Genomic DNA, 57671 nt, shown 5'->3' with positions numbered 1-57671 from the left:
CCGACCTTGCTGGTCTAAAGCTTTCATGTCCGCATCTACCATTAAATGTACTAACTCCTGAAAAGTTACAGAAGGTTCCCAATTTAATTGCTGGCGCGCCTTAGTCGAATCGCCAATCAACAGTTCGACTTCTGCCGGACGCAAGTAGCGTTCGTCGAACTCCACATATTTTTGCCAATCTAAATTGACGTAAGTAAAAGCCAAATCGAGAAATTCCTTAATGGAATGGGTCTCGTTGGTAGCAATGACATAATCGTCAGGCTTGTCTTGTTGCAGCATCAGCCACATCGCCTGCACGTAGTCTTTAGCATAGCCCCAGTCGCGCTTGGAATCGAGATTGCCCAAGTAAATCTTTTTCTGCTTGCCTGCGACTATTCTGGCAACGGCGCGAGTAATTTTGCGAGTTACAAAAGTTTCGCCGCGGCGGGGAGATTCGTGATTGAACAAGATGCCGTTGCAGGCAAAAAGTCCGTAAGATTCGCGATAATTTATTGTTTGCCAGTGCCCGTAAACTTTGGCGCAGGCGTAAGGACTTCTGGGATAAAAAGGAGTTGTTTCCTTCTGCGGAACTTCCTGCACCAAGCCAAACATTTCCGAAGAACCTGCTTGATAGAACCGCACTTCTATGCCGGTGCGGTGCTGATAGTCCCGAATTGCTTCTAGCAGCCGCAATACTCCCATGCCTACTGCGTCAACCGTATATTCCGGCGAGTCAAAACTGACTCGAACGTGAGATTGAGCGCCTAAGTTATAAATTTCTACCGGCTGAACTTCTTCCAATATCCGGCGGAGAGTGGTGCCGTCCGTCAAGTCGCCGTAGTGTAGAAACAGGCGCGCACCCTCGCTGTGAGGATCGACATAGATGTGGTCAATTCGATCGGTATTGAAACTAGAACTGCGCCGGATAATGCCGTGAACTTCATATCCTTTCTCTAACAGTAATTCGCTCAAGTAGGAGCCGTCTTGACCTGTAATACCTGTTATTAGCGCTCGCTTACGTTGCGTCATCTGATTTTCCTTTGACAGGCTGTGTTAATTCACAATAAATTTTTTGGCAGAGGCTGTTGCTCCCTGCCGGCCGTATTCTCAAACTATACCTTCACTGCTTTATAAAACTTACTCAAACTTAACTTTAGTTACCTAAAGCCAGTTGAAGTTTACTTCCTACGCTGTTGGGTAGTGGGCTATCTCCAGATAAGTAGGCTATCCCCCTTAAGCCAAAGGTTATAGAATTAAGTTTAGCACCTAAACCTAAAGTAGTCTATCTAGAAGAACGGATCTTTCTAGATGAAGAAGAGGTAGGTTTATTTAACTATTTGCCCCTTTAGTTAAGCTCACAATTCTTCGATCGGCATCCAGGAACTGTTTAGTTTTGACAAAGAGTTTGTCGCTGATTGTCAGTAGTCAGCATCAGTGGTCAGTAACAAATAAAACTAACTACCGATTGCTGACTGCGGACAAAAATTAATATGCGCCGTTATTTTTGGGAAAAATCACAACTCCAATTGTTTTGAAAACAATCCACATATCCATCCAAAGGTTTTTGTCATTTGCGTAATAGAGGTCGATTTGGACTCGGCGGGGATAGGGAATGTCGTTGCGACCGGACACTTGCCACAAGCCTGTAATTCCAGGTCTTATGGTGAGAATTTTGTTGATGTGACGACCGTATCTCGGCAGTTCTTCTTCAACTAAAGGTCTCGGTCCGACGACGCTCATATCTCCTTTTAAAACATTCCAAAACTGGGGAAACTCGTCTAAACTGGTCATTCGTAAAAATCTTCCAATCCAGGTAATTCGAGGGTCTTGTTTCAGCTTGAAATTGTCCTCAAACTCTTGACGCAAATGCGGAGAATTTTCCATGATTTCCAGCAAAATATCGTCCGCATTTTCCACCATCGTTCTGAATTTAAGGCAATAAAACCTTTTACGGTTTTTGCCTACTCGTTCCTGTACGTAAAAAATAGGACCGGGCGAGCTTAAGGCGATTAAGAAAGCCAAAAGCAGGTAAACCGGAGCAAACAGGATCAGAACCGATAAGGAAAACAGGATGTCAAATAACCGCTTGAAAAGTTCTCCGTCGAGGTTCTGTAGAGAACGACTTATGCGTCTATCTCCTTGCAGGACAGACCCAAAACCGCGTCTTGCGATCGCTCGAATTACCTTGCCGGAGATTAGTTGGCTGTCGGCAGTCATCTTACTCCTTCACTTCACACCACACACAGTCCTGATCATAAAGCCTCAAGACGCTTTGTTCTCTGAATTATGTTTCCAATACTCAATTTTCTGCCTTCCGAAGGCTTCAAAAGGCAGAAGGAAGAAGGAAGAGGGCTTCTGGCGGCAGAAGGAAAAAGGCACAAGGCACTTATGCAGAGGTCTTCTGAAGGCACTTATACAAAGGCAGAAGGAAGATTGTCCCGCTATCGGGTTCTGGCACTCTCAAGCCCCAGACTCGGTAAAATCACGCGAGTGAAATTCCTGATAGCAGCGTTCCACAAAAGCTAGATAGCGCTGCCCAAAAACTTCGGGGGCAAACTGTTCAGCGCGCAACCTGCAGATTTCTGGCCGAAATTTGCCTTGCAACTGCTCAAATTCCTCGACAGCTTCGACTAATGCTGCGGCGGTTTGGGAGGAAAAAAATAAACCAGTCCCTGTCTCTGGGTGTTGGCGAATGTCGAGCACTGTCTCCAAAGCGCCCCCTGCTGCATAGGAAATTACCGGTGTTCCGCAAGCTTGAGCCTCTACCAAAGCTATGCCAAAATCTTCGCAAGCTGCATATACAAAGGCTTTCGCCTCTGCCATGTACTTTTCAACTATGGAGGCGGGCTGCCAGCCGAGCACTTGCACGTTGGGTTTGGCGATTTGCCGAATCATTTCTAATTCTGGCCCGGTGCCGATGACAATTAGAGTATGCCCGAGTTGATTGAATGCTTGGACGATCGCACTTACGTTTTTGTAACTTACTAACCGACAAACTGTGACGTAAAAGTCTTGTTTTTGTCGCATCAAGGAAAATCGCTCGATATTTACCGGCGGATAAATCACCTGGGCCCGCCGCCGATAGCACCGCCAAATTCGGCGCGCAGTGTGTTGAGAGTTAGCGATGAAATAATCAACACGATTGGCGGAAATTACGTCCCACTGTCGCAGTCGATGCAACAAATATCGCGTCAGCAGACCTTGGATGCCCCGTCCGGCTTTGCTGCTACGCAAATAGTCAAAAGTTAAGTCCCAAGCGTAGCGCATGGGAGTGTGGCAGTAGCAAACGTGCAGTTGCTGGGGACTGGTGAGGATGCCTTTGGCGACAGCATGGGATGATGAGAGGATGATGTCGTATTGTCGCAGATCTAGTTGTTCGATCGCGATCGGCAGAAATGGCAAATATTTTTGGACACCGCTGCGGGCTCCGGGAAAATGCTGCAAAAATGTTGTGCCAATCTGTCGCCCGAAAAGATAGCTTTCGGGATTGGCAGATTCAAAGTCGATGAGGGCATAGACATCTGCCTCGTCTACGTGTTTGAGGATTTCCTGTACTACGAGTTCTGAACCGCCAGTAGCTAAGGGCGTCAACCATTCGTGAACTAGGGCGTATTTGAGTTTTTTCACTTGTATTTGTAGCCAATCAAACGATTTGTTAGCGCCAGTGCTGTCAATATTAGTCTTACTGAGGGATAACTTACGCAATATCCGGCCATCAACCAGGTTTCTATGTAGGTATCTAGGTCAAACCAAGGATTTTGGGAATAAACGGAGTTTTTGTCAAATCAAGCACAGCAAAACTGCACTCTCCGGCAGTGATTTCCCCGATTGTTGACAAGAAATACTATTAGGCGGAATACTAAAGGTGATTTGCGAGCGCCTAAATCTTCGGAATCGGCGATCGACCGTAATGTGGTGTGAGGAAAAAATGTCCAAATTTTTGTGGAAGGGACTTTTAGTTAGTCCGGGTGTATTGGCAGCAAGTTTAGTCATATCTTCGACGGCGCTAGCAGAGCAACCTGTAGAAATTTCCACGGCAGCTCAACCTGATAAATTGCAATTAGCAGGTGCTGCAACCGAGGCAGCCAAGTCTGAGACAGCAAAGCCTGAGACGGTCGAACCAGCGTCACTAGCGAGCAAATCAACTGTTGAAACTATTGAGAAAGAAAGTGCGAACCTCTACGAGGGCTTCACTAACGATTTGATCGCCCCAGTTGCCGAACAAGCAAAAGCACCGGAAGTTGCAGCAGCAGATTTAAGCGAAACCAAACCCGCAGTAGCGCCCGCAAATTTAAGTCCCGAACAACCTGTCGCGGAGCAAATCCCCGCAGTAGCGCCCGCAAACTTAAGCGAAACGCCACCCCCCGCACCACTGGCTAATTTAAACGCAGAAAAAGCGGCCGCACAGCCCGATCAGATTTCGCAATCCACTGATTCAAGTGCCCAACCTCAAGCACAGTCTAATCTTTTAGAACAAATCAATGAATACAGCACAGAAGGCAGTAGCAGCGAAGATGCGGCCGGCCAAGTAACATCTGTATCGCAACTTTCCGACGTTCGGCCCACCGATTGGGCTTTTCAAGCTTTGCAGTCTCTAGTAGAGCGCTACGGGTGCATAGCTGGCTATCCTGACGGCACTTTTCGCGGCAACCGGGCGATGACTCGCTACGAGTTTGCAGCAGGTTTAAATGCGTGTTTGGATAAAGTTAGCGAGCTGATTCAAGGCGGTTCCAGAAATCTGGCGACGCGAGAAGATTTGGCTTCTGTGCAAAGGTTGCAAGAAGAATTTGCGGCAGAATTGGCAACTTTGCGCGGCCGCGTCGATGTTTTGGAAGCGCGCGCGTCTGAATTAGAAGCAAATCAGTTTTCAACTACGACTAAACTCAACGGCGAAGTGATATTTGGTTTGGCCGGTATCGCCAGGGGAGATGATGCCGAGGGCCGCGAAGCTGATAAAGCCACGGCTTTTGGCAGCCGGGTTCGGATCAATTTTGACACGAGTTTTTCTGGAGAAGATTTGCTCAGAACTCGACTGCAAGTTTTGAATCTGGGTGCGTTTTCTACTAATAATACGAAAACTGCTGAAGGGGAATTGCGGTTTAATGTCGGGCCTTTTGGCGAGGCTAACAATATAGTAGCTTTAGATGCGCTGCTTTACCAATTCCCTATCGGCAAAAGCACTACTGTAATTCTAGAAGCCAACGCCGGCGCTGCTGATGATTTTGTTAACACTGTCAACCCTTACTTTGACGGAGACGGCAGCTACGGCGCTCTTTCTAACTTCGGTACTCGCAACCCAATTTACTATTTGCTTGGTGGTTCTGGCATCGCTCTGCGGCATCAGTTTGGGGAAAAACTGGAGCTGAGTTTGGGATATTTGGCCGGCAATGCTGCGAACCCGACGCGGGGAAATGGTTTGTTTAATGGTTCTTACGGCGGTTTGGCTCAGTTGACTTTTACACCGAGCGACAGCATTGCTTTAGGTTTAACTTACGTTAATTCCTACAGCTTAATTACCAATACCGGCAGCAATGCTTCTAATTTTCCGCAGCGTCTCGGTTCCTTCGGGTTCGACAGCGATACCACTCTCCCGATTTCTAGCAATTCCTACGGGGCGCAAGCTTCGTGGCAGTTGAGCCGGAGATTTGCAATTGGCGGTTGGGCGGGTTACACCAACCAGCGCATTTTATCCAACTTGGCTACTCCTACGGGTTCTGTGCAGCGGGGCGATCAAAAAATCTGGAACTGGGCAGTTACTTTGGCTTTTCCAGATTTGTTGAAAGAAGGAAATGTGGCGGGGATTGTCGTAGGTATGGAGCCGCGGGTAACGAGTTCTACTAATCGGACTTTGCCGGAAGATAAGGATACTTCGCTGCACGTTGAAGGTTTCTACCAGTTTAAGTTGAGCGACAATATTTCTATCACTCCTGGTCTGATTTGGCTGACTGCTCCCGACCACAATAAGAATAATTCTGATTTGGTGATTGGGGTTGTCAGAACGACGTTTACTTTCTAGGAGCAGCCCTTGGGGATTTGAGATTTGAGATTTTAGATTTTAGATTGGCAGTTTTAATCTAAAATCTCAAATTCCCAATCTAAAATTCTCCGAGCATGGGTTTAAGGTTTCAACAAAAACGACCAGCTTTAGCAAAAGCTGGTCTGCACAAATAGTTAAATCCGTTGTGTTGTGTTCCCACAGTGTTTTTCTCACAGTGAGGAAACCCAAGTTGCACGTTTCTTTGCAAAGGGTTCTAAAAGAAATATCATCTCTCTTAAGCGGTATTATAACAACAAAATTTAATTTTCTGTAATAAAACTTTACGTTACAAAGAAATTTTAATTGTGAGGGGTCGCTCGAAGTATTACTCACTTTGTATAGTCCAACCGATTTGTAAACCCGGTTCCTGCGTAGGTTTATCGGTTGCAAACCCGTTATTTTGCGTATAAACCCGGTTTCGGTTGCCGATCGACCACCTTACTCACCTTATATAAATCAAGCAGGCGCTTGCTGCGGTCTGCCCCAGACAATCCGCTCCTGCTTGTATACAACCATACCAGGTTTAGCACCTTTCGGCTTGTATACATATTTCGGTTCTGTATAAACCACCGGAACTTGTTCGCTGTGGCGGGCGCGACTGTAGTAAGCAGTCATGTCGGCCGCAAATTGCAAATCGGTTTCTTCAGCCACAGTACCGGGTTTGAGACGCAGCAAAGCGTGACTTCCGGGAATCTCTAGGGTGTGGAACCACAAGTCGTAGTCGTTGGCGGTGCGAAAAGTGAGTTGGTCGTTTTGGCGATTGTTGCGCCCGATTAATAATTCAAAGCCGCTGGGGGTTTGGTAGCGGTGAAATTCGATCGCAGCATTTTTGTCGGTACTGCGGTAATCTGGTACGTCTAGATATTTTTGCTGGATCAGTTCTTCGCGGATTTCGGCGAGGGTTTGCAAATCTTGGGTGTGGCGGTAGGTTTCCAACACCGAAAGTGCGACTTCAACTTGTTCTAAATAGTCGATTTCTTCCTGTACGGCGGCTAACAAAGGTTCTACTGCAATGCGAGCTCTTTTAAGTTTTTGGTGTTTTTTGTAGAGGGCTTGAGCGTTTTGAACGGCGTTTTTTTCCGGGTTTAGGGCAATGATAACTGGTTTCTCGGTTTCAAAGTCAGGGAGAGAAATTGATTTCATTCCCGGTTCCCAATGCTGCAAATTGGCCATCAGCAAGTCGGCTTGGGATTTGTGCGTGTCTGCATCTGCAGATTGCTGCAAGCGTTCTTTAAATGTGTTGGCTTTGAGGCGCAGTTTTGCCAGGACGTTGTTGAGTTTTTGGGTAAGCTGATGCCGCAGTTGGGCGAATACTTCTTGATTGATTTCGCCTGTGTAATAGCTGTTAAGTATTTCTTGAACGGAAGAGGAGGAAGAAGGAACAGAGGAGTTAGATTCGTTTCCAGGTTCTGCCTCTTTTGCATCAGGTGCGGGCCAATCGATGACGGTGTAGCCTTCGGGGGTAAAACTCGGTTGAAATTTGGAGTTTTCTAGGCATTGCAGCCAGTATAGCCAGCGCTGGAACAGTTGCTGCCATTCGTCGGGATTGAGGCTGTCGGTGGATTGTTCGGGGTCTAAATTTGCCGATCGAATCATTGACAAAACTAAGGCTTTACTCATCCCTCGGTAATTCTTCAACAGATTGCCCTTTAATTGCCCAGGAACCAGGCTAATTCGTGATTGCCAGCGGTTTTGAGATTCGCTCAGGCTAGGCACTGCATCGGTCAAAGACGGGGGCATTTCGTAGGGTTGCCCGGTTTGGATGGGACGGACGGTGGACTGTTTGGCGCTGACTTGGTGGGCGCAGGTGACAACGAGGTTGTCTTGGGCGGTGAGGATGACGTTGCTGTACTTGCCCATGATTTCGGCGTAGAGGTGCCAGAGGGCGGGTTCTCCCGGGCGTTTGGCGAATTGCAAGTCGATGACTCTTTCCCAGGATGAAACAGGGGCGATGGAAACTAAGGCTAAACCGCTGAGTTGGTGCCGCAGTTGTTCGCTGAAGGTGAAGGTATCGGGAATGCGGGGCGGGGGGTCGCCTACGCAGATGCGGGCGGCCACAGGATGCCAGGAAAGGTCAATCCAGCCGCGCCCTTTCATGGTACGCAGCGCCAGGGACACGGTGAAGCGATCGCGCTGGTAGACTTGTTCTAAGCGCGCTGGCAGCCATTGGGCTCGCAGTTCGCTGCAAGCTGCGGTTAAAGTTGTAAAGTCTACGGGTTGCACGGTGGCCTCTTTGCGATCGAACTATCTATTTCTATGCTGACAGATATCGGTCACATTTTACTAACTATATCAAATTATTGTTTACTCTTGCTTGGCGTCGCTATGAAAGCGCTTCAATAATTCTGTTAACAAATAACAAATAACTAATAGACATCTCCTAAAAAGCAGATTTTGAACTGGCACGGTGCCTGTTCCAAAAGAATTATGGGAGATGTCTAATAACAACTAACTAATAACTTCCTTAATTAATTGCAAATGTTTGTACAAAGGTGCGATCGTATTGGCTGCGATCGCCCCGCTAGCAGCAACAGCCGGCAAACCAATTCCCGGAAACGTCGAATCTCCGCAGCAAAACAGCCCTGCTAAAGGCGTTTTCGGCCCGGGAAACAAGCCGCTACCCGCCCGAATTCCGGGCCCGTAGGAACCGCGATGGCGGCGCAAAAACCGTTCGTGGGTTAGGGGTGTCCCAACTAAGGTGACTTCGCAGCGCGATCGAATATCGGGGATAATTCTCTCTAAGGCTTCCCACATTACCTCGGCGCGCGCTTGTTTTTGCAGCTTGTACTCTTCGCTGGTGCGATCGAGCTTTTGCCACAAATCGTAAGGCTCGTTTCCCGGGGTATATGCGTGAATGACGTGCTTTCCCGGAGGCGCGAGGTCGGGGTCGAGCAGGGAGGGGATCGAGACGAGAACGACGTTCTGAGGGGCGGAAACGCCCATTTCCCAGTCTTTCACGAAGATGTAGTGACAAGCCAAGTCCGATCGCACTCCGGCAGCATCAATTCCCAGATGCAGGTGCATGAAGCTGTCGCACTCGGGCGTCGCCTGCCGCTGTTGCCGAAACCTTTGCGGGACTGAGGTTTCAGGCAACAGTTTCAGGGTATCCCAAACGGAAGCGTTGGAGACGACGGCTTTGTGCGATCGAATAATTTTGCCCGATCGCAGCCGCACGCCGGCAGCCCGGTTGTTTTCCACCAAAACTTCTGCAACGTGGGAATTTAGCAGCAACTGCCCTCCGTGGCGCTCTAAACCCCGTACCAGGGCATTTACCAGAGCTGCACTACCGCCGATCGGATAGTCCAAAACTGCATTGGGGCGATACCAGTCGGCGAACATGAAAGCGACTTCGGCTGCGATCGTTCCGTCGGCGGGAAGTCCAGACAGCAGGAAACACAACAAATTCAGCCAATTTCGGACAAACGGATCTTTGGCATTTTTGTCCATAATTTTGCTGAAAGGGCCTGCAAGTGCGATCGCGTCGCCAGCACTTTGCAGGAAAGCTGGCGCAAATTGGCCGAGGGTAAAAACACTGCCCAAATCGAAGCGCAAAGCCAGGGATGGCAAGGCTATGGCAGCTTTGGCGTAGGGTTCCATGACGCGCTGGAGTTGCCGCCATTCGGCGACGGCTGCGGCGCCGCGCAGTTGTGCGAGCACTTCGCCAAATTGACTCGCACCGACGGATGTGTCGAAATCGCCTTCTGGCAAACAGCAACCCCAGGTATCGTAGGTGATGCAGGGGAGTTTTTCGCCGATGGCATCCAAAACTTGCCGCAGGGGATTCGCAGACGGGCTGTAGGATAATCCTGAGTACAGGGAGGGCCCGGAGTCGAAGCTAAATCCGTCGCGTTCAAAACCGTGTGCGGCCCCGCCCGCGATCGAATGGCTTTCGCAGACAATCACGTCAAAGCCATAGCGGGCTAGCAGTGCACCGCAACTTAACCCGCCAATGCCGCTGCCGATGACGATGATTTCTGTGTCTGTGGGGGCGATCGCAACCATGTTTTTCTCCGCTACATCAGCTAATATTATCTCTGTTACCAACAATAAAACTGGTTTGTATATTAAATGGAAAATATATCTATTCTAGAACAAGCTGCTAAATCTAATTCTAAACCATCTTCCAACGCTGTAGTTGCCGCCCTCCTAGAAGCTGAGAAAAGCGCGAAAAAAAACAAAATTCGCTATTCTTTCGAGCAATTAATCGGCAACTGGCAACTCTGCTTTATCACCGGCACGAAAAAGACTCGACAAAAAGCGGGAATTGTCTTGGGTGCGGGACGTTACATCCCTGAGTGGATTGCGAAAATTCAAATTGCTTATGCGGCGGAACCTGTTGCTGAAGGGGAAGCGCCTAGCGAAACCGGCAGGGTGGAGAATTCGGTGCAAGTTGGGGCGATCGAACTAACTCTTTCCGGGCCGACTAAGTTTTTGCCTAATAATATTTTAGCTTTTGATTTTACCAGAATTACTGTGAAAGTGTTGGGTAAAACTGTGTATCAAGGATTTATTCGCGGTGGTGAAGCGCGGGAGGCGGATTTTTTTAGTGTGAGTGTGGGGAAGCAGGCATTTTTTGCATATTTTCTGGTAGAAGATGGGATAATTGCGGCTAGGGGAAGGGGCGGTGGATTGGCTTTGTGGGGGAGAGTTTAGCAGTTCTTAATTGCCTGGAATACAGCAGGGAAATAACCTGGTTTATTGGGGAATTGGCGGGATATTTGTTCTGCTTGGCGGTTGACTTCTGTTGTTTACTTCATCAATATTACGCAAAGTAGCAGCTTCCCGGGCGCGATCGCCCACTTCGCGCCGAATTGGTAAAGCTTGGTTAAAGTATTTCAATGCTTCTTGGGGTTGGGAAAAGTTGTTGGACGCTAAACCAATCTTATTCAAAGTAGCAGATTCCCCCCTTCGCTCGCCAAAGGTATCGACTGCGGGTAATCTTGATTGTTATATCGTCTGTTGGTAAGCAGTTCTAGTATTTCGACTAGGGAATTGACACAGAGCCAAATCATAAACTATATTAGAGACATGGATGCAGCAGAAATGCTCTAAGCATGATATCCTGTTACCAACTAGGGTCGAGGAAATTCCGGTAAAAACGTTCTGAATAGCAAAATTTATTTTTTGACGAAGGCTCTTTAATGAGCTTTTCTTATTTTATTGGCTCGCTAATTACTTTTTACAAATATAAAAATGAACGTCCATCAAAAATCCTTTAAATTGATCTTGGCCGGGAACAGAAATGTACCTGCAATGATAAATGCTATTATTAGAGCTACCCTTCAGGCTCGAATCGATACAAACAATGACGATTTAACTTTTCGTCAAGTACACGTCTTTCATACCGAGCAATCATTGCAAGCTCTGACAGATTCAACATCTTGGCAAGACGCTCTGAGCCACTATAAGATTTCCTCAACCAGTTTGGTACATCATGTCACAAAAATCGAGGATTCTAATGTTGATAGATTTAGAGATCTTGTAGAACAATTACGGACGATAGTTAATCCACTTGACAACACACAAAACTACGTTGATCTAACAAACGGTATTTCATCTCTCAAATCTATCCTTGCTGTTTTTGCTTATGTACTTGATATAGATAATATCTATTCCCTAGAAACAGATTTTTCTGATGATCCAGTTACAAGAAAAAAGCAAGCTAGTCTTTTTTATCACGAACTTGAACAAGAAGCAGGCGTAAGCATAGAATATCGCAAGTTTCCACCGATTGGAGAATTTGATACTATTGGCAAGTTTAATTACACAGAAGTTTTACGACATCGTTCAATGATTAACCAGCTTATGATTGATTTGAAAAAATTGTTGCCTTCTGGACGTGATATTGAGCATTTGCGAGAGTCACTGTTGTCCGGCGTGCATTATCGTTTGCTTGGTGAGGTTACTAAAGAATCATACAGTTACCGTCATTCCATTTTTGCATCCTCGGCTGGCATTGAGGAAGTCGCAAATATCATTCTTAGTGTTGTTAAAAATGCTGATTTAGAAAATAAAACACTTGGTCAAAAGCTAGGTGAAGTGAGAGATCTTTTTGCCAAAAATCCCAAATACTTTGTTAATATAGAAATGCTAGAAAACCTTACTAAGCTCATTACTTCGATACGTAATGATATTGCTCATCCCTCTACCGAAAATGGACATTCAAAAGAAATAACAGCTATTCAATCCAGTTTATCTTCTCAATTGGCATTTACCTTTCTGCAATTTACAACTAAAACATTAGGTGCTTTTATAGATCAAAATGGTCAACTTGTAAATATCAAAAATCTGGAAGCTCCCATCGAAGAGGATGAAACAGTGTTTTATTTTGGTTTTGACGGTGATTCTACTGGAGACTATTTAGATAGAGCATTTGGAGAATCAAGTGAAGAAGAAGTGAGAAAACGTAGTAAGACAGTAAAGGGCGCAATTGAGGCGTTGAAGAAGCTCATATACAAAGAAACCAAAGATGATAAAAGTGTATTTTTTGCGGAAGGAGATAATATTCTTTTCAAATCGCGCTATAAAGTTAGTTTACTCAATGAGATGCAAAGAATTTATACAGTCCAAACTGGATTAACTGGCAGCATAGGATATGGCAAAACTTTGCCAGAGGTTTCGTTGGCAATGCGTTTATCTAAGGCCAAAGGTGGAGACAGCATTATGGGTATAGCTTTACTCGATTCGGGAGAAACAAATAACACAGAGCTAACCGTAGACTAAGAGTTGGCAAGATGAAAGCATGGGGACATACCGCCAGAGGTTTGAAACCTAAATTTTCGCCCCTCTGCCTACCCCCTAAATCTCTCGCCCAAACATCACATCACCCATTTCCCGCCGGTATGCGGACAGTGAAAATAGACCCTTTTCCCTCTTCGCTTTCTACCAAAATTTCCCCGCCCATCATGTGACAGTAGTAGCGGCTAAGTGTCAGCCCCAATCCAGCGCCGTCGTAAGGTCGCGTTGTTGAACAGTCAGCTTGCACAAAAGCTTCAAACAATTTGTGCTGTTGTTCTTCCGACATTCCAATTCCGGTATCCTTAACCGATAAGCAAATCCAATCCGACTCTTCAACATTCAGTAGGGGACAAGCGATCGCCGCAGAATGAGTTTCATCGGCAGCCATTGAATCGTCAATCGCCGATCGATCTGCTGTATTAAATTTTCCGCTTCCTTCAATGCGCCTGACACTCAGTTTAACCCTGCCGTTTTTGGTGAACTTACCAGCATTATTCAGCAAGTGCATCAAAACCTGCCGCACTTTCTTGAAATCTGCGTGCATGATACCCGCAGTTCGATCGCACTCTATTTCTAAAACATTTCCATTTTTCTCTACCCACTGTTTCGCGGCACACGCAACATTGTCAACCAGGGATTCGATGTCAAACTCCTGGATTTCGAGTTTCATACCCCCCGTTTCAATTTTTGACAAATCGAGGATATCGTTAATCAAATCTAGCAGGTGCGTGCCCGCCTTCTGAATCTTGTCCAAGTCGGGTACAAACTCATCGCATCCCGCATCCTGGGCATCTTCTGAAAGTAGTTGACTGTAGCCGATAATCGCATTTAAAGGCGTCCGCAATTCGTGGCTCATATTTGCTAAAAACTGGCTTTTAGCAGTGTTAGCGGTGACGGCGGCTTCCTTAGCTTGTTTTAATTCTTTAGTATGTTGGGAAACTCGCTCGATCAGGTGATTGAGAGACGCAGCTAATGAGCCTATTTCGTCTTGTCCGGTGACGGGGACTCGCAAATCAAAATTCGACTCGGCGGCGACTTTTTCGGCAATCTGAGTGACGCTCACGACTGGTTTGGCGATCGCCCGACTCGTTTGGTAAGCCACCATTCCGGCTACCACTACCGACAGCAGCATACTAAAAATAATGATGGCTTTTTCCATTCCTTGAGCTTCCTCCATCACTTCACCGCCTTGCCCCTCTTGCTGCTGGGCAATATAGAGGATTTTGCTCAATTTCTCAAGGCTGCTGTTGAGCTGTTTTACACCTTCTCCGCTTTCTGTAGCCAACAATTTTCTGGCCGACTCTATCTCCCGAGGTGACAGTTGCGATTGCTGGATTTGCTGCAAAGTTGACTTGAGAGTATCGGCGTAGGATTCTAAATCTTCCGTGCAATCTTGCAGTAAACTTTTGAGAACTTCCGGCTTTGCTGCCTGCCAAGCAGGTTTGCTGTCGGCAAACTTTTCTATACGCAACCGCAGCTCTTTTGCCTGAACAATACTCTTGATAAACTGCTCTTCTTGCAGTTCCAGCATGGCGGAATTATCTACAAAAGAATCTAGCTGCGCTCCCTGCAATTGTGCCGCCAGCGCTGCATCTTTAAAATTCCCGAGCAATTGCGCTTGTAAGTGAGCGTCATTGAATTGTTTTAATCCTTGTCCTTGGTAGTAATCGGCAATCACCAGCCCGCTCATGGAGCCAAGAAATCCGATTCCTATTGCCAGGAAATACCCACCGCCAATTTTTTTATGGATGGACCAACCGCCAATTTTAGATGGCAACATTTTGCGGATTTTTAAGGATGATTTTTCTACAAAATCCTGGCTGGATATGTTTTTGTGTGCGGTTTCTAGAGAACCGACTTGTTCAGAAATAAAGAGCGGCATCAGTTTACCTACCTTGCTATTTTTTTGGTTTACCTTTCGCGGGGTCACAGGTTTTTTCTGCGGGTTAAATGGTTCTAACTCGGAATTGAACTCGCCCTGGCATTCCCAAACCGCAACCGATAAACTTGCTTCGTTCCCTGTTTTTTTGAGCAAGTTAATTTTTGACATATGCAACCACTGTATTCTTTTAAAATCTAGCACGCTCTTAAGTTCTCCAAACGGAAAAGCTTGTCTATTTTCCATTAGACATCTGCGAAAAAGCATCTGAAACTCTTGTCGAGCCCGAGGAGAAACTTAAATTCGGTTGATGTCTAATAGATAATTACCCTGTTGATGGCTGTTGCCAAATTACTTTTTCGACTCGTAAAGGTCAGCAGCAGGCAAAATAAAGAAAAATTTATCCTGGCAGTGTAATTATCCCCGCGTGGAATGTTACAGGCAGAAAATTCTGTCTGATGCGTTTGGCCTGTGAGCTCCCCCAAGCTGATATTGTCTGTTGACAATGCACCCGATTCCTCAGCTTAGGAGTTTTGCTGCCAGCAATGCGACGATTGCTTGACGGTTTTTGTTGATCGTCCGACGACTGTGTAGCACAGAATGTCACAAATGCAGGAGCCGATCGAACTTTTGCACCCTGGCGATCGACTTTTGGCATCGTTGCCCCGCACAGACAAGTCTGAGGTGAAGTGTCGTTAGTTGAGTATAACTGTAGGGCTTGCGAAAAGAAACCCGGTTTCTGCGAGTCAACTGTTGGCGATTGCGAGTTCTGGAGTTGCGGTGGTGGATTCGATCGCCAGTGCTAGCTTACCGTCTCTACCCAAAGCTTCATCGGCCAAGTGTACCATCCAGCGATTCGGCTTGGCTTGGGGTCTGGCGGCGAGCACTAACGCCCAAGCTTCCCGTTCTTTGCCGCGACCCAACAGCGCAGCACAAACAGTCAAAGCTGTGGCCGTTGAACGGCTGATCCCACTTTGGCAGCAGATAAGCAAACTGCCTCTGTGCGACGACATTTTGAGGGCAAACTCAATAATTTTCTGTACATCCTCAAGGGTAGGCAAGATTTGATCGGGGTCGTCAACGGGGGTGTCGAGGTCGTTAAACTCCAGGCACATTCGGTTCGGGATTCGATCGAAAGTTTTGGGTTCGGGCACACCTGGACCGCCGATCGATATCAGGTATTTAATCTCGCGTCGCGCAGGGCGCTCAACAATGTATTCGCTGGCTTCTGCTTGCGAACCAATCAGGATTTTCGGCAGTTTTTCACCCGATAAATCTGCGGAAACAGAAGGCTCAAAATCAACTGTTTCTGCCTGAGTGCTGACATCCGCCAAGTATTGGGCAGCCAGCGCGCGAACGTCAGCAAATTCGCGATTTAAAGCTGTTTCCAGAGCCAAAATAGCAGCCGTTGAGCCAATTTGACCGAGGGACTTAACAGCGTTTTGGCGCACTCCAGAAGTTTCGTCTCCCAGCAGCCGCACCAAACCTGCCACAGCTTCCTCTGTCCCAATTTCCCCCAAAGCAGCAGCAACTCTCCACCGCACATAAGATTCGCTGTCGCCAATTGCGCTCGCCAGTCCCGCGACCACCATTTTTTGCAATTTCGCATCTCCCTGTGTATTGATGTTCCCGAGGGCAACCGCCGCCCTGCCGCGCACGAAAATATCTCGATCCGAGAGCGAGCCGATTACCGCCACCATAGCCACCTCACTGCTGATTTCCCCCAAGGCAGAAACTGCACTGCCACGCACGTCTGAGTCGTCATGGTTGAGGGCTTGCACCAGCCCGGCCACAGCCGTTTCCGTGCCGATTTGTCCCAAGGCCTCGGCGGCCCTCAAAGAAACTGCATAGGAGTCGGGATCGTCGTGAAGCAATTCTACTAAGCCGGGTACTGCCTCACAATCGCCGATTTTCCCCAAAGCCGCCGCCGCCCTAGCGCGGACGATGTGATTTTCGTCTCTGAGGGCATTCAGCAGCCCGGGAACTACCTCCGAGACGCCGATTTTCCCGCAGTTGACCGCCGCCCGCCAGCGCACCTCGGAGTCTGGGTGTTTGAGGGCGTTGAGCAGCGCGGGAACGGCTGTTTTCGGGTTAATTTTGCCCAAGGCCCAAACAGCCCAGGCGCGCACCTTGGATTCTGGGTGCTTGATGGCTTTGAGGAGTGCGACGGCGGCTGGTTTCGAGTGAATTTCTCCTAAAGCCCAAGCAGCCCACGCTTGGATTTGGGAATCTTTGGATTCGAGCGATCGGGCTAATTCAATTACTGCTGCTTCGGAGGCGATTTTCCCGATCGCTCGAATCCCATGAAGGCGCACGGCACTTTCTTTGTGGTTCAATGCGGCCACCAGCATCGGAATTGCCCGATCGGAACTTGTTAGGGCCAGCAGTTGAATTTTGAGCAGCGGTGAAGTGGGGATTTTGTCGATTAATTTTATGGTAGCTGTTTGAAATTCTGGCTTTACCGTTCCTGCTAGCTTCGAGCCGAGTTTTAAATTTACTTTTAGAGCTAATTTTACTGCGCGCAAAGCCAGACTTTGCTGTTCTACTTGCGGCAATATAGTCGCCAAGGTGTGCATCCCTTGTTTTTGTTTCAAATATTTTTGATGGAATTGAGCATCGCTGAGCTCGGGTAGCTGTTGGATGAGGCTTGCTGCTGAGGTCACTGATTTATCCTAATATTTTGGCGAGCGGTTGAGATTGCTCTTTTAAACTGTCTTTAAAAAATATGGCGTCTACAAAACGCTACTTCTAAAAAAAGCTTGCACCACTTCTAAAATATGTCTTATTCCACTATTTTTGCAACTCCCCAATTATTAATTATTGGGTTTGTTTGGGCAATCACCTTGACAATTAGTAGCGCTCGCTGCTTGGCATTGCTGGGTTTTGAGATAGCCTAACTCTGCTATATCGTTTTATACTCACATCTTGCACCATTGTCAGCAACAGGCAAGATGGCTGTTCCACAATAAAATTCACCCTTTGTGGAACAGGCATCTTGCCTGTTAATAAAGCTTATTGAGAATGGTGCAACGTCTTATTTTATACCAACTTGGTTTGAAATAGCGATCGGCGGGGTTGACCGCAGCCAACCGGAAACAGCTTGATTGCGGGACAATCTCTCAACTAGCATAGGGCCCTTTTTTCAAAACCTTAGCCAAAGCGTTATCGTTATCTCGCAAACCTTCGTAAAAAAACATCACTTCTCCTTGAATGCCCTGAGAGCGGTTGTAAGCAATTACTTGCAACAACAGCTCGGGAGTTATGCTATATTTGCTACCTCGATTCGTCAACAAAATACCGGGCGACACGCACTTTACTTGCTGCCCGCTAAGCTGTCCCGACATCATTTTATCGACCAATTGTTTGTAAGCATTAAAATCGCGGCGATAAAACTGCGGGTGAAACAGATCGACCAAGTTTTTGTCAACCCAAGCTTTAGAATCTTGCAAATATTCTACCAGTCCCCAGTCATAAGGACTCGGCGACATCGATAGCAACAAATCAGGATTAATAGCTTTCACTTCTCGGTGTAAACGAGCTACAAACTGAGTAATAATATTAGCACGCCACTGTAGCCAATGTTGTTCTTTACAATCCGACGGCGCTGCTTTACCGCATTCTTCTCGATAGCGTTTAACCGTTTTTTCGTCGTAACCGCCTTCTACGGGAAACGCAATGCGATCGTCTCCTTGAACCCCGTTTACCGGATAATTCTTAGCCACCTCCAGCATCAACCCCAGCACAAAGTCTTGCACTTCCGGGTCAAGAGAATTCATCCAGTCAAAGTTATTTTTCTTAAGTAAATTGCCGCTGGCATCACGGGCGGTCCACTCAGGTTTTTTCGCCAGCAAATGACCGCCCTTGCGATTGTAAGAACTCACAAATCCGTATTCAAAACAAGGAATAACTTTTAAACCCGCTCTCTTGGCCTCAACACATATTTCTGCTAAGGGGTCGCGACCTTGATAGCGCGAGTCAATTTCCACCCCAAATTTTTCTCGCATAATTTTAGAAGGATAAGCCGTATAACCCTGGCTCCAAATTATAGGAAAAACGGTATTAAATCCCGTATCGGCGAGAAAGTCCATTGCCTCAGCAATTCGCTCTTTTGATGTGAGAACTTTGGAGTCAGTGGTGGTTATCCAAACGCCGCGAATTCCACCAGGATTGTTAGTCGCCAACGAACTTGGCAGCGTTGCGGGATTTGGTGCAGAAAATCCAGTAGTCCCCAACCGCTGTTGGAGGGAAGAAACAAAACTGCGAATTGCTGATTGAAAAGGTGTGAAAAATCGCATTTATTTATTTTTTTTTCTTTGAAGGTGGGTACTGAATCCGCTACGTTATTGATTGGTAGCACCCGGTATTATTTATGGATAAGATGCGCCGAAATAACCGCCTATATTATTTATGGATAAGGTGCGGAGTACGCACCCTACATTGATTGGTAGCACCCGATATTATTTATGGATAAGGTGCGCTGGGCGCACCCCAAAATTGTACTATCCAGCTACTCCAGACAACTTCTGGCTCAAAGCTTCTTTCAAAAGTTCCGCCTTATCAGTTTCCTCCCAAGGCAAATCTAAATCAGTGCGCCCGAAGTGACCGTAAGCCGCCACATCTTGATAGAAACGACCGCCTCTTTCAGCAGGCAAATTCTGCAAGTTAAATGCCTGAATGATGCCCGCAGGACGCAGTTCAAAAAGCTGCTTCACAACTTCCAAAAGGCGATCGTCATCAACTTTTCCAGTGCCAAAAGTTTCGATCATCATGCTAACCGGCCGCGCAACGCCGATCGCATAACTCAACTGCACTTCGCACTTTTCGGCCAAACCAGCCGCTACGATATTTTTAGCAACGTAGCGACAAGCATAAGCCGCGCTGCGGTCTACCTTGGTGGGGTCTTTCCCAGAAAAAGCGCCGCCACCGTGGCGGGAATAGCCGCCGTAGGTATCCACAATAATTTTGCGACCCGTCAAACCCGAATCTCCTTGAGGCCCGCCGACCACAAATTTGCCGGTGGGGTTGACAAGGAAGCGAGTTTCTGCATCCGGCTTCACGCTAATATCGGCAAACACAGGTTGGACGATAGCAGCCCAAAGGTCTTCTTTGATTTTGGCTTGAACTGCCGCTGTGTCTGTGATGTCGCCGATCGTTTCGGTGTGCTGCGTAGAAATTAAAATTGTATCTATGCCAACAGGTTTGCCGTCCTCATAGATGACTGTAACTTGGCTTTTGCCGTCGGGACGCAGGTAAGATAACTGACCGGTTTTGCGGACTGCTGCCAGTTGACGGCAAATCCGGTGCGCTAAACTGATCGGCAGAGGCATCATTTCCGGCGTTTCGTTGCAAGCAAAGCCGAACATCAAACCTTGGTCGCCAGCGCCGATGGCATCCAATTCCTCTTCACTCGATTGTTCCCGGCTTTCGTGGGCTGTGTTCACCCCTTGAGCAATATCGGGAGACTGAGAATCAAGAGCCACCAACACTGAGCAACTATTGGCCGAAAAGCCGTTGTCAGCGTGGATGTAGCCAATATCGGCTATTTTTTTCCGGGCTAATTCTATGTAATTTACCTGAGCTTTAGTGGTAATTTCGCCCGTCAGCAGCATTAAGCCGGTGTTGACGACAACTTCGGCTGCGACGCGGCTTTTAGGGTCTTCAGTCAATAAGGCATCTAAAATCGTATCTGAAATTTGATCGCAGATTTTATCGGGATGGCCTTCAGTGACCGATTCAGAGGTAAACAGGTAGCGACGTGACAATGAATTATTTCTCCTTAGATAGGGGCTCTTCCTGCACGACATCTACGGCCGACGAGTTATTTTTCAGGTAAAAGCCAAGAATGAGTGCGTCTGGGCTACCGTCGAATTTTTGTCGATCTGCAGAGCCGTGTTGAAGCAGGGTTTGAGACTGGGTAAAGTGACACTACTATAGCAAAGTCAGTTCCGGGAAGTCCCTAAAAAGTTAGATTTTTTAGGATTGTCGATCGATCTTGGACACCGCTCGTCTACCTCCTAACCTGACAAAGGTAAGATACAGTCAGGGTATCGCCTTGTGCAAGGACTATGGCAGGACTCCAAAAATCACCAAACTCCATCCAAACAGTTGCCGAGCTAGATTTTCCCGGCGGCCCCATACCGCTTGACTCTCCATTTTATATTGAGCGCTCAGGGGCCGAAGCCTTGGCCTGTGCAGAAATTAGCAAACCCGGAGGCCTCGTTCGCATTAAAGCTCCCAGAAAAATGGGCAAAAGTTCTCTGATGCTGCGGATAATTCACGCCGCAGTCGATCGTGGATACCGCACAGTAACTTTAGACTTTCAGCAAGCCGACACAGCCGTTTTTGGTAGTTTAGATAAATTTTTGCGCTGGCTTTGTGTCAATGTCGCTCGGCAACTCAAACTCGAACCAAATATTGATGAATTCTGGGATGAAGATATGGGCAGCAAGGTAAGCTGCACTATTTACTTTGAAAACTATTTGCTCGCACAAACTTACAGTCCTATTGTATTGGTGATCAACGAAATAAATCGAGTATTTGAACGCACCAATATTGCTCAAGATTTTCTGTCGGTCATCCGTTTTTGGTACGAACAAGGTCGCGCTAGGAAAATTTGGCAAAAACTCCGCACCGTTGTCATTCATTCAACAGAAAATTATATTGCTTTGAATGTTAATCAATCTCCATTTAATGTAGGAATGCCGATTAAAATCTCAGAATTTACGGCTGAACAAGTCCAAGATTTGGCGGGCAGATACGGACTAAACTGGAGCGATCGCGATCCAATAGAGCAATTAATGAACATGGTAGGCGGGCATCCTTATTTAGTGCATTTAGCGCTGTATCACCTGGCAATTTTGCTGCAAAATCGCCTGTCCGTCGATCGGGAGGAACCGGGCGAGGAAATGGGGCGAGCCGAGTTGGCAGAACTGTTAACAGCAGCTCCTACTCACAGCGGAATTTATAGCGACTACTTGCAAAATCAGTCGATCGCCATTCAACAGCAGCCCGAACTCGCCTCCGCATTCCAACAAGTTGTCGATGCTAAAAATAGCATTCCTCTCGAACCTTTGATGGCTTATCAGTTAGACAGCATGGGACTGGTCAAATTAGAGGGAAATAACTGTAGTTTGTCTTGCGAATTATATCGCCTGTATTTTCAAGGGCAAAATTTGTGCGAGGACAAGTGGTCGGTGGTTCGTTTTGAGCAGTTGCAGCAAGAAAATCAAAGGCTGCAAGCTTTGGTGAATGTGGACGAACTTACTCAAATTGGTAACAGACGGCATTTTGATAGTTGCTTGCGAACCGAATGGGAACACATGGCTCGCGAGGGGTCTCCGATATCTTTAATTCTGTGCGATCTCGATTATTTCAAAATATATAATGATACCTACGGACATCAAGCAGGCGATGATTGTTTGCGATTGGTAGCTCAGACAATTCGCCGATCGCTCCAGCGTCCTGCTGATGTAGCTGCTCGCTACGGGGGCGAGGAGTTTGCTGTGATTTTACCTGAAACTGATGCGTCGGCGGCTGTGGTTGTTGCCGAACAAATTAGAGCGAAAGTGAAAGATTTGAAGATTGTTTTTAACCCGAAGAGTCTTGACGGTCTGCCTAATCCTGTGGTAACGATTAGTTTAGGAATTGCCAGCGTTGTTCCGAGCGAGGAAAATGATGCGACAGCGCTGCTACTGGCGGCTGATGAGGCTCTTTATGACTCGAAAAGGCAGGGGCGCGATCGGCTCACTATGAGTACGCTTTTAAATTTTAGATTTGCTGCTGTGAATTAGCTCATTCCGGGGGAATATAATCGATTTATACACACACAAAGTCCGCCTGCGCGGACTCTGAAAAAAACATAGTTAAGAACTGGATTTGATGTTAATAGCGGGGGACGGTTCGATCGACCACCATTGAGTAAGCATCGATGCCACCAACGATATTTTTAACGTTGGTAAATCCTCGATCGGTTAACCACTGGCACATTTGAGCCGATCGCACCCCGTGATGGCACAGAACTAGGGTTTCTTTGTCGCGATCGAGTCTAGCGTCAATTTCACCAGACCATTCGGCAAACTCGCTCAGCGGAAAAGCTACAAATCCCGGCAGCGCCGCTAGTTCAATTTCGTAAGGTTCCCGCACGTCTACAAGCTGCAATTTATCAGCATTAGTTTCTGCTAATTGGCGAGCTAATTCTTCGACTGTAATTTGAGCAAAAATTTCTGACATTTGATTAGGAAAAAGTAGTCATTAGTCATTAGCCATTAGTCATCAGTCAACAGTCAACAGTCAACCGTTAACAGTCAACCGTTAACAGTCAACAGTCAACAGTCAACCGTTATTAATTGGGGGGCGAAGGCGGTGGAATTAGCTCCACAGGAGGGGTAGGTGCAGGGCGCCCGTCCAACTGGCTCACGCTGTCGCTGGGGTCAAGACAAGTGGCGATTAACCGGTCAGTGGGAAAGTCGAGCCTGCCGCTCAAACCGACTACGCATTCAGCCAACTGTTGTGGCAATAAACTGCGCCGGCATCCATCGAGCACTACCAGGGGAGCCGCAGCTTGAGTTCGACTTTTGCCGTTAATATTCACTACGCAAGTAGCCAATTCGTTGGGACGCCTCACCCGCCGACAGCTAGAGAGCGCTTCGACACCAGAAATATTGGTTTTGCGGTTGATTTGGAGGACGCATCTAGATATGTCGCGGGGGCGGAGGGCGTCAGCACAAGCGGCGGCGGCGGCCTCTGCCCCCACTCCGGCTTCGATTAGTTCCAGGGCGCAGACGCGATAGGGATTCCTATTGCGAGGGATTCTAATAGTGATGGCTGATGCTGGTGAGATTGGCAGTGCTGTGGCTAACAAACCAAGTGCTGCTAGCTGCGTGCCGAGAGCCAAAATCCAGCGCGCGGTAGGGCTTGAGCCTGTCGGTGCTGGTTTTGGGGAAGAAGTGCGGGAAAAATTGCGGTTGTGCATGGCAGATCGAGTAGTGAGTTTTTTTGGCTGATTGGGGCGATCGAGCGATCGGCTTTTCCTTCAGAATTTACCGCACATTATGGATCGCCCTCCGGTCGATCGTTTTTTTATCGATCTTTGTTGGAATTTTGACCGTTACCAACATATAATATAGAGTCTGCATAAAATTGCATACAGATATTAGAGAGGAAAATAAATGTCTCGATATCGAGGCCCCCGATTGAGAATCGTCCGTCGCCTGAAAGAGTTGCCGGGTCTAACCCGCAAAACTCCCAGACGAGATTATCCGCCTGGACAGCACGGTCAAAACCGCAAAAAGCTCTCTGAGTATGCGGTTCGCTTGCAAGAAAAGCAAAAACTCCGTTTCAATTACGGTGTGACGGAACGCCAACTGCTCCGTTACGTCCGCAAAGCCCGCCGTGTCACGGGCTCCACAGGTCAAGTGTTACTGCAATTTTTGGAAATGCGCTTGGACAATACTGTGTTTCGGATGGGAATGGCTCCAACCATTCCGTCCGCTAGACAATTGGTAAATCACGGTCACATAACTGTCAATGACCGTGAAGTCAATATCGCCAGCTATCAGTGCAAGCCTGGTGATGTGATTGCGGTGAAAAATAGAGAGCGCTCGCGCACAATGGTAGAAGCTAATCTCAAAGACCCAGGCTTGGCTCACTTGCCCAATCACTTGGAATTTGATAAGCAAAAACTAATTGGCAAAGTTAACGGCGTTATCGAACGCGAGTGGATTGCTCTACAGATTAACGAACTGCTAGTGGTGGAATACTACTCACGGCAAGCCTAATTTATTAGTCATCAGTCGTTGGTCATTAGTCATCAGTTGGTTGCTAGCAGAATAATTAATAATTGGGTACGAACCCAGTTATTGATTAATTGCTACTGAATAATGAGGACTAAGGACTGAGCACTAAAAATTAATAATTTTCAAGACTCCCACCCCCTAAAAAGGGATGGGATTTTTTGAAGGTTTGGCTTGTTAACTTCTTTGAGTTGCCATTTGCTCAGACGACACCTGCCTGATGGCATTAAATGATGTCCCAGCCTCAAATTATTCCCTTAAAATGTTTCTTCTCCGGTTGGTTCTTGGTGGACAATACCTCGCTTTTGAAGGCGATAATTCGCTACAACGGGGTAAACAACACCGCGTATCCGATTGATCGCACCTACTGGACGATGAACTGCTAAGCCGTTCCAGGGAGAATATCTCAGGTTTTCGTTGAAATCAGATTGTTTTTCATAATCAATAATCTGATGCTTGACGGTGAGACGACCTACTCTCAAGAAGGGTGATTCCTTTTCCTTCCAGACATTGATGCCATCGTCGATCGGCATTTTTAGGCTGGTTTGGAACTGAATGCCAAAATCCCAACAGTATTGAGCGTCAGGTTTCGCCAAGGCTTGAATTAGGTCATCCCGGTAATAATTGTCTGGTTGATTGGGATCTAAACCCAAGGCTTTAGCGCGATCGACAAAGGGAATTTTAGGAATTCCCGGTCGAGATTGTTCTGGAATTATCTCGTGCGGTGGTTTGCATGAAACCGGAGTAAACCCATACTTAATTACAGCAGGGTATTCGACAGGAACTACACCAGGCTGGGAGGGATCGAAATCGGGATGGAGACCCAAAGCAGAGGGTGAACCGCTCCAATATTTGGCTGTTAGCAAACTCTTCGGAGTCCGGCTACCCGTAAGCGTCGAGACTGCTAGAAAGTGTCTGGGATGTCGGATTAGCCACTTTTTCAATGCCTCTGGTGATTCCACCAGAGCAGAAAAAAAGCCGTAGTAGTCTTTGATGGTTTGGCTCACAAATATCTCTGAATTGTGAACAATGATGTCCTGGGTTTTTGACTCGTGGCTTTGCGGGAGTCGTTCCCCTTCCACCCCCATCACTTTCACTGATATTGAGCGCGAATCTTTTTGGTAATCAGGGTATACTTTGGTAGCCCCGTTAGCAAATCGCAACCAAACAGGATATTCTTTGGGTTTTGCTAGCAAACCTTGCTTAAGGGAAATAGCATTGAGTTGCGAAGAACTTAACGAAGCGCGTTTGCCCAATTCCCGTTTAATCGCTTCCTCATCGAAGTCAAAAATTTCCAGAGTTCCTTTAACGCACGCATGAGCTTTGGCGTGAGTATCTCGCAGAGCCCGCTCCTTATCCCCGTAAAGATTATCCATCCGAAGCTTGGCCTGCTCAACCAAAAGATCGTAGTATTTGCGTTCGTCCTGTTCGGGATATTCGGTAAATAACTTCTTGCTCATAAATAACCTTCGGTTAATCGCTAAAAAAGGTTCTACACAAACCGTTGCCTCTGTTAAATAGTATAGCTGCTGGTGCAATTGCTCCCGAATTGCCGTAGGCGAGCGCTTGCGAAAAGATCGCCTTTTTATTCCTCATTTTTGAGGGCGCAGGTGTCTTTGCACCCCCAACTAATTTGAGTCTTAATTGTCAGCTACAACTTAAAGATCGAAGGAGACTTTGTACTTGGGATCGCTTGGAGGAACATTACGATTCACTAAGTCAGAGACTGTTTTGGTATTTTGGATAATTTCCCAACCAACCTCGGAAAAAGTTTCCTTATTGAAGACTATAGGCGATAACAAAGGATTAGTTAAAGCTTGGGAGAAAGCATCAATGCCAATTATCCGTGCTACTAAAGGCGGAATTGCTGAATTTTTCCGGACATCTTCAGCGTACAATCCGACAAATAGTTCAATCTTATCAACATGACCGTACAACTCTTTTAATTTCTGTTGAGCGTATTCGTCACCCGTAATTTGATTGAAATCAGTCACCCTGGGATAACCACACATTTCGCGGTAATCGTTATAACTGGCTAACTGCGCCTGTCGCCCGAGTTTAACAGATGCTAGTTCGGTAGCATCAATAAATGTATAGGGTGTTCCTGCGATCTTAAAATCAGGTGTGTTAAACAAACCAATTCTAGTGCCTGCTTGGGAACAAGTTTCTTCCATCAATGCACCCAACCCTTTATCGATTAACATCTGATTATTCCAGAGGGAATCGTACATGGATGTTTCTTTCCCGTCATAAATAAAGGTTTCAGGAACCGCACTATGCCATCGATAGACAAAACTAAACTCAATCGCCATCCAATTTTCTCGATACCAACTTTCCTTGGTAAAAGCTTCTGGATCGGCAAAGAACCTAAAATTATAGGGCGTAATGTGGAAAATGTACTCTTCCATAATGATATTGAGAACAATCACCATGAGAATATTTCTCGCGGTTTGGAAGAGCCTCTCATCGTCCCATTCCGGATAGCTTTTGGACAAAACATCACAAATTCGATTATGCTCCCTGATACATAAAGTGTTGAGCATGACATAGCCAATTTGGACGTTGGCCCGTTCAACTCCCATTGCAAATAGCTTGCCTTTCTTTTCGGGGGGTTGTCTTTTCTCATCATTAAGGGGTGCATGAAGACCTTCAAATTGAGGATCGATAATACCCTGCTCAGGATCTGCATAATAAAAGAGTGGATACTCTTCTTCTACGCCATCTTTTCGCTGGAGTTTTTGGGTTTTAAATTTACCGTCTTTGAAAGCTCTGAGCATATTTGTTTGTTTGCGGGTCAACCCGTAAACATTACACATATCAATCTGATGGTTGGAGGTATTTTTGAAGCGGTTTTGGTGATCTATCCGGAGAAAACTATCTGTAAACCACTGCACCCAATAGGGAAAGAGCAGACTCGATTTTTCCGAATAAATGGTTTTTCCGTCTCTTTTTTGGAATAAGGTCTTTACTTTGTCCAGTGGTGGTAAATTTCCTTCTTTGTTAAATTCCGGATCGGGAGGTAAATGTCGCCCAGTATAAGTCTTGTCTGTAAGTGAATCCCAAGAGATGTAGGTATCAGTTTTTTTGGGAATATCTGTCCCGGGAATTTTGGGATCTAAGCCCATTAAGCTATAGGGAAGCGGGCGAGTCGGAAGTTTGTAAATGATGCTATTGAGAAAAAATTTGTTTAGTTTACGTTTTAGAGGCTCGTAACTTTGAACTAAGTCCCAAATTGGTTTGAAATGAGTCAACGTATATGCTAAAGCTTTGTTGCTCAATCCATCTCTAGATGTATCTCTTGTCATGATTCCTTTTCCTTTCGATTGTTGTAGATTAGGTAGATTACAAAATTTTCTGATATTCGGTTCTGAGAGTTTGATAAATTTTTATCATTTTTCTCGATTTTCAATTACTTTGGAGAGAATCTTTTGCAGATTCTTAGGCCGATAGTCTTGGCTTTTTTCCAATCGCTGGATCACGCTTTCATGAAGATCCTCAATGGTATCCCCCACCTCGCGCCACTTGATTCCTGCCCATTTGAAGAACCCAGGATCGTTTTTAAATGGAGCCTTATAATCAGGCTTGATATCCTCAATGGCTTCTGGCTCGAATTCAAGCTTCAATTCAAGGTGACTGATTTGATCCAACATCCACTTCAAGACAGCATCTGATAACCCGCGGGATTCAGGCGTACCACCGCCGATGCAGCTATGCTGGCCTGGAAACCAAACTTGACGAAGCTTCTGGTTCGGGGCATCAGGATTTTTCTTCATCGGGGTAACATCAAAGACTTCGCGAATTTCGTCGATCGCAACGGCGTGCAACGCATTCTCAATATCCTTATTTAAAGTGATGTCGTGGAATTTGTACCTTGTTTTGAGCTGTCCCTCAAACTTCTTCAAGGCGGGTACAAGAGGAATACCAAGGGCTCCAACGGTGTCGAAACAACCAAGCAAGGTAATCGGGACGCGCTCGCCCCGATCTTTGCCGTTTTCTTTGCGGAACCTCTTTGCTTCCTCATCATTTGGTTTAATGCTTCGGTTACGGTAAAGCTCGTAAGCTTCTGATGCCTTGGTAACATAACGGCGGGATAGGAGACCGGAGCAATAGATCATCCCCGCTAGACTCCTGACTGTGTAAGCACCGCGACTGAACCCGAATAGATAGATTTCGTCACCGCGATCGTAGTTGAAAGAAAGAAAACGATAGGCATCTTGTATATTTTTATCAATTCCCAGCCCAGTGACTCCGCCCACAATCTTGTTACTGTCCACTCCAATTCCCTCGTCATAAAACACGATCTGCGGAACCCCCTCACTGGCTGTCCGTTTCACGGCCTGGGCAAGCTTAACCACATTAGTTGGGCACTGAGTATCTAGTTTGTTCCAAGTTCCATCACAGCAAACTATCAGACGTTTCCCGGGTTTCGTCATTTTTATATTCTCTCTTTGAATCTAAAATTTGATAGCGACCTGTCATTGGTAATCGGTTACAAGAGAATTGCCACTTCCCATTTTTCTGTCACCTCACGCGATCCCTCATAATTTCTTGCTAGACCAAATTGTTATCTGGCTGGGCAATCTTGAGTTATTTCGGTTCTCAGGATATTAGTCCTTAAACACCATCTAGTCTAGTTGGCTGTATTAAAATGTTAATATTATTAATATTTCTTAAACAAAAAACACAGCGTGAAATAGTAGCTTTGGTTCTGGGAAAAGGCTCGATTCTCTTAAAACGTAAAAAATTTAGAGCGTGAAATAGTAGCTTTGGTTCTGGGAAAAGGCTCGATTCTCCTAACAGGAGTAACGATCGGATGCCATAGCTAACAAACATTTAAACAGATTTACGCTCTGCCTGGTCAGTTTTGAGAACAGCCATATCCGATCGATTTGTCAGTTAGCTGCAAGATAATGGTGACGTATTGGCCGAACACATAGCAGGTTTGGACTATGTTTTGGATGAAAATTTGTTGCAGCGACTGTCAGATCTTCTGCGATGTGCTTGAAGTTTTTAACAATCTGTGGGCCTTTCTGGTTTCTCGATCGGTAAATTTGTGCGGAAATTTCCTAGCCGCGGTTTAAATTGAAACGTCCCAAAGTGGGGACGATCGACCGCAGCGACTGGCTACGAGGTTCTCGCACCAAAACCAAAGGCAGAAGGGCAATCAAGCGAACACCAGCCGAGAGGGCAAACACTGCTCCCAAACTCATGCCAGGAAGTTCGGCAAGAAAGCCGCCGGCGGTAGTTCCCAAAGCCCCAGCTACTCCCGAAACTGCTGCGGCGATCGCAAAATAAGTCGAAGGTTGCTCGATCGACGCTATCTCCATTTGAATATTGTTAGTACACAGCCCGATCGCCCCTAAAGTCGTTCCCCCCAACAAGTGCAGCAGCGGCAGCCACACCCATAGAGCAAACGGGTAATTGCCCGTACCCAACCACAACAAAGGCGTTACCGCTACCACCAGCCCAACCGCAATTAGCAGGGGGCGATTTCCCCAGCGATCGGCCAACTTGCCCCAAAACATCAGCAGCAGTAGATTTGCGCCGGAACTTAAGCTGGTGTAAATCGTTACCAAACTCACATCCAAGCTTAAATCTTTCAGCAGGTAGATATTAAAAAAAGGCGCGCTGAGATTGACAGCAAATGTCCACACACTGAAGTAAAGAATAAACATTAAAAAATTAGAATCTTTCAACACAGAAGGCACAAAATCTGTTACTTGCTTTTCTTTTTTCTCTGTAAGTCGATCGCTCTCTGCATCTTTTTTGTATACCCGGGGATTCACATCACCCATGAAGGATTGACACCCCAAACTAATCATTCCCGCCAAAACACCGACAAATAAAACAATACCGTAGCCAAAAATTGGGCCGCCGTCCCAAGTTGACACTCCCAATCCCATCAACGGCACTCCCAGCAAAGTGATGAAGCTGACAGCACTGTTGCGAAAGCCAAAATAGCGTCCCCGCAAGCGCTGAGGAACCACAGCAGCCATCCAACTGAACCAGCTAGAATTGGCAAAAGCTGCCAGCACACTAGCTGCTACGACTGTTACCAGCGTCCATTGCAGCAATTGGTGGAGGTCTGGGTGCTGGGAACCCCAAACAATTGCCACCGCGAGCACCAGCCACAGCAGCCGCGACGCCCCGAATACTAATAGGTTGTACCAGCGGCGGCTGGTTGTGCGGTCTGCGATGTAGGCTCCTAGTGGTTGCAGGAGATTTACCACCATCGGAATAGCAGAAAATATACCTATTTCCACGCTGCTGGCGCCGAGTTGCAGCAAGAAGTTGCTCAGCAGCACGCCGGTGGTCGCCGACTCGAAGATAGTGGCAAAAACGCCGTCTAGAGTTGAGGCTCTCAGGGTCGATCGAACGTCTTTTTTAGAAAATTTGAGAGCTGTTTTTGCAGAGAGAACGAGCTGAAATATTTTCGGGTCTACTATTTCTGGACTCTGAAGAGATAGAGGTTCATTTAACTCTGCAACTGGTTCAACCATAGTCAATCGATTGTAGATTGTAGATTTTAGATTAAAAACTGTCCAACCCAGGTTGGGTAATGGTTTGAGGCTGGCTGGCCATTAAATTATTTTTCACGCGCCGGTGTAAATAAAATTTAATCTTTCTGCTAAAAATTGCTGACCTAGCCTGTTAAGATAAAACCAGCCCCGCCTTCAAGATGTGAGCTTGAAAGCTAGACTGGCACTTCCGGGTAATGGTTATTAATATAGATGGCAAGCGATTAGTGGAACATCAACCGCTTGGGAGATATAAATTTGCCAATTGTCCAAAAGTAGGTTTTACCGGTTAACAAGGAAGCGATCGCAGCATTTCGCCTGCCAAAAACTGCTCGAATTCCGCCTCAAACAAGTCGCCCCAAGGGCCAAAGCAAACTTCGCGCCCGATCCTCCCTTCCGCTCTCAAACCTTTACGGCTAGCTAAATCTATAGAAGGAAGTACGATCGACTTGCCGAGTATAGCTGCTAACGATTTGTACCTAATTCCTGGAATCCGTTTGTTCCGTCCCAGCGCTCACGATCGAGATTCCGGGTTGTTTGTGGAAATCCCCCGCACCTGCCCGTAAGGCTTCGGAGTGGGTTTTTGGCGATCCTCTACCAGGGCTCCGCTAACGCACCTCAAAAAAATTGTGGCTGAGATCGGCAACAGGTAGGACAAAATTTTTACTTGACAAAAATTATCCTAACTGCTGATAATAGCAAACCCTAAAATTAAGCTTAAATGTTTGAGGGGTATTATTGCTACAGCGTGATGTCGAGCCTCGGCAAATTTACGGATTTTTGCATTAGATTGTGACAAAAACTCAACCTTTATCCGGGTATACACTGCCAGTATTTGCCTGTGCGGCCGCACTTGCAGCTTTGCGGTGCTTGCGTGAGGGTATCCAGTCTGTTGATAGCGTATCAGTAAATTTACTGGAACCGCAAATAACGACAGAAATTCCCATCGAACAGGCGTCTGTACTCAAAACGGGTACCGCTTTAGGAGTGACTCGCTCCGATCCGGGGGACAATCTCGATCTGACTCGCAATACCCCCGTTTGGGCAATGGTGGAATTGGGGAATTGGGAAGAGGGAGAGAGGGAGAGAGAGGGAGAGAATCGGGGAGAGGGAGAGCAGATTGTGATTCTCGGCGGTGAAGGTATCGGGCGTCACACAGTCGGTGGAGGGGCCGCAATCTATGATTACGCAATGCGGCTGTTGCGATCGAATCTGAGCCGAGAACTCGCACGGGGAGAAAAAATTACTGTCACCCTAATTCTGCCGTCTGGGCGGCAACTAGCCACCCGCACTTCTAACGAAGCTTTCGGCGTGGTAGAAGGACTTTCGCTGCTGGGTACAACTGGCATTTCTCAACCGCTGAGTGCCCCTGGACAGTTGGAAGTTTACCGCGAACAATTGCAACAAAAAGCCGAACTGTTTGACTGTTTGGTTTTCTGCATCGGCGAAAACGGTTTGGATTTGGCGCGACAACTGGGGATTAATCCTGAGAGGCTAGTCAAAACCGCTAACTGGCTTGGCCCGCTGCTGGTAGAAGCCGGATATCAGGGCGTGGAGTCAATTTTGCTCTTTGGCTATCACGGGAAACTGATGAAATTGGCTGCGGGAATTTTTCACACTCACCACCACCTCGCTGACGGGCGCAGGGAAATTCTCACAGCTTACTGTGCTAAGGCTGGAATGCCTGCCGATGCGTGTTCCGCAATTTTTGGCGCAGCGACAGCCGAAGAGGCTCTCGGGCAACTGCGGGCTTTAGACGCCGAGTTTGGGAGCAATTGGGTCGATCGAATTTACGGCGACATCGCCCGACAAATAGACTTGCGGTCATCGGATTGCATTTTTACTCACACCAATCGGCGCATCTCCGTGGGATCGGTGATGTTCGGGCGCGATCGCAAAATTATTGTTAAAAGTGATATAGGAGATACATTTTTGACCCAAATTTGTTAATGTAGTGTGAATATCCCTGAATTCTGTTTAAAACATCGCTCAGGGATAATATTTAACAAGTAATAATTCTTTGTCCCTAGACCTTAATTATACTAGGTTGCTTGGGGACGCAGTTTTTGACGCCAGAGTTCAATTAATTAGGATAAGGATTGAAGTAAATCTATGCTTGCCCTCGACCCTATTAATCGACTACGAGCGCTGACTGCAATCTAGTATAAATAAGATTTATTCCTAGTGACTAATGCTTGCTCGCCTTCCTCAGTCTTGTAGTGAAGCCGCGACAAATACCTCCCCTACTTTCGACCCAATTAGCAATTAGCAATTACGCAATAACCGTGACTACTCAAATAAAAACTGAATCAGACCTCACAAACTCTTCTATGGGGCAGAGCGATCGCCAGACGATCGTGATTCTCGACTTCGGTTCGCAATATTCCGAACTGATTGCTCGCCGCATTCGCGAAACTCAAGTATATTCAGAAGTTATTTCTTACCGCACTACGGCAGAACAGTTAAAAGCTATCAATCCTAAAGGAATTATTCTGTCAGGAGGCCCGAGTTCTGTATACGATGAAAGAGCACCCCACTGCGACCCAGAAATTTGGAATTTGGGAATACCGGTGTTGGGAGTGTGTTATGGGATGCAGTTGATGGTAAAGCAGCTCGGAGGAACGGTTGAGCGGGCTAAGTTAGCCGAATACGGCAAGGCATCGCTATTTATTGACGATCCTACGGATTTGCTGACAAATGTCGAAGAAGGCAGCACGATGTGGATGAGCCACGGAGACTCCTGTTCCGAGTTGCCGTCGGGTTTTGAGATCCTCGCTCACACGGACAATACTCCGTCTGCTGCTGTTGCTCACCACGAGAAAAATTTGTACGGGGTTCAGTTTCACCCAGAAGTCGTTCACTCAATCGGGGGCATAGCTTTAATTCGCAATTTTGTTTACCACATTTGCGAGTGCGAACCGACTTGGACGACAGCTACTTTTGTTGAGGAATCGATTCGCGAAATTCGCGCGCAAGTCGGAGACAAACGAGTTTTGTTGGCTCTATCCGGTGGGGTAGATTCTTCTACTTTGGCTTTCTTGCTGCACAAGGCGATCGGCGACCAACTTACCTGTATGTTTATCGACCAAGGGTTTATGCGGAAGTATGAACCAGAACGGTTGGTAAAATTATTTAAAGAGCAATTCCACATTGACGTTGAATATGTTAATGCTCGCGAACGCTTTTTAGCTCAACTTGAAGGGATAACCGATCCTGAAGTAAAACGCAAGCGGATCGGTCACGAATTTATCAACGTATTTGAAGAAGAATCGAAGCGTCTGGGGCCCTTTGACTACCTCGCACAAGGTACTCTTTATCCTGATGTGATTGAGTCGGCTGACACTAATGCAGACCCGAAAAGCGGCGAGCGAGTTGCTGTTAAAATTAAAAGCCACCACAACGTCGGCGGTTTGCCAAAAGATTTGCGATTTAAGCTGATCGAACCGCTGCGAAAACTGTTTAAGGATGAAGTGCGAAAAGTCGGCCGGTCGATCGGGCTTCCCGAAGAAATCGTGAACCGGCAACCTTTCCCCGGCCCGGGATTGGCGATTCGGATTATAGGAGAAGTTACCTCCGAGAGACTAAATATTTTGCGGGATGCTGACTTCATTGTTCGCCAAGAAATTAACAGGCACGGATTGTACGGTGAACTTTGGCAAGCTTTTGCAGTTTTGCTGCCGATTCGCAGTGTAGGCGTAATGGGCGATCAGCGCACTTATGCTTACCCGATCGTCTTGCGATTTATTAAGAGTGAAGATGGGATGACGGCTGACTGGGCGCGGGTTCCTTACGATTTGTTGGAACTGATCTCGAACCGGATTGTGAATGAAGTTAAGGGGGTGAACCGGGTGGTTTACGATATTACTTCTAAGCCACCGGGAACGATCGAGTGGGAGTGATTTGTAGTTAGCTAGTAAGTAGGCGGACTGATTTTTTTGTCTGTCTACTTATTTTGATTTTGGATAAAAGGGGGATTCCCTCTGCGATAGCTACGCTTCACGGGCTTCAGGGGATGGAGGAGTGAAAAGGGCGATCGCTTTTATAGAAGCCATTTGACATTTTTTACTGTCTTGAAGTAAATGCAAAATTCGTATCCAGTAGTTATGCCCTACTCTACCAGCCTCACAGACGAAGAGTGGATCATCCTCGAATCCTTGTTTTTTCCGGTTGTAGCAAGGTAGGGGAAGAGAACGGGCAAATGCTTGGATAGAGACGTGCAAAATTCTCGTCATTAATTTTGAGAGAACTCTGGTTGATGCGAGTGCCAAGGTTAATTTGTGTTTTATTACAAGACTTCGGACAGTTTTTGATAACCAACCGTAGAATATGGCTTTCAAGGCGATTCTGCAATCGAACTACCAAGGAAAAATCAAGGGTTTCAGACTAGGAACTAAAAACTCTCCGGACTATTGTTATTAGGCGGATGCTGATCGGGCTTGCAGCCGCTTAGATCTCAAATGGGTTCTGTAAACGTTCGCCAGTTGAGCTACGAGCGCACTTTTTAACGTGCTTAGCTTAAACTCGACTCCTGTTTTTTGAGGAAAAAGTTTTATTATAATTATAATTTAAGCGCGCTCAGCAAAGAATTTATTTTAGGGAGAAGTCTAATGATTATAACAAGAACAACTCACAAATATCAACAGCAACTGTTGACTTGTAGTTGGGTGGTATCTTTAGGTCTTTTACTGTTCTCACCTGCTGCTACAGGACAGCAAATTACTCCGTCTCCCGATGGCACAGGAACTGCTGTTAATGCCTCCGGCAATCAATTTAACATCAACGGGGGACAGCTCTCAAAAGACGGCACTAATCTCTTTCATAGCTTTCAGCAGTTTGGACTCAAAGACGGTCAAATTGTTAACTTTATTTCTCAGCCAAATATCCGCAACATTTTAGGGCGAGTTGTGGGTGGCGATGCTTCTTATATTAACGGTTTAATTCAAGTAATAGGCGGTAGTTCTAACTTATTTTTGATGAATCCGGCGGGGATTGTTTTTGGTTCCAACGCTCAACTGAACGTGCCTGGTTCCTTCTTGGCAACGACAGCAACCGGAATCGGATTGGGCAACAATTGGTTTCAGGCAGTTGGCGTTAATGAATACGCTATGCTGATAGGAACGCCAAGCATTTTAAATTTTGGTACAGCTCAGCCAGGGGCGATCGCAAATTTCGGTCAACTGCGCGTACCTAACGGGCAAACGCTAGCTTTAATAGGCGGAACAGTTTTCAGCCCCGGTACTTTGTCAGCACCCTCGGGGCAAATTGCGATCGCATCGGTGCCCGGAGAAAACTTAGTCCGCATTTCTCAAGCAGGGCATCTGCTGAGTTTAGAAATTTCCCCCTCTTCTAATTTCAACTCTGCTTCTGTGCCGTTGAGTCCCCTCACCCTGTCCCAACTGCTGACAGGAGGTAGCAGCAACGCTACAGGCGTTACAGTTAACAGCGACGGAAGCGTACAGCTAACGAATTCAGACTTGCGGGTAGAAGCTGGCGATGTGGCAATTGCCGACACTCAGGCAACAGGTGCGAACCAAAATTTAGCAGTGTCTGCTCAAACGGCTACTGTGTCAGCCGCGCGTAACCTGACCCTAGCAAACAGGCAACTACAAACAACCGGTGACTTGAAATTGCAAGCGGGGGAAATAGTCCGTATCCGCGACAGCGCGGCTAACTCTTTTGTTACTAATGCGGGTGGAAACCTAACCGTGCAGGGCGATCGCCAAATAGACATCCAGGCTCGCAATCACTCCCAAAGCTTACTGAGCGCTGACGGCCGCATCACACTTACCAGTAACGGTACTGTATCCGGTGATGCCCTCTTCAGAGCTGGCAGCGATTTCTCTATTGCCACACTTCAAGGTAGCCCCGGCAACTTCGCAAGTTCAGGCGGTTCTACGATCGTCTCAGGCGGAAACGTCTCTTTTGGTAATTACGCAGGCGCTTCTCTGGGAGTGCAAGCCCAAGGCGCGATCACAGCCGGCGATCTCGCTATCACTTCCGCATCTAGCGATCGACCGCAGTTGGTTTTTACGGCTGGCAACCTACCCACTCCCCTCACTGGAAACAGCACTCTAGCACCCGCCAGTTCTTCACCTGCCAGCATTAAAGTTGGCAATATCGCGATCGCAGGTTCAGTTTTTTTAGGCGCTGCAAACAGCATTCAAGCAGCATCCATTACTTCAAATGGCGGAGATATCGCGCTGGTAGCGTCCGGGGACATCACAGCGGAAAACCTGAATACTTCAACTTTAACGGGCAATGCCGGCAATATTACCCTCTACAGCACGGGGGGAAGCATCAATACGAACGCCAGCACCTTGAACGCTTCCTCGATAGCCGGTAACGGTGGGTCAATTTTCCTATATGGGACAAACGCGATCGCCACCGGTGGAATTACAACCTCTAGCTTCCTTGGAAACGGAGGCAACGTCACCCTTTATGGAGAAGGCAACATCAGTGCCGGCAACATCGACACTGGCGGAATCGCGGCAGGCGAGATCAGCTTGCTTAGCAATCGAGGTGCGATCGACACCGGCGCCAGCACTCTGAACGCGAATGGTGGCAGCGGAGGGGGCAACATCTCTCTCAACGCTTACGGCAATATAGCAACGGGAAATATTTTCTCTAGCGGTGGCAACATTACCCTCAGCAGTCAAGCAGGTGGGATCGGTGTCGGCGATCTCAACTCTGGCAGTGGCACTGCAGGTGGCGATGTCGGGCTTTTGGCATTTGGTAGCATTGCAGTCGGAAACATTGTCTCAAACGGTGGCAATATCGGCCTCAATAGTGTCAGCAGCAACAACAACAGCATCAGCGCTAGGAATTTTGATTCGAGTTCTAACAGAGGAGTGGGAGGCGCGATCGAACTCAAAACTGCTGTGGGTAATTATGAGGGTGACATTGTGACTGGTAATATAACCTCCGGTGGCGGTCGTATTTATGTGTTGAGCGAAGCCCGCAGCTTTAACGCTGGCAATAGTACCCTAAATTCCAGCTATAGCGGTGGAGTTGGAGGCGAGATCGAAGTAAATACAGGGCCTGTAACTCTTGGAAATGTCATTTCTGGAGGTGGCTCGATCTTATTTCAAGGCGACCTCAACGTCAGTGGGGTAATAAATTCTAGTTCCAGCACGGGGAAAGGTGGCGTAATCGAGATTGAAGGATACGATGTTAGTGTCAGAGATATTATTTCCGGGGATAGCGCGATTGGTTTTCGGAATGAGCCACTTGGGGGAATCACGCTCAATATTGGCGCTTTAAATTCTACATCTGCCCAAGGGAGGGGTGGCAATATAGAGGTGAAGGCGTATCGTTTAACTACTGTAGGCAACATAACTTCTGGGGGTAGCGAGATTCTCCTTCAAGGGGAATCCAGTTTTAGTGCCACCGGAGACAGAATAGATTCGAGCACGAGCGCAGGAGTTGGGGGTAATATTGTACTCCGCTCTTACACAGATATCACTGTAGCGGGTTCTATCCTCTCTGGAGGTGGCAACATCAGTTTGCTTAGCTCTGGTGGCAGTATTAATGCCAAAAACAGCTTCCTCACCTCTGTCGCTCCGATGGGTATACCAGATGGAAACATCACTTTGCAAGCCTTGGGCGTGATCGCTCCCGGTACTATCCTCAGCTATGAGGGTACGATTCGCCTCGCTACTAGGAGTAATGACCCCAACAGCATTGATACCAGTGGCAGCCGATTAATATCTCTGACCGATCCTACCCTTGTTTTGGGCAGTCCACCATTAGATATGTGGCGAGGTCTCGGCTTTGGGAGTGGTGGGTATGCTCCCAGCGTACCGCCAGAACCACCAGCACTCGCAGCACTCGCACCACCTGCGATTCAATTCCCTGCGATCGCACCTCTAGGCTCAGGTTTATCGCAACCAGATACTCCTACTCCTACCCCTACCATTGGGTCAGCTTCCACCCTGCCGCCAGAAATGGGCGTGCTAGAACCATTAGAAGTTCCTTCCTCTGGGTTAGCTCCCACGCTGCCTGCAGAAAGGGGCGTGCCAGAACCATTACGTCTCCCAACCATCACACCACTCGTACCAACGCTTGCAAACTCAGATGCAATACCAACTGCGGCAGCCACTGTACCTGTCTCAGTGCAAGTCTCTAATACACAGCCAGGAAATCCTAATACCCTTGCCGCTCAACAATCGAGCCAGCTTAATGGCGATCGAAATCGCGAACCGCAAAACTTAGCAAGCCTGACACCGAGTGCCGCTCAATGCTTAACTGAGGAACAATTACTGGGGCAGCAACCAGGATTGCCTCTCCAGAATGCGCCAAAAGACTACAGCAAAGCGATCGCCTGCTACCAGCAGAATTTAGAGCTGGCGAGACTCTCGCGTGATCGCGCTAGGGAAGGCTACGCGCTCAACAATCTAGGGGCGACTTACTACGCGATCGGAGATTATGAAAAAGCAATTTCTTACCACCAGCAGCGCTTAGCACAAGCTGAATCCAGGGACGATTTATTGGGAAAGGGACAAGCTTTTATTGGTTTGGGAGCTGCTTACGGCGCGATTGGCAATTATAAAAAAGCAATCGAATACTACGAGCAAAGTTTGGAAGTAGCGCATTCCCTAAAATCGGCTGATTTAGAGGCGAGTGTTCTGAGAAATCTGGGATTACTTTACTATGCCCAAAAAGACTATAAAAAGGCAGTTGAATATCAAGAGCAAAGTTTAGCGATCGCTAAACAGCAGCGGGATCGCCGAGGCGAAGCTCTTGCTTTGAGCAATTTGGGATTAGTACACTATTCCCTAACCGATTATGCCAAAGCAATTGATGAGCAGAAACAAAGTTTAGCGATCGCCTCAGCACTGGGCGATCGTTTCGTTCAAGGTCGTGCTCTAGAGAATTTAGGAGTTGCTTACTATGCTGTCAAAAATTATCGTCAAGCGATTGAGTCTCACCAACAAAGTTTAGCCATTGCCAGAGAACTGAGCGATCGCCACGCCCAAGGCCGCGCCCTCACAAATTTAGGTGACGCTTTATACAAAGGAAAGCAACCAGCAGAAGCTATCAAAGTTTTATTTTCAGCCCTTGAAATTTGGGAATCTCTGCGGTCAAATTTAGAAAATAACGACCTCAATTTAGTTTCAATTTTTGAAACCCAAGAAACAAGTTATAGTACATTGCAAGAAGTGCTTGCTAATCAAAATCAGCATAAGAAAGCGCTAGAAATAACAGAGCGGGGACGGGCGCAAGCTTTTGTTAGATTATTGATCAACCGTTTTTCTTCCCAGTCAGCACAAGCTACCCTAAAGGCCTCGGAAACTCAAATAAAACCGCTCGACATCCAGGACATTCAGCAAATTGCTAAAGAACAAAATTCTACTTTAGTTTCTTACTCGATTATCAAAGAAGTTGTAGAAGCTGATGGTCAAAGAAAGCTGCAAGATTCAGAACTTTATATCTGGGTAATCCAGCCGAGCGGAAAAATTGACTTTCGTCGCATCAGTTTGAAAGGTTTGGTTGAGGAACAGACTTCATTAAAAGCCTTGATTACTCAAGGTCGTTGCTTCATTCCCAGTTGCCTGGAAAACAAGCAGCTATCCCAACCAGCTAGAAATCCCACCGGAACCATGCCTATTGTCGATCAACGATTTTTATACCCGTCATTGCAAGAGCTTTATCAACTACTGATCGAACCAATTGCTGACCTTCTACCTCAAGATCCAGCGTCGCGAATTACCTTTATTCCTCATGAATCTTTGTTCTTAGTTCCCTTTGCCGCGTTGCAAGATAGTTGGGGAAACTACTTGATAGAAAAACATACTATTTTAACAGCACCTTCAATTCAAGTGCTGTCTTTAACCAAGAAACAGCAACAGCTTGCTTCAGGAAAAGGTGCGCTAGTCGTTGGGAATCCTACCATGCCAAGTGTTGGCTTTAATACGAACCAACCTCCTCAACAACTGTCATCACTCCCACAGGCTGAAGCCGAAGCGATCGCGATTGCTCAGCTTTTGAATGCTGAACCGCTTACAGGCGACAAGGCGACAAAAGTAGCAGTTTTACAGCAAATAGAGCGATCGCGCATCGTGCATTTAGCAACTCACGGCATCCTGGATGACGTGGAGGGATTGGGCGTACCTGGAGTCATCGCACTTGCCCCAAGCAAGGGTGACAGTGGTTTACTCACTGCTAGCGAAATTTTTAATTTGAGGTTGAATGCCGAACTCGTCGTTTTGAGTGGTTGCAATACGGGTCGCGGTCGTATTACAGGCGATGGCATCATTGGTTTATCGCGATCGTTTATTGCAGCAGGCGTTCCGAGTGTTGTAGTTTCTCTGTGGTCAGTAGCCGACCAATCAACAGCCGACTTGATGGCGGAATTTTATCGGCAGATGCAGCTAACCCCTGATATTGCCCAAGCGCTGCGGAAGGCCATGCTGGTGACATTGGTCAAACATCCTAATCCTGTAGATTGGGCCGCTTTTACGCTCATTGGCGAAGCAGAGAAACGGTTAACCCCGAAAAGCTGATGTCCAGTCGTCAAGAGACCTAATACCTGCTCTTACGTACTTAGTAGGCCAAATTATCATTTTTCTGGTGTCTTACACCCCACGTCCGGCCCTTTGATATCAATTCCGGTTATATCGGAATGTTAAACCACAGAGGACGCAGAGGATACAGAGGAAGGGAAGAGAGATGAATAGTTCCGATGAAGGGCAGATTTGATATGACTCTCACATTCAGGTATTTTTGCCCAAGCCATGAGGTTTGCATCAATTTTGAGGAAATAAAAAGTCAACAGTCGTTACTTGTTGAGAATTGGTTGAAGAAGAGGTAGTTCTTCCGATGAAGGTCTGAAACTTTTGCACAGCAGGAAGTTCAGACTCGTGCAAGACGAAAATTATCACGGTGTGACAGTCAAAGGGCGGAAGGTGGGTTGTAATTTTTCCACCGCTGCATTGGTTTCAATGTTGTGACTTCGATCACTGGTAACACGGACTTGGTTCACCCAATATTTTCAGTATTATCACGGAAAAAAACCAGCACCATCACTTGCTCTTAGAAGAAACCACGAGATGATTAAGGTGTCGAGTTCAAAATAATCCCATGTCTCCAGTTAATCTTCTCCCCGGCGCTATCAACGAATTAATTGCCACTGTCACCGATACTCACCGTGTTACCAAAGCTGACCGCTACGGCATGATGGCCGCTATCCTTGATGAGTCCATCAGTGAAGAAGAACGTGGCTCACTCGATCGTCTGATTCGCTCCCTGGTCAAAGGTCGGGTTCAAGTCAGTGATGAACTCTCCATCGTCTCGTAAGCAGAAAGCTCGTTGAGAACTCGACACTCTACAACCGCTTTCGATTGGGAAAGTTTAGACCAGTCACTGATATTGCGATCGGCCTCTACAAGGATAGCTTTTTGTATAATGCACTTTTGACATAAACAATTAGCGTTCGCAACTTCATAAACATTATGACGGATACCATCCAGCATCTCATTGAGCCACACATTCAAGATTTGGGTGGGTTCCAAGCCCGTCGCTTGCTTCCCTCAGACGTTCTAGCACTGGTAGGCCCGTTCATCTTTTTTGACCATCTGGGCCCTGCGGTGTTTCCACCCGGCCGGGGCGTGGATGTCAGACCGCATCCGCACATCAACTTAGCAACCGTCACCTACCTGTTTGAAGGTGTTTTGCTGCATCGTGATAGTGTGGGCAGCGTTCAAGAAATCCGTCCCGGTGCGGTGAATTGGATGACAGCAGGGCGAGGCATTGTCCACTCCGAACGCACCCCTGACGACGAGCGCAGCAAAGAAGCCATCCTGCATGGCATTCAAACCTGGATAGCACTTCCCGATGAATACGAAGAAACCGACCCCTGGTTTCGGCATCATCCGGCTTCTGAGCTGCCTGTTTGGGAGGATGCAGGAGTTTCGTTCACCCTAATTGCCGGTGAGGCCTATGGTCGTACTTCGCCAGTTCAAATATTTTCACCCATGATTTATCTGGACGTGCAACTAACTGCTGGACAAGAATTTACCTTACCGGGCCATTACAGCGAACAGGCGGTTTACAGCGTAACAGAGGGGCTTTTGCTCGATGGAGTGCCTTTGGAACAACATCGGTTGGCAGTTCTAAATTCAGGCACTGAAGTAAACATTTCTGCTTCAGGCAAGGCTCGTTGTATTGTGATTGGCGGTGAACCTGTTGGTGAGCGGCATAAGTGGTGGAATTTTGTTTCGAGTCGGCACTCGCGCATTGAGGAAGCTAAACTCGATTGGAGAGAGGGACGGTTTGCTCAGGTTCCTCAAGAGACAGAGTTTATTCCGCTGCCAGAAGAGGCACCTTCTCAAGCAGAGCAACCGTTGTGAATAACCGCAGCGATTTAAATTAAAAAACTGTTTTTTGATTCTGAATCTGTCTTTTTTACTCTAATCTTCACGCCTATTATTCCAAAACTTTTGATGCGGTTAGGCATAGATTTGTGCGTGGGCTGCCACAAAATATGGGAGCCAAAGCTGCGTATAGAAATTATTTGGGATATCTATTCATGCGCTAACATGAGTGAACATCAGTCCGATGAAACTGACATCTTGCACCATTCTTGCTTAAAAGGCCTTTTGGGTCTATTCCATAAAGATTAAATTTTCTTGTGGGCGGTTGCTCTTCTAGCCCGCCCATACAAGGGTGATTGAGAATGGTGCAATATCTCAGATGAAACACAGATTAGAGCCTATTCCAGGTTTATAAAGTAGGGGCAACAGCCGAGTTATGTGTCCCTACGGCGGAGATAGAGCGATAGCCCGGTGTTTTTCATAAACGTGGAATCTGCTGTATCTATCAGGGCTAGTTCGGGAATTTCATAATAATCAGGTTGAGTTGAGCGGCTGTTTCTCACCTCTTTAACACAATTAATAACTGTATTATGAGAAACCCCAGTCACACATTCTATCCGCCGAAACCCATCTCCTTATCGGTAGAGATGGAGACACTGCTTTTTTACCTCTTGGAGATAACCGGGCCTCAGAATAAACATCTATAAATTGCCGACGGCACTCTCAACAAATATGGTTTTGTTTACCTCTTTTCCAGCCATTTTTATTGATATTGGTGGATTGACAGCCCGGAAAAATCATAGGTTTTGTTAGTTGACTAGAGCTTTTGCTTATACCATAAATGTGCAACGCTAATTAATTAGGTGAGAATATTGTAGGGATGATTGATTAATTGTCCCTACAAGTTTAGGATGGTAATTATATAAAGTCTGAGCGAGCGATCGCCATACCTGAGAGTCTGGGGGCTTGACGAGTATAAGCGTTGGGAATCCGAGTTTCGAGTGAACCAGTCCCTAAAAAATTGGGACAATTTCGTAACTATCGGCCTATATTTCGCTTCATTTGATCTAGTTCTTCCTGAGCTTCCCAGTGTTGAAACTTTTCTTCTAAAGGATCTGCCGCATTAAAACTGTTATAATTTGAACTCTGATTCCAACCCTTTGTATCCCAATTTGGCTCTGTTTTAGTGGTCGTGCGAGTTGCAGCTTCGGCTGCTTTTGCTCGGACTTCTTTTCGCCGTACTTGAATTTGGCGGTACAGTTCTTTTGCTTTTTCAATCCGTTCTTTGCAGCCTTGCATTTGACCCCAGCGCTGATTTCCCTGACGCAGCAAAGCGGCTTGCCGCTCTTGGGCGGCTTGAGCTAAATCGAGCCTTTGAGCAGCTTTAGCTTTGTTGATGCGATCGTTCCAACGCTGAATTTCTTGAGCGGCGGAGAGAATTTCGGCTTGCAGTTTTTTCTCTTGTTTTTGGATATCGAGAATCAGCCGCAGAGTGTCTTCTTCTTGTTCCTTCAGTTGTTCTTCTATTGCCTGCAATTCCAGATGGGGATTGCTACGCAAAAATTCTTCTAATCGGGTTTCTAGAAAGCGGTTGAAATCATCAAATAAGCCCATTTTTTATAATTCCTCAGTCATTAGTCCTGGGTCATTAGTCATTGGTCATTAGTTATTAGTCATTGGTTCTTAGTCACTGGAGATCGATTATTGATCCTGAGTTGTTAGTTATAGCAGAAGAAAGTTCGGCAACGAATTGGCTAACCGATTTAACGGAGAGAAGCAAGAAGTAATAAGAGCAATGGTTTCAGCCATTAAGAACGTATTGGCGGTTCTTATATTATAACTGTTTTCACTGCTCGTGATATACAGCCCGATCCCTGCCCATTACTGATTACCGATGACCTAACTCCTAACTAATGACTGATGACTAATGACTGATAACTGATTAGAACTTTTGGCCGACAAAAACCGATCGCACATCTCCTCCCTTGCGGATAACGGCTTCTTGATTTTTGATTTCTGCCAGCGTCCAACCGCTAGCGCCGATGCTTTCGCCCACATAAATTCTGCGGGCTACGCCGTCTACTTCAAACAAAGCAGCCGATCGATCGCCCAACTCCAAAATCCCTACCAGCGTGTGGGCGGAAGTCGGGGCGCTGCTGACGGCCGGTGCCGATTGCTCGGGCGCGGGCGCGGATTGCTGGGCTGCGGGCGCTGGTGCTGGTGCCGGTTCGGTTTCGCGAGCCAAAATCTTCGGCTGTGGAGACTCCGAGGGGGAAGGGGAAGCGGCGAGGGGAGATCGAGTGCCGGCGGCGGCGATCGCTCGACCGGAGGCTGGAGCCGCCGGCGAGGGCGAAACTGCGGCGGTTTGAGGAGCAGCCGGAGCAGCCGGAGCAGCAGCTACCGGAGCAGCCGGAGCAGCCGGAGCAGCCGGAGCAGCAGCTACCGGAGCAGCCGGAGCAGCAGCTACCGGAGCAGCCGGAGCCACAGTCACCTGAGCGGGGGGAGGGATGACTACGATTTGGGGTGCAGGTGCTCCCGGTTGCGCGCCGACTTGTTCTAGGGCATCAGCGATGCGGTTGACTGCTGTCGAAAGACCTGCGGTTGCCGGCGGCGCGCCGGAAATTGAAATGCTCGGCAGCGTCCCTGGAGTGGCAACTCCGGGAACTCCTGCAAGTTGCGGGTTGGCCTGGGGTGCTTTTTTTTGTTCGATCGCTTCTAGCGAACGCTGCACGTATTCGACAAACGGGGTGTCTGGTGCTGTTTTGCCGCTTGCTGCGGGCCTCTCTGGTGCGGAGGCGGCGGGCAAGCGCACCAGTCCCGACCGGCTTGCCAGCCACAAGCCCATGACTAGCAGCAGCGACCCACAGGCTGCTCCCAGCAGGATTCTGTCGAATGATTGTTTGGACTGCTGTTTTTTGGCTGTTTCTAGGGCGACTTGGCGGGCGATCGCTTCTACGTCTTTTTCGCCCCCCTGCGGCTGGGGGGGTGCCAACTGCGACAAAACTATTTGAGGTACAGAGATCGACTTGAGCGCCACGAATTCAGGCTGCACTGGTTCCGATGGCAGTCCGTCGCTGCCGTCGAATGCTCGATCGACTCCTTCAAACAGTTCGTCCATCAACCGATCGGCGTAGGACTCTACTGCCACTGCTTCGGCTGGCACTGTTTCCACGGTCGCAACCACGGAGATCGGATCGGACGCTGATTCCAAAGACATCTGTTTGGCGATTACTTTTTGAGGCATAGTTTTCTCTGATTCGCGCTGCTCGACAACCCTGAGACTGTTAACTTTTGACTTCTACAGGATACTTGTGATGTTGACCAATTCTTGGCTCGGAACAGGTCAATTGTATCTCACTCATCACCATATTTTTAGTCCTCGGCCAACTTACTTTGCCCGATCGACTTTTTTTTTACCTGTTTTGGGCCTTTTAGTCCCTGTTTTCTGCTGCCAGTCTTATTTGCTTACCCTGACTTTTACTGCATATTCACTGCTTGTGTCAATCCCACCCTCCGGGTCTTCACAGTTTTTGACATACAGCTTTACTTGAGGCTCTCGCAAAAAAAGCGGGTTTTTTGGCGCTGTTTCCGATCGCCTTGCAGCTTTAACAAGGATTTCAGGCTTTTACTCGTCTTAAGTTTGTTTGTCAGTTTGCTTGAGAGTAGTAACAAGCAACCGATTTTATAACTTTAATAGTACCATAGCTTCATCACACTTAGGTAATAAATTGTCAAAGGTTGCCAAATTGTCTGCTAAACAAGCATTATTCCTAATATTTTTTTACACTACTATTTATAATACAAAAAGAAAAAAATATTGAAATTTGTCAATATATATTCGTTTCAGCAGGAAAACTTTTCAGCCATAATTACTCTAGCTCCTGTCATGGTGAGCAGGAGCTAAAGACAACACTCGGACAACCCAAATTAACCCACCCGTTCCGCCAATTCCAACCAGCGCTCAGTCGCCCGATCGATCTGCTGCGTCAACTGAGCCAAACGATCCGATAACTTCTTCACCTCGGCAAACCCGCTGGGAGCATTGTTAGACAACCTCTTTTCAATCTCTTGTTTCTCTGCTTCCATCTGCGGAATTTGAGTTTCTAATTGTTCGTATTCCCGCTTCTCATTAAAGGAAACTTTGGTAGATTTTTGAGGGGAAGTTGGGGTTTTAGAATTATTAGATTCAGCGGGGCGTGTAAGTTTTTCTCTTTCTTTTTGCCCTTTGATTTCCTTGGCTTCTTCGGCTTTCTTGTAGTCTAAATACACCGAATAATTGCCGGGATACAAACGCAAATTACCGCCCGGTTCCAAGGCGAAAACCATGTCGATCGTGCGATCGAGAAAATAGCGATCGTGGGACACCACAATCACGCAGCCGTTAAAATCTTCGAGATAATCCTCCAAAACCGCCAAAGTCTGCACGTCTAAGTCGTTTGTCGGTTCGTCCAAAATCAGCACGTTCGGCGCACTCATCAGCACTTTCAACAGAAATAATCGGCGCTTTTCCCCGCCGGAAAGTTTGTTAATCGGTGCATACTGTTGATTGGGTGGAAACAGAAACTTTTCCAACATTTGAGAAGCGGTAATGATTTCCCCATCCGCCGTTTGCACCAACTCCGCCACACTTTTCAAGTATTCAATAACTCGCTGGTCTTCGTTCGGGGTCAAATCCTCTGAATGCTGGTCAAAATAACCGATATGAATGGTTGTCCCAATTTCGACAGTACCCGAATCCGGCTGAATGCGTCCGGTGATGATATCCATCAGCGTCGATTTTCCCGCACCGTTGCAGCCAATAATCCCAATGCGGTCTTCGGGTGTGAAATTGTAGGTAAAATCTTTAATTAAAGTGCGATCGCCATAGGCTTTAGAGATATTCAATAACTCAATCACTTTCTTACCAATCCGGCGGCCCGCTGTCGCAATCTCGACTTTGCCGTTGGCTGTTTTGAATTCCTCTGCTCGCATATCTTTAATGCGATCGATCCGGGCTTTTTGCTTGGTACTGCGCGCCTTCGGCCCCTTCTTGAGCCATTCCAACTCGCGCCGCAATACTCCCGAGAATTTGCGCTGAGTGCTGGCGGCCGATTCTTCAGCTAGGGCTTTTTTCTCCAAGTAATAAGCGTAATTGCCAGCATAATTGTAAAGGTCGCCCCGATCGATCTCCAGAATGCGATTGGTAACGCGATCGAGAAAATAGCGATCGTGCGTAATCAGCAGCAAAGCACCGCGATAGCCGTTCAAATAGTTCTGCAACCACTCTACAGACAGCGCATCCAAGTGGTTTGTCGGTTCATCCATCAGCAACACATCGGGCTCGGACAACAAAGCCGTTGCTAAGGCAATTCGCTTGCGGTAGCCGCCGGACAAATCGGCAATTTTCGCATCAAAATCCTCAATCCCCAACTGAGTCAAAATCAATTTCGCCTTGGTTTCCAAATCCCACGCATCCACCTCATCAATGCGTTCAGACACTGCAGACAGACGCGCCATCAACTTGTCTGTATCGCCTTTGCCGTGGGAAAGTTGAGCGGAAATTTCCTCGTATTCGCGCACTAAAGCCATTTGTTCGCCACTGTCGGCAAATACTTGCTCTAAGACAGTGTGATTTTCGTCTAAATCCGGCTGTTGGGGGAGATAGACAATTGTAGACCCTGGATTGACCCAGCGATCGCCAGAGTCGATCGACTCCATACCCGCAATCATTTTCAGCAGGGTTGATTTGCCGGAACCGTTAGTGCCGATGAGTCCGACTTTATCGCCTTCATCCAGGCTGAAGCTGGCATCTGTCAAGAGTTCCTTGATGCCGAAGTCTTTTTTGATCGATCGCAGAGTAAAAATAGTCATCTGTATAGAAAGTCATTTACCTAGCTTAGTTTAACGCTGGTCTTCGCACTCCGGCACAAACCAGATTATTTAGATCCGGCACAAACCAGATTATTTAAAGAATCCCTAAACAAACTTTATTTTATTACAGCATAGCAATTGCCGATCGATTTGTGTAGCTCGCGATCGGCATGAGGATACTCGTCATTCAGCGTCAAGGGCAGATACACCGCACACAATTTCAATTGTTGGGCCGTATTTGAGAAGTTATCGTGGATCTTCAGTCTCTGTAAGTTTTTGATTATCAGCTTCTTTTTTTCTGATATCGTTGAACTTACTCAGAAGCTTCTGATACAGGTTGTCATCTTTGCCTCTAACACTACCTACAAACTCGATTTTCCCACGTACAGAGTCTAAGAAACGCCCTAGCTCCTTTTCGGGCAAAGTCACTTTCTTGGCATATTTTGATTCATATGTTTCTGTAGCTGCCTGTAGTCCATACTTTTCCCAGGCATGAAGAGCACCGTCAATATTACGGACGTATTTACGACTTACATTAACATTTTGATTGACAATTAGACCTGTAACTTCCTGCCTTTGTGTTTTGTTGTAAGATAGCCTCACTTTTGCATCGTTAATTCTAAACCCATTTCTCTCTATGAGCGAGCACAATTCATCTCCTAAAACCACCTTAGAAGAACCAGTTTCATAAGATGAAACTAATGAAACTGGTAGTTCCTTCCTGTTGCTAGATAAAGTAATGTCATCTGCATATCGTGTATGAAATAACCCATGCTCTCTAGAAAATCTTTGTAATTCGCTATCCATTTTTGCACAAATAAGATTTGAGACTATTGGTGAAGTTGGTGCTCCTTGTGGTAGTCGATCATCGAAACAGCATATCTGAGCTAATATAGTCGCGACTTTCTCGTCTAGTTCATACGGTTTTCCCATGAACAATCCCCTAACTCGACCAAAGTTAATAGAGCCAAAGAAATCCTTAATATCCAGGTTGAGAATGAACTTTTTTCCGACGTGAGCTTTAGCGTTAGTAATAATGCTACGCGAAGTCGCAAATCCGTGAACAGAAGGTCTTGGTCGATAGACAGCATATAAAACTTGGCTGAGCTTTCTTTGAACTATTCCTAACGAACCATTAGGGGAATGAATAGTTCTATAACCTCTAGATTTCTTGGGAACCTGAAATTTTGTGTAGCGAGAATCGTGAGGAGTTCGGTAAATATAGTATATAAGATATTCATAGGGAACTTGCAAGAGTTGAGCAACATCATAAGGTGATTTAAGCTCTTTGAACTTTTGGGAAAGTTCTTCGCAACTCTCGTATAAAAATGGAGCAAGATCAGTCTTATTTTTCATAACTATCCGCTCAGACTCTTAAAATGAAGTACCTACTCTCTGAGCATTCACGCTTTCTGCATAAGCATCAGCAGAGGCCTACTGACACTGTTGAGTACCAGGGGCGTAAGGCTAAGTTGAGAGTCCTCCGTAGCAGTATCGCTCACGGAAATAAATACCCATTAAGTAGGTACGAAAGTAATTATACCACGATTTTCAAAATTTCTCAATTTTATTAAAAGTGTTATGGTACTTTATATATCTTCTTAATTCGTATTACCTCTTTTAAAAATTTCCTGATAGGTTTTTTTCTTTTCATATTTTGCCAATCTATAATTGGGGGATTTTCCAAGTGCACAATTAAGAAATTTAATAGATTCACTATATTTTCCTTGATGCCTGAATACAACGCCAATTTTAGTAAGAATCGTATAATCATCCGGCTGCCTTTTAAGCAAATTTTCATAAAATAAAAGAGCTTCATCCCATCTGTCTAGCTCCTGAAGCATTAATCCTTTGTTGTTTAAAATAGAAACATCTTTGATATTTGATTTAATGGCGTCATTTAGGATAGATAACGCGCCTTCTAAATCACCTAGGCTCTTACGATCAATTGCATAATTTAGCCTGAATGCTGAGCTTTTAGGATCTAGTTCAAGCAATTTTAGGTAAACTCGCTCCATAGTATCAACATCACCCATATATTTTGCAACTTTGGCTCTACTCTTTAAAATGCGGCGATCATTAGGTGTTTTTTCTAGTTTTTTATCGAGTTCGTCGGCTTCTTTCCGCAAATGTACCTGTGTGCGTCTCTCGATTTCTTTGGCAGTTTCTTCACTGTTCAGTTTCATACAGGTTGACCCTTTCTTCAGGTACACACTTCCCCCGGAAGTTTTATCCCCTGAAGTTTTATAGAGATATATTTTATCTTCTTCTGTCTTGATAACGTGTATTTGCAAAACATACAAGTCTTCTATAACCTTCCGCTCCACATTTAAAACATCATGAAAAGTTACTATATAATGATAAGGAGAAATAGGCGGATCTGTCATTCTTAATTTATTAGGAATATTTTTACCAATCTCGTCTCTGTCATTTCGATTAAGAGTGACTCCCTGAATGATCCCCGAGTCATCAATGCCCAAATAGAGATATCCCTCTATTTGAGCATTGAGGAATCCAACCACATACTGTTCAGCATGGTTCACAATAGTATTGACTGGCCGCTGTGACTTTATCTCCTTAAACTCAACAGAATCTCCTTCTTCTTGAGGAAAAGTTTGTCCTTGCACAAAGTTAATCGGCTGTGTCATATGTATGGGCATAAACTCTAGTTTCAATATTACAGCAATTTGCAATTTTGATCGCAATCTACTAGAATTCAGATACCAACCTTTGTTGGAGTATTTTTTTATGTCCTTGCAAGAGCTTAAAGAAAAAGCCAGCCAACTATCAGTCAGCGATCGCCTTGCCCTGCTAGGTGCGATCGTTCAATCGCTGCAAAGTACACCAGAAATCGAAAATTGGCAATATTTAGTTTCACGTCCTCATGCTTGGCGCAAACAACTTTATATTAAGGGACGTAAATTACTGGCATCGACTATTTGGCGAGACATGACTGCCAATCAGATGTCACCCGAACAAGCTGCCGAAAATTGGGATTTACCCCTGTCTGCTATCTATGAGGCGATTCATTACTGTCAGAATCATCAAGAAATTTTAAAATTAGAAGCAGACGAGGAACGCTATCGATTGGAAGTAAAAGGAGTCCAAGTTGAGCCTACGAATGCTGCTTGACGAAGATTCTCAAGCAAAGTATTTAGTCAATCTTCTTCAGGCAGCCGGTCACGATGTAGCCACAGTCAATACATTGGATTTAATGAATCATCCAGATTCAGTCGTGCTAGACGCTGCCAGAGAAAATGAGAGAGTGCTACTTACACGCAATTGTGATGACTTTCAGCAATTGCATCAAGCGAACCCAGAACATTCAGGAATTTTGGCAGTTTATCAAGATTCTGAAGCTTCTAAGAATATGAGTTATCAGGCGATTGTGAAGGCAATTGATAATTTAGAGACGGCAGAATATGACCTCAATAATCAGTTTGTGGTTCTCAATCAATGGAGTTATTAATTTATCAGAAACCAGGAAGAGATTCTAGTTGTTCACTTAGAATCTGCATAGATGACGAGGAGGCTGAATGAAAACCGCGATCGCCCTACCAATTGACCAAATCACCAAATTCTGCCAACATTGGCAAATCATCGCACTCTCCCTCTTTGGTTCTGTCCTTCGTGACAACTTTCAGGCAGACAGCGACATCGATCCTCCACCATCCGAGTAGCGAGCGTCGGATATTTTACCGTAAAACAATTGCTGGTAACTTCATAGTTGCGATCGTTGTTTTCACTAATTAACTGAAATTATGATTTTTTTGCACATTTTATGATCAGCAAGTCTTGGCTTGCTACCCCTCAGCAGCAATATGACAATCCTGCTGAGGGAAAAATAGCAAGCTGGTAGATTCTCTGGCGATCGCAAGAAGTGAGTTTTGTTCTCCCCACGAGCGAGGGGGTAGCTAACCCGGATTTGATATGATGCTTGAATTCCTTGGAAGCAGTGTATTTGCTCGTTACGGATGAAATAAAGCCATGCGATTTGCCACCTATCTGCACCCACAAACATTTTGTACTTCCAAACTCATTCAAGAAATTTCTTTTACGGGCTATTCTTTTACTTACTACAACCAAGTTAGACAGACTCTTAAAAAATCTCTGAAAAACTATCCTGCATTACCCTTAAGAAAAGCTAGGATAAGTGATTATCTTAGGGTTCACAGTCGCGAATATCTTCAAAAGATTATATTGCAAGCCCTCGATCGACCTCTGGATGAAATCAGCATATCCTTACCAGAATTGAGTATTGAATGTCAAGGCTTGGAGTATTGTTTACCCGGTTATCTCTACGGTTTGGGAGGAATGATGGAAGCGATCGACCAAATGAAACAGGGAAACCTAGAACGCGCTTACTGCTTCAGTATGGTTGGGCATCACGCTCATATTAATTGGGGACACGGTTACTGTCTCTTAAATCCTCTTGCTGCTGCTGGTCGATATGCTCAAGCCCAAGGATTTGAAAAAGTATTGATTGTTGACTGGGATATTCATCATGGCGATGGAACTCAGTCAATCTTTATCAACGATCCCAGCATCTATTGTATTAGCATTCATAGTGGCGTCGATCTCTACATGGCTAAAGCATCAGACTTGAAGGTTGGAACCACAACTGTTGCCGAAGCTGTGGGACACTGTAACATTCCGATCGTTAGTGAATCTTTTCCTATTAAAGTTTTGGAGTCAGAGGGTATAACTGGCAGATTCTACTGCGGGCATCAGAGTATTAGCACTTTTGAGGAAGCTCTAGAAAACCTTCCCTGGCAACCTGACTTAGTTGCTATTTTTTCGGGTTACGATTCACACAGAGATGATTGTGGAAAGGGCATCACAGATTGGACAAATGCTGATTTCTGTAAACTGACGGAAATTGTATTAGATTTTGCTAAGAGATGTGGATGTCCAGTTCTCTCTACTCACGGAGGTGGCTACAGATTACCAGTTACAGTTGCAGCCGCTACTGCTCACGTCAGAACTTTAGCAACCTATGTTTAGTTTTCTGCTGTGTGACAACCCGCTTGAGCACGAAGTGTAAAGCTTTAAACTTGTAAAACCAAACTCGGTCTGACTCCACGATCGCTCCGGGTGTCAGTGTCATGCCCGTAAATTGCCGAAACTGTGTGCTGCGAATAACTGTGGCTGTTGAACCCACACTCGAAGGCAATGTCCATAATCGATCTCGAAAGTTTCAACAATTGCTTTGCCCGTTTTACCCGTTGGGCGATCGGGTATTTGTAGGGGGATGTGCCTATCAACTGCTTCAACAGATGGCTGAAATGAAATTGACTCATGCCCAGCAATTGAGCTAAATCTGCAAGCTTAATATCTTGATTCAGATGTTCGTTGATGTACTCGGTTTGAGTTTCTGATTATATTGTGCTTCGCCAATGCGATGCTATCTCTGGGATGCTTTGGGGAACTGGCATTGCAAGACATAGGTAGATTGTGCCTAGATAGCAATCACTTTTGAAGTCATTGTAGAAATATAAAGTTTTAATTTTAATAATTTTCTCTGACTTTAGTTCGCTTGGTGTCCAACTTAAAAATTCAACACACAGCAGCCACCTTGACATGGCTGGCAGTACGCACCTTACTTGTATCTAGAGACGGGTTGTTTCAAAAATATCTTCTCTATCTTTAGGAATAGATAAACCCGCTCCGATCTAACCAGACAAAAATAAAGTTTTGAGTAAAAAGGCGGGGGTGGAAAGTACGAATGCAGATTGTAGGGTTTCCTGGCCTGTCATTCCCAAGTGCGATCGCCGAAGATAAGAGTATAGAAATTAAACGGCTGGTTTTCACCCGCCCTTACACAAAATGAACTTACAAAAAGAACAACAAGTAACAATTCTACAAGACGAAACAGCAGCGGCAGGAAATTCAGCCAACCCAACAGTTGAAACTCCTTTATACGCCTCAGAATTTGCAGCAGAGGAAAAAGTCAGAGTGGAAGAATTTAAGATTAGCGGCGACAGCCTAATTGGTAAAGTCAAAGAACTAATTCAGCAAGGAAAACTCCGCCACCTCGTCATCAAAAACTCGCAAGGGCGGACTTTGGCAGACATTCCGCTGATGGCGGGATTAGTAGGTGGCGTTGCAGGCTCAGTAGTCTTTCCAATTGCTGCTGTACTTGCTACAGTGGGAGCAGTTGCGGCTCATTTGACTGTAGCCATCGAGCGCAAAGAATAGTCATTACTCATTAAAAATCTTCTCTTCAAGTCCGCTTTCGCGGACTTTGTTTGTTTAGTAGGGATTTTAATCAGCGAATTGTCTGATCAACGCAAATTATCTGGTAGTTTCGCCGCAGGTTGGTCTAAATAATTGTAAACAATCCCCGAAATCCGACGGACAAAATCTCTCACAATCGGGTCATTGTAAGGACGTTTGACAAATATTGCCGCTAAATAACGCTTACCGTTGGGCATATCAATAATTCCCGCATCGCCAACCACAAAGCCGATATCTCCGGTTTTGTCAGCAATCACGGCTCCGGGGCCTAAACCCGAAGGCAAAAGCGTTCTAGTTGTTGTGTTCCGCAGTAATTCTAAAGCTTGTTCCCGACTCGATTCAGAAACTAATTTATCGCGAGATAGCATCGCCAGCAACTTTACCATATCCACAGAACTTGTGGTATTTGTTCCTTGAAAATCTCCCAACCAATTGCGAATTTTGGTGTCCGTTAATCCCCAACTGCGAAAACGCTCGTTGAGTTTAGCAATTCCCCCCAAACGTTCAATAATCATGTTGGTGGCTGTATTGTCGCTGATGGTAATCATTTTATCTACGGTTTCTCTGATGCTAAACCGAGTACCATTTGGTTCGTCTTGCATAGTGCCAGAACCGCTGGCAACTAAGTCGGGCTTCATAACTAATGTTTCGTCTAGGCTAACTTTGCCCGCGTCTACATCTTGATAAAAAGCAATCAAAATTGGTAATTTGATGGTACTGGCGGCCGGAAATACTCGATCGCCCTTGATATCCAAATAGTTTCCTGTATCTAAATCCAGAAAAAACATTCCGGCGCTCAGGGATCTATACTGTTCGATCGCACTTTCGATTTGAGGCTTGATGGCTGTCATTTCCGAGCCTGTTGACATCACCAAATCAGTAGAATAGTTTCTCTGATTTCCCGGCGAAACAGTGGGCGTAACTTGACCGGCTGCTTGTTCTACGCTGGTAATAGCTGTGGGTATAAAAGACTCGTTGCTGGCTATTTGCTCGGGATTTGGCAACTGAAACGACCAGCGAGTGGCAGATTCTCTAATGACTCGGACTTTTTGCGGGTCTAACTTATAGCCAGGAGTTAATTGTATCACTAACCTGGTAGTTCCGGTGTCAAACTGCCCGACTCTAATTTGTTGAATAGCTGAGTTGTAACTTTGAGGACTTTCGGGATACTCCAAGACTATTCCCGGTAAATCAATTACTAAGCGGGTGGGATTTGCAATTAGTTTAACTTGCGGCTGAACTCGTGAATCTGTGGTTAAATTGAGCTGATTTCCCCTGGGATCGAAGTGCCAAGATGTTAGTGTATCAGCTTTTGCGGGCAGGGCGATCGAGAAAAGACTAAGGGCGGCCGGCAACAGCCATCGCAGTTTTAGAGTCATGTTTGAAGAGAAAGAGTTTAACGGCTGCAGCAAGAAAGCGACTGGAAAAACGTTATCAACCGCTTTCGAGACGAAGCACCTAGCATCATACAGTCAACTCTTGCCCGCAGCCGTAAGTTTTTTATTTGCTTTGAGAGTATTCCGTTTTCGGGACTGATATCAAATCCGGTTCTATTACCCCTTTTTGTTCCAGTATCGCGCAGGCCGACAAAACTTTGTACACTGGCGGATTCTCTTGGCAGAATTCTTGTTGTGCAGGCACAAATTTTATTCACCTGAGATGACTTCAAGTTAGGCGACTTCTCGATTTCTAGCATCTTCGAGCGAGTCGATCGCGGCTTTTAAAAACACTTTTCCTTTAGCAACAAATCGGCGATCGCTCAAAGGATCGTAAGCTTCCCAATTACCGCTAACTTCGCGATCGCGCCACAAAAACCAGCAGCGGTAGATTTCCCCGCTATCTATATCATCGCACAAAGCCAGCCAATCATCCCCCGTGAGAGCGCTAGCATCTAATGCTACCAATTCCATCCATGCAAGCGCAGTGCAGGCATCGATCGCATCAGCGTCAACGGAGTCAGATTTGGTAGCTATAGGTTGTGGCGAACACAGTGTAGACTTCATAATTTCTCCTTAATTCAATTAAATCAATCAATCAATGAATTGCCCTATTTATGCAACTGACCCGGTACACCAAGTGGAAAAATTGTGTTTTGATAAATTTCTGGTTGGTCAAATTTACCAGCGGCTGATGCTTCTGTTAAATTATTAAGTGTATTAATTGTGAAAATGGCGGCGGTTCCCAAAGCGGCCATTGCCAGTCTGTGTAAGATTTTGCTCATTTGGCTGCTCCTTTTTTGCTTGGTGTATCTACTCTAAAAAGTTAAGTGGTGATTAGCGGCGGAGATTGGGGAGTTAAGAAAAAGTTTTTCTCCTCAAATATATTCAACTG

The 57671-nt window shown here is 46.3% G+C and carries 40 protein-coding genes (1 of these 40 only partly in view); 15 read left to right on the top strand and 25 right to left on the bottom strand.

What is annotated here, in order from left to right; genetic code table 11:
• From gmd to QUA62_RS00630, 3 genes are all read right to left on the bottom strand, one after another.
• Positions 1-1008, bottom strand: the 5' portion of a protein-coding gene (gmd, locus tag QUA62_RS00640; RefSeq protein ID WP_333401939.1) for a GDP-mannose 4,6-dehydratase. The gene continues 24 nt to the left of window position 1, outside the view; the window shows 1008 of its 1032 coding nt (coding positions 1-1008); the start codon lies at positions 1006-1008; the stop codon falls past the left edge of the window.
• A 456-nt stretch (positions 1009-1464) separates the two neighbouring features.
• Positions 1465-2196: a sugar transferase gene (locus QUA62_RS00635; protein WP_006631924.1), complete on the bottom strand. Its 732-nt coding sequence runs from the start codon at positions 2194-2196 to the stop codon at positions 1465-1467.
• 243 nt (positions 2197-2439) lie between these two features.
• Positions 2440-3606: a glycosyltransferase gene (locus QUA62_RS00630; protein WP_333401938.1), complete on the bottom strand. Its 1167-nt coding sequence runs from the start codon at positions 3604-3606 to the stop codon at positions 2440-2442.
• 301 nt (positions 3607-3907) lie between these two features.
• Between QUA62_RS00630 and QUA62_RS00625 the strand changes: the two genes are divergently transcribed.
• Entirely contained in the window at positions 3908-5995 is a 2088-nt protein-coding gene (locus QUA62_RS00625; protein ID WP_333401937.1) for an iron uptake porin, read from the top strand.
• 477 nt (positions 5996-6472) lie between these two features.
• On the opposite strand, the gene QUA62_RS00620 is transcribed toward QUA62_RS00625, so the two are convergent.
• Together QUA62_RS00620 and QUA62_RS00615 are read right to left on the bottom strand one after the other, a co-directional pair.
• The gene (locus QUA62_RS00620) at positions 6473-8239 is read right to left on the bottom strand and encodes an NFACT RNA binding domain-containing protein (RefSeq protein ID WP_333401936.1); all 1767 of its coding nucleotides are present in this window, start codon (positions 8237-8239) and stop codon (positions 6473-6475) included.
• Between the two features lie 225 nt (positions 8240-8464).
• Positions 8465-10018 (bottom strand): NAD(P)/FAD-dependent oxidoreductase, encoded by a 1554-nt coding sequence (locus tag QUA62_RS00615; protein ID WP_333402032.1) that lies wholly within the window; start codon positions 10016-10018, stop codon positions 8465-8467.
• Between the two features lie 66 nt (positions 10019-10084).
• On the opposite strand from QUA62_RS00615, the gene QUA62_RS00610 reads away from it, so the two are divergent.
• Positions 10085-10669, top strand: a complete 585-nt coding sequence (locus QUA62_RS00610; RefSeq protein WP_333401935.1) for a hypothetical protein — start codon at positions 10085-10087, stop codon at positions 10667-10669.
• Positions 10670-10711: 42 nt separating this feature from the next.
• Here the strand turns inward: QUA62_RS00610 and QUA62_RS00605 are convergent, their stop codons facing one another.
• On the bottom strand, positions 10712-10906 hold the full coding sequence (locus tag QUA62_RS00605; protein WP_333401934.1) for a tetratricopeptide repeat protein: 195 nt from the start codon (positions 10904-10906) through the stop codon (positions 10712-10714).
• A gap of 303 nt (positions 10907-11209) precedes the next feature.
• Between QUA62_RS00605 and QUA62_RS00600 the strand changes: the two genes are divergently transcribed.
• Entirely contained in the window at positions 11210-12739 is a 1530-nt protein-coding gene (locus tag QUA62_RS00600; RefSeq protein WP_333401933.1) for a mCpol domain-containing protein, read from the top strand.
• 100 nt (positions 12740-12839) lie between these two features.
• On the opposite strand, the gene QUA62_RS00595 is transcribed toward QUA62_RS00600, so the two are convergent.
• From QUA62_RS00595 to metK, 4 genes are all read right to left on the bottom strand, one after another.
• A complete protein-coding gene (locus tag QUA62_RS00595; protein WP_333401932.1) occupies positions 12840-14879 on the bottom strand; it encodes a HAMP domain-containing sensor histidine kinase in 2040 nt (679 codons plus the stop codon).
• 500 nt (positions 14880-15379) lie between these two features.
• Positions 15380-17296, bottom strand: a complete 1917-nt coding sequence (locus tag QUA62_RS00590; RefSeq protein WP_333401931.1) for a HEAT repeat domain-containing protein — start codon at positions 17294-17296, stop codon at positions 15380-15382.
• 456 nt (positions 17297-17752) lie between these two features.
• The gene (locus QUA62_RS00585) at positions 17753-18928 is read right to left on the bottom strand and encodes a family 10 glycosylhydrolase (protein ID WP_333401930.1); all 1176 of its coding nucleotides are present in this window, start codon (positions 18926-18928) and stop codon (positions 17753-17755) included.
• A 204-nt stretch (positions 18929-19132) separates the two neighbouring features.
• The gene (metK, locus tag QUA62_RS00580) at positions 19133-20395 is read right to left on the bottom strand and encodes a methionine adenosyltransferase (protein ID WP_333401929.1); all 1263 of its coding nucleotides are present in this window, start codon (positions 20393-20395) and stop codon (positions 19133-19135) included.
• A 303-nt stretch (positions 20396-20698) separates the two neighbouring features.
• Here metK and QUA62_RS00575 point away from each other — a divergent pair, with 303 nt between their 5' ends.
• The gene (locus QUA62_RS00575; RefSeq protein ID WP_333401928.1) at positions 20699-22423 is read left to right on the top strand and encodes an AAA-like domain-containing protein; all 1725 of its coding nucleotides are present in this window, start codon (positions 20699-20701) and stop codon (positions 22421-22423) included.
• A gap of 91 nt (positions 22424-22514) precedes the next feature.
• Here QUA62_RS00575 and QUA62_RS00570 read toward each other — a convergent pair whose 3' ends face one another.
• Together QUA62_RS00570 and QUA62_RS00565 are read right to left on the bottom strand one after the other, a co-directional pair.
• Positions 22515-22862, bottom strand: a complete 348-nt coding sequence (locus QUA62_RS00570; RefSeq protein ID WP_333401927.1) for a rhodanese-like domain-containing protein — start codon at positions 22860-22862, stop codon at positions 22515-22517.
• Between the two features lie 112 nt (positions 22863-22974).
• On the bottom strand, positions 22975-23604 hold the full coding sequence (locus tag QUA62_RS00565) for a hypothetical protein (protein WP_333401926.1): 630 nt from the start codon (positions 23602-23604) through the stop codon (positions 22975-22977).
• A gap of 196 nt (positions 23605-23800) precedes the next feature.
• Between QUA62_RS00565 and rpsD the strand changes: the two genes are divergently transcribed.
• Positions 23801-24409, top strand: a complete 609-nt coding sequence (gene rpsD, locus QUA62_RS00560) for a 30S ribosomal protein S4 (RefSeq protein WP_006631941.1) — start codon at positions 23801-23803, stop codon at positions 24407-24409.
• A 272-nt stretch (positions 24410-24681) separates the two neighbouring features.
• On the opposite strand, the gene QUA62_RS00555 is transcribed toward rpsD, so the two are convergent.
• The 4 genes from QUA62_RS00555 to QUA62_RS00540 all read right to left on the bottom strand — a co-directional run bounded on the left by QUA62_RS00555 (position 24682) and on the right by QUA62_RS00540 (position 30924).
• Positions 24682-25884 carry a catalase gene (locus tag QUA62_RS00555; RefSeq protein ID WP_333401925.1) on the bottom strand — a complete coding sequence of 401 codons (1203 nt, stop codon included), beginning with the start codon at positions 25882-25884 and terminating at the stop codon, positions 24682-24684.
• A gap of 198 nt (positions 25885-26082) precedes the next feature.
• On the bottom strand, positions 26083-27702 hold the full coding sequence (locus QUA62_RS00550) for a peroxidase family protein (RefSeq protein ID WP_333401924.1): 1620 nt from the start codon (positions 27700-27702) through the stop codon (positions 26083-26085).
• 111 nt (positions 27703-27813) lie between these two features.
• Positions 27814-28857 carry a DUF2235 domain-containing protein gene (locus QUA62_RS00545; RefSeq protein WP_333288123.1) on the bottom strand — a complete coding sequence of 348 codons (1044 nt, stop codon included), beginning with the start codon at positions 28855-28857 and terminating at the stop codon, positions 27814-27816.
• A 633-nt stretch (positions 28858-29490) separates the two neighbouring features.
• Positions 29491-30924, bottom strand: a complete 1434-nt coding sequence (locus QUA62_RS00540; RefSeq protein ID WP_333401923.1) for an MFS transporter — start codon at positions 30922-30924, stop codon at positions 29491-29493.
• 810 nt (positions 30925-31734) lie between these two features.
• Between QUA62_RS00540 and cbiD the strand changes: the two genes are divergently transcribed.
• The 5 genes from cbiD to QUA62_RS00515 all read left to right on the top strand — a co-directional run bounded on the left by cbiD (position 31735) and on the right by QUA62_RS00515 (position 43289).
• Positions 31735-32892 (top strand): cobalt-precorrin-5B (C(1))-methyltransferase CbiD, encoded by a 1158-nt coding sequence (cbiD, locus tag QUA62_RS00535; RefSeq protein ID WP_333401922.1) that lies wholly within the window; start codon positions 31735-31737, stop codon positions 32890-32892.
• A 380-nt stretch (positions 32893-33272) separates the two neighbouring features.
• Positions 33273-34841, top strand: coding sequence for a glutamine-hydrolyzing GMP synthase (gene guaA / locus QUA62_RS00530; RefSeq protein ID WP_202798554.1), 1569 nt, complete (start codon positions 33273-33275; stop codon positions 34839-34841).
• Between the two features lie 708 nt (positions 34842-35549).
• Complete coding sequence (locus QUA62_RS00525) at positions 35550-41444, top strand: CHAT domain-containing protein (RefSeq protein ID WP_333401921.1); 5895 nt, start codon at positions 35550-35552, stop codon at positions 41442-41444.
• A 577-nt stretch (positions 41445-42021) separates the two neighbouring features.
• Complete coding sequence (locus tag QUA62_RS00520; RefSeq protein WP_333170743.1) at positions 42022-42237, top strand: hypothetical protein; 216 nt, start codon at positions 42022-42024, stop codon at positions 42235-42237.
• Positions 42238-42392: 155 nt separating this feature from the next.
• Positions 42393-43289 (top strand): pirin family protein, encoded by an 897-nt coding sequence (locus tag QUA62_RS00515; protein ID WP_333401920.1) that lies wholly within the window; start codon positions 42393-42395, stop codon positions 43287-43289.
• Positions 43290-44291: 1002 nt separating this feature from the next.
• Here QUA62_RS00515 and QUA62_RS00510 read toward each other — a convergent pair.
• From QUA62_RS00510 to QUA62_RS00490, 5 genes are all read right to left on the bottom strand, one after another.
• Positions 44292-44867 (bottom strand): TIGR04376 family protein, encoded by a 576-nt coding sequence (locus QUA62_RS00510; protein ID WP_333288107.1) that lies wholly within the window; start codon positions 44865-44867, stop codon positions 44292-44294.
• A gap of 328 nt (positions 44868-45195) precedes the next feature.
• Positions 45196-46497: a hypothetical protein gene (locus tag QUA62_RS00505; protein WP_333401919.1), complete on the bottom strand. Its 1302-nt coding sequence runs from the start codon at positions 46495-46497 to the stop codon at positions 45196-45198.
• A 683-nt stretch (positions 46498-47180) separates the two neighbouring features.
• Positions 47181-49103 carry an ABC-F family ATP-binding cassette domain-containing protein gene (locus QUA62_RS00500; RefSeq protein WP_333401918.1) on the bottom strand — a complete coding sequence of 641 codons (1923 nt, stop codon included), beginning with the start codon at positions 49101-49103 and terminating at the stop codon, positions 47181-47183.
• 246 nt (positions 49104-49349) lie between these two features.
• Positions 49350-50459: a reverse transcriptase domain-containing protein gene (locus QUA62_RS00495; protein ID WP_333401917.1), complete on the bottom strand. Its 1110-nt coding sequence runs from the start codon at positions 50457-50459 to the stop codon at positions 49350-49352.
• Positions 50460-50704: 245 nt separating this feature from the next.
• Positions 50705-51730: an RNA-binding domain-containing protein gene (locus QUA62_RS00490; protein WP_333401916.1), complete on the bottom strand. Its 1026-nt coding sequence runs from the start codon at positions 51728-51730 to the stop codon at positions 50705-50707.
• A 121-nt stretch (positions 51731-51851) separates the two neighbouring features.
• Here QUA62_RS00490 and QUA62_RS00485 point away from each other — a divergent pair, with 121 nt between their 5' ends.
• The 4 genes from QUA62_RS00485 (at position 51852) to QUA62_RS00470 (ending at position 54107) form a co-directional block, all read left to right on the top strand.
• Positions 51852-52235 (top strand): hypothetical protein, encoded by a 384-nt coding sequence (locus QUA62_RS00485; RefSeq protein WP_333401915.1) that lies wholly within the window; start codon positions 51852-51854, stop codon positions 52233-52235.
• Positions 52225-52572, top strand: a complete 348-nt coding sequence (locus tag QUA62_RS00480; protein WP_333401914.1) for a DUF5615 family PIN-like protein — start codon at positions 52225-52227, stop codon at positions 52570-52572. Before QUA62_RS00485 ends, QUA62_RS00480 begins: the two co-directional genes overlap by 11 nt.
• A gap of 67 nt (positions 52573-52639) precedes the next feature.
• On the top strand, positions 52640-52783 hold the full coding sequence (locus QUA62_RS00475; RefSeq protein WP_333401913.1) for a nucleotidyltransferase domain-containing protein: 144 nt from the start codon (positions 52640-52642) through the stop codon (positions 52781-52783).
• Between the two features lie 307 nt (positions 52784-53090).
• Positions 53091-54107 (top strand): histone deacetylase, encoded by a 1017-nt coding sequence (locus tag QUA62_RS00470; RefSeq protein WP_333401912.1) that lies wholly within the window; start codon positions 53091-53093, stop codon positions 54105-54107.
• Between the two features lie 44 nt (positions 54108-54151).
• On the opposite strand, the gene QUA62_RS00465 is transcribed toward QUA62_RS00470, so the two are convergent.
• On the bottom strand, positions 54152-54412 hold the full coding sequence (locus tag QUA62_RS00465) for a helix-turn-helix domain-containing protein (RefSeq protein ID WP_333401911.1): 261 nt from the start codon (positions 54410-54412) through the stop codon (positions 54152-54154).
• A 517-nt stretch (positions 54413-54929) separates the two neighbouring features.
• On the opposite strand from QUA62_RS00465, the gene QUA62_RS00460 reads away from it, so the two are divergent.
• On the top strand, positions 54930-55301 hold the full coding sequence (locus QUA62_RS00460) for a DUF4342 domain-containing protein (RefSeq protein ID WP_333401910.1): 372 nt from the start codon (positions 54930-54932) through the stop codon (positions 55299-55301).
• Between the two features lie 86 nt (positions 55302-55387).
• On the opposite strand, the gene QUA62_RS00455 is transcribed toward QUA62_RS00460, so the two are convergent.
• The 3 genes from QUA62_RS00455 to QUA62_RS00445 all read right to left on the bottom strand — a co-directional run bounded on the left by QUA62_RS00455 (position 55388) and on the right by QUA62_RS00445 (position 57561).
• A complete protein-coding gene (locus QUA62_RS00455; RefSeq protein WP_333401909.1) occupies positions 55388-56719 on the bottom strand; it encodes a serine hydrolase in 1332 nt (443 codons plus the stop codon).
• Positions 56720-57010: 291 nt separating this feature from the next.
• Positions 57011-57343 (bottom strand): hypothetical protein, encoded by a 333-nt coding sequence (locus QUA62_RS00450; RefSeq protein ID WP_333286991.1) that lies wholly within the window; start codon positions 57341-57343, stop codon positions 57011-57013.
• 44 nt (positions 57344-57387) lie between these two features.
• Entirely contained in the window at positions 57388-57561 is a 174-nt protein-coding gene (locus QUA62_RS00445) for a hypothetical protein (protein ID WP_190659259.1), read from the bottom strand.
• Positions 57562-57671 lie beyond the last annotated feature (110 nt).

This window comes from Microcoleus sp. MON1_C1 (assembly GCF_036701945.1).
Lineage (GTDB): Bacteria > Cyanobacteriota > Cyanobacteriia > Cyanobacteriales > Microcoleaceae > Microcoleus.
The sequence above is the reverse complement of the archived record's forward strand: the minus strand, read 5'-3'. Positions and strand labels throughout refer to the sequence as shown.

Bases quoted from the DNA above. Each gene is read 5' to 3' on its own strand.
- QUA62_RS00445 (WP_190659259.1), bottom strand. From the start codon at position 57,561: ATGAGCAAAATCTTACACAGACTGGCAATGGCCGCTTTGGGAACCGCC.
- QUA62_RS00450 (WP_333286991.1), bottom strand. From the start codon at position 57,343: ATGAAGTCTACACTGTGTTCGCCACAACCTATAGCTACCAAATCTGAC.
- QUA62_RS00635 (WP_006631924.1), bottom strand. From the start codon at position 2,196: ATGACTGCCGACAGCCAACTAATCTCCGGCAAGGTAATTCGAGCGATC.
- QUA62_RS00520 (WP_333170743.1), top strand. From the start codon at position 42,022: ATGTCTCCAGTTAATCTTCTCCCCGGCGCTATCAACGAATTAATTGCC.
- QUA62_RS00480 (WP_333401914.1), top strand. From the start codon at position 52,225: ATGCTGCTTGACGAAGATTCTCAAGCAAAGTATTTAGTCAATCTTCTT.
- QUA62_RS00555 (WP_333401925.1), bottom strand. From the start codon at position 25,884: ATGAGCAAGAAGTTATTTACCGAATATCCCGAACAGGACGAACGCAAA.
- QUA62_RS00515 (WP_333401920.1), top strand. From the start codon at position 42,393: ATGACGGATACCATCCAGCATCTCATTGAGCCACACATTCAAGATTTG.
- QUA62_RS00495 (WP_333401917.1), bottom strand. From the start codon at position 50,459: ATGAAAAATAAGACTGATCTTGCTCCATTTTTATACGAGAGTTGCGAA.
- QUA62_RS00505 (WP_333401919.1), bottom strand. From the start codon at position 46,497: ATGCCTCAAAAAGTAATCGCCAAACAGATGTCTTTGGAATCAGCGTCC.
- QUA62_RS00525 (WP_333401921.1), top strand. From the start codon at position 35,550: ATGATTATAACAAGAACAACTCACAAATATCAACAGCAACTGTTGACT.
- QUA62_RS00575 (WP_333401928.1), top strand. From the start codon at position 20,699: ATGGCAGGACTCCAAAAATCACCAAACTCCATCCAAACAGTTGCCGAG.
- QUA62_RS00500 (WP_333401918.1), bottom strand. From the start codon at position 49,103: ATGACTATTTTTACTCTGCGATCGATCAAAAAAGACTTCGGCATCAAG.
- QUA62_RS00625 (WP_333401937.1), top strand. From the start codon at position 3,908: ATGTCCAAATTTTTGTGGAAGGGACTTTTAGTTAGTCCGGGTGTATTG.
- QUA62_RS00510 (WP_333288107.1), bottom strand. From the start codon at position 44,867: ATGGGCTTATTTGATGATTTCAACCGCTTTCTAGAAACCCGATTAGAA.
- QUA62_RS00565 (WP_333401926.1), bottom strand. From the start codon at position 23,604: ATGCACAACCGCAATTTTTCCCGCACTTCTTCCCCAAAACCAGCACCG.
- rpsD (WP_006631941.1), top strand. From the start codon at position 23,801: ATGTCTCGATATCGAGGCCCCCGATTGAGAATCGTCCGTCGCCTGAAA.
- QUA62_RS00540 (WP_333401923.1), bottom strand. From the start codon at position 30,924: ATGGTTGAACCAGTTGCAGAGTTAAATGAACCTCTATCTCTTCAGAGT.
- QUA62_RS00545 (WP_333288123.1), bottom strand. From the start codon at position 28,857: ATGACGAAACCCGGGAAACGTCTGATAGTTTGCTGTGATGGAACTTGG.
- QUA62_RS00610 (WP_333401935.1), top strand. From the start codon at position 10,085: ATGGAAAATATATCTATTCTAGAACAAGCTGCTAAATCTAATTCTAAA.
- QUA62_RS00600 (WP_333401933.1), top strand. From the start codon at position 11,210: ATGAACGTCCATCAAAAATCCTTTAAATTGATCTTGGCCGGGAACAGA.
- QUA62_RS00570 (WP_333401927.1), bottom strand. From the start codon at position 22,862: ATGTCAGAAATTTTTGCTCAAATTACAGTCGAAGAATTAGCTCGCCAA.
- guaA (WP_202798554.1), top strand. From the start codon at position 33,273: ATGGGGCAGAGCGATCGCCAGACGATCGTGATTCTCGACTTCGGTTCG.
- QUA62_RS00585 (WP_333401930.1), bottom strand. From the start codon at position 18,928: ATGCGATTTTTCACACCTTTTCAATCAGCAATTCGCAGTTTTGTTTCT.
- QUA62_RS00460 (WP_333401910.1), top strand. From the start codon at position 54,930: ATGAACTTACAAAAAGAACAACAAGTAACAATTCTACAAGACGAAACA.
- QUA62_RS00470 (WP_333401912.1), top strand. From the start codon at position 53,091: ATGCGATTTGCCACCTATCTGCACCCACAAACATTTTGTACTTCCAAA.
- QUA62_RS00455 (WP_333401909.1), bottom strand. From the start codon at position 56,719: ATGACTCTAAAACTGCGATGGCTGTTGCCGGCCGCCCTTAGTCTTTTC.
- QUA62_RS00485 (WP_333401915.1), top strand. From the start codon at position 51,852: ATGTCCTTGCAAGAGCTTAAAGAAAAAGCCAGCCAACTATCAGTCAGC.
- QUA62_RS00615 (WP_333402032.1), bottom strand. From the start codon at position 10,018: ATGGTTGCGATCGCCCCCACAGACACAGAAATCATCGTCATCGGCAGC.
- QUA62_RS00595 (WP_333401932.1), bottom strand. From the start codon at position 14,879: ATGGAAAATAGACAAGCTTTTCCGTTTGGAGAACTTAAGAGCGTGCTA.
- QUA62_RS00475 (WP_333401913.1), top strand. From the start codon at position 52,640: ATGAAAACCGCGATCGCCCTACCAATTGACCAAATCACCAAATTCTGC.